The sequence below is a fragment of the Clostridium carboxidivorans P7 genome (assembly GCF_001038625.1).
GTDB lineage: Bacteria > Bacillota > Clostridia > Clostridiales > Clostridiaceae > Clostridium_AM > Clostridium_AM carboxidivorans.
Map to the genome: position 1 here is coordinate 2,710,562 of NZ_CP011803.1, position 57,671 is coordinate 2,768,232.

The 57,671-nt window shown below is 29.6% G+C and carries 51 protein-coding genes and 1 pseudogene (2 of these 52 running past the window's edge); 12 read left to right on the forward strand and 40 right to left on the reverse strand.

Translation table 11 applies throughout. The annotated features are described in order from the left end of the window. The 4 genes in view from Ccar_RS11870 to Ccar_RS11885 are tightly spaced (at most 31 nt apart) and all read left to right on the forward strand, a layout consistent with a single transcriptional unit that may run on beyond the window. Positions 1-667 carry the 3' portion of a putative ABC transporter permease gene (locus Ccar_RS11870; RefSeq protein WP_007063731.1) on the forward strand. It extends 56 nt beyond the left edge of the window, so the window shows 667 of its 723 coding nt (coding positions 57-723); its start codon lies beyond the left edge, outside the window; it ends in the stop codon at positions 665-667. Further along, entirely contained in the window at positions 618-1,103 is a 486-nt protein-coding gene (locus Ccar_RS11875; protein WP_007063730.1) for an HDIG domain-containing metalloprotein, read from the forward strand. Before Ccar_RS11870 ends, Ccar_RS11875 begins: the two co-directional genes overlap by 50 nt. 31 nt (positions 1,104-1,134) lie before the next feature. Further along, entirely contained in the window at positions 1,135-2,364 is a 1,230-nt protein-coding gene (locus Ccar_RS11880) for an efflux RND transporter periplasmic adaptor subunit (RefSeq protein WP_007063729.1), read from the forward strand. Continuing rightward, positions 2,361-5,423 carry an efflux RND transporter permease subunit gene (locus tag Ccar_RS11885; protein WP_007063728.1) on the forward strand — a complete coding sequence of 1,021 codons (3,063 nt, stop codon included), beginning with the start codon at positions 2,361-2,363 and terminating at the stop codon, positions 5,421-5,423. The genes Ccar_RS11880 and Ccar_RS11885 overlap by 4 nt, the downstream gene beginning before the upstream one ends. Before the next feature lie 125 nt (positions 5,424-5,548). On the opposite strand, the gene Ccar_RS11890 is transcribed toward Ccar_RS11885, so the two are convergent. Further along, entirely contained in the window at positions 5,549-6,385 is an 837-nt protein-coding gene (locus tag Ccar_RS11890; RefSeq protein ID WP_007063727.1) for a MerR family transcriptional regulator, read from the reverse strand. Positions 6,386-6,630: 245 nt separating this feature from the next. Between Ccar_RS11890 and Ccar_RS11895 the strand changes: the two genes are divergently transcribed. Beyond that, positions 6,631-7,257, forward strand: coding sequence for a HutD family protein (locus Ccar_RS11895; RefSeq protein WP_007063725.1), 627 nt, complete (start codon positions 6,631-6,633; stop codon positions 7,255-7,257). Between the two features lie 123 nt (positions 7,258-7,380). Here Ccar_RS11895 and Ccar_RS11900 read toward each other — a convergent pair whose 3' ends face one another. The 3 genes from Ccar_RS11900 to Ccar_RS11910 all read right to left on the reverse strand — a co-directional run bounded on the left by Ccar_RS11900 (position 7,381) and on the right by Ccar_RS11910 (position 10,199). Further along, positions 7,381-8,025: an HD domain-containing protein gene (locus tag Ccar_RS11900; protein WP_082141593.1), complete on the reverse strand. Its 645-nt coding sequence runs from the start codon at positions 8,023-8,025 to the stop codon at positions 7,381-7,383. A gap of 129 nt (positions 8,026-8,154) precedes the next feature. Then, positions 8,155-9,333 carry a M28 family metallopeptidase gene (locus Ccar_RS11905; RefSeq protein ID WP_007063722.1) on the reverse strand — a complete coding sequence of 393 codons (1,179 nt, stop codon included), beginning with the start codon at positions 9,331-9,333 and terminating at the stop codon, positions 8,155-8,157. Positions 9,334-9,437: 104 nt separating this feature from the next. Beyond that, entirely contained in the window at positions 9,438-10,199 is a 762-nt protein-coding gene (locus Ccar_RS11910) for a MerR family transcriptional regulator (RefSeq protein WP_007063721.1), read from the reverse strand. Positions 10,200-10,466: 267 nt separating this feature from the next. On the opposite strand from Ccar_RS11910, the gene Ccar_RS11915 reads away from it, so the two are divergent. Beyond that, on the forward strand, positions 10,467-11,594 hold the full coding sequence (locus tag Ccar_RS11915; RefSeq protein ID WP_007064985.1) for a hypothetical protein: 1,128 nt from the start codon (positions 10,467-10,469) through the stop codon (positions 11,592-11,594). Between the two features lie 194 nt (positions 11,595-11,788). Here Ccar_RS11915 and Ccar_RS11920 read toward each other — a convergent pair whose 3' ends face one another. The 19 genes and pseudogenes from Ccar_RS11920 to Ccar_RS12010 form a co-directional block, all read right to left on the reverse strand. Beyond that, positions 11,789-12,397, reverse strand: a complete 609-nt coding sequence (locus Ccar_RS11920; RefSeq protein WP_007063370.1) for an SMI1/KNR4 family protein — start codon at positions 12,395-12,397, stop codon at positions 11,789-11,791. Positions 12,398-12,460: 63 nt separating this feature from the next. Then, positions 12,461-13,317 (reverse strand): annotated as a pseudogene (locus Ccar_RS11925) (AAA family ATPase). Positions 13,318-13,498: 181 nt separating this feature from the next. Further along, positions 13,499-14,035 (reverse strand): HEPN domain-containing protein, encoded by a 537-nt coding sequence (locus Ccar_RS11930; protein ID WP_007063368.1) that lies wholly within the window; start codon positions 14,033-14,035, stop codon positions 13,499-13,501. A gap of 2 nt (positions 14,036-14,037) precedes the next feature. Then, positions 14,038-14,271: a hypothetical protein gene (locus Ccar_RS11935; RefSeq protein ID WP_007063367.1), complete on the reverse strand. Its 234-nt coding sequence runs from the start codon at positions 14,269-14,271 to the stop codon at positions 14,038-14,040. Between the two features lie 90 nt (positions 14,272-14,361). Further along, on the reverse strand, positions 14,362-14,532 hold the full coding sequence (locus Ccar_RS11940; RefSeq protein ID WP_007063366.1) for an AAA family ATPase: 171 nt from the start codon (positions 14,530-14,532) through the stop codon (positions 14,362-14,364). A gap of 470 nt (positions 14,533-15,002) precedes the next feature. Further along, positions 15,003-15,578, reverse strand: a complete 576-nt coding sequence (locus tag Ccar_RS11945) for a restriction endonuclease subunit S (protein ID WP_007063365.1) — start codon at positions 15,576-15,578, stop codon at positions 15,003-15,005. Between the two features lie 49 nt (positions 15,579-15,627). After that, entirely contained in the window at positions 15,628-16,617 is a 990-nt protein-coding gene (gene xerA, locus Ccar_RS11950; protein WP_007063364.1) for a site-specific tyrosine recombinase/integron integrase, read from the reverse strand. A gap of 215 nt (positions 16,618-16,832) precedes the next feature. After that, positions 16,833-18,056, reverse strand: a complete 1,224-nt coding sequence (locus tag Ccar_RS11955; RefSeq protein WP_007063363.1) for a restriction endonuclease subunit S — start codon at positions 18,054-18,056, stop codon at positions 16,833-16,835. Between the two features lies 1 nt (position 18,057). Continuing rightward, positions 18,058-19,554 carry a type I restriction-modification system subunit M gene (locus Ccar_RS11960; protein ID WP_007063362.1) on the reverse strand — a complete coding sequence of 499 codons (1,497 nt, stop codon included), beginning with the start codon at positions 19,552-19,554 and terminating at the stop codon, positions 18,058-18,060. Between the two features lie 28 nt (positions 19,555-19,582). Next, positions 19,583-21,133 (reverse strand): AAA-like domain-containing protein, encoded by a 1,551-nt coding sequence (locus tag Ccar_RS11965; protein ID WP_007064984.1) that lies wholly within the window; start codon positions 21,131-21,133, stop codon positions 19,583-19,585. A 26-nt stretch (positions 21,134-21,159) separates the two neighbouring features. Beyond that, on the reverse strand, positions 21,160-24,468 hold the full coding sequence (locus Ccar_RS11970; RefSeq protein WP_007063360.1) for a DEAD/DEAH box helicase family protein: 3,309 nt from the start codon (positions 24,466-24,468) through the stop codon (positions 21,160-21,162). A gap of 217 nt (positions 24,469-24,685) precedes the next feature. Next, positions 24,686-29,719 (reverse strand): diguanylate cyclase domain-containing protein, encoded by a 5,034-nt coding sequence (locus Ccar_RS11975; RefSeq protein WP_053075337.1) that lies wholly within the window; start codon positions 29,717-29,719, stop codon positions 24,686-24,688. Between the two features lie 264 nt (positions 29,720-29,983). Further along, positions 29,984-30,409 carry a winged helix-turn-helix transcriptional regulator gene (locus Ccar_RS11980; RefSeq protein WP_007064981.1) on the reverse strand — a complete coding sequence of 142 codons (426 nt, stop codon included), beginning with the start codon at positions 30,407-30,409 and terminating at the stop codon, positions 29,984-29,986. A 16-nt stretch (positions 30,410-30,425) separates the two neighbouring features. After that, complete coding sequence (locus Ccar_RS11985; RefSeq protein ID WP_007062340.1) at positions 30,426-31,640, reverse strand: cytochrome c biogenesis protein/redoxin; 1,215 nt, start codon at positions 31,638-31,640, stop codon at positions 30,426-30,428. Positions 31,641-31,746: 106 nt separating this feature from the next. Further along, on the reverse strand, positions 31,747-33,165 hold the full coding sequence (locus Ccar_RS11990; protein WP_007062339.1) for a HAMP domain-containing sensor histidine kinase: 1,419 nt from the start codon (positions 33,163-33,165) through the stop codon (positions 31,747-31,749). A gap of 47 nt (positions 33,166-33,212) precedes the next feature. Then, on the reverse strand, positions 33,213-33,908 hold the full coding sequence (locus tag Ccar_RS11995) for a response regulator transcription factor (RefSeq protein WP_007062338.1): 696 nt from the start codon (positions 33,906-33,908) through the stop codon (positions 33,213-33,215). A 132-nt stretch (positions 33,909-34,040) separates the two neighbouring features. Continuing rightward, entirely contained in the window at positions 34,041-34,274 is a 234-nt protein-coding gene (locus Ccar_RS12000) for an SHOCT domain-containing protein (RefSeq protein WP_007062337.1), read from the reverse strand. A gap of 101 nt (positions 34,275-34,375) precedes the next feature. Further along, the gene (locus Ccar_RS12005; RefSeq protein WP_007062336.1) at positions 34,376-35,752 is read right to left on the reverse strand and encodes an MATE family efflux transporter; all 1,377 of its coding nucleotides are present in this window, start codon (positions 35,750-35,752) and stop codon (positions 34,376-34,378) included. A gap of 205 nt (positions 35,753-35,957) precedes the next feature. Continuing rightward, entirely contained in the window at positions 35,958-36,422 is a 465-nt protein-coding gene (locus Ccar_RS12010; RefSeq protein WP_007062335.1) for a MarR family winged helix-turn-helix transcriptional regulator, read from the reverse strand. A gap of 200 nt (positions 36,423-36,622) precedes the next feature. On the opposite strand from Ccar_RS12010, the gene Ccar_RS12015 reads away from it, so the two are divergent. From Ccar_RS12015 to Ccar_RS12025, 3 genes are all read left to right on the forward strand, one after another. Next, a complete protein-coding gene (locus tag Ccar_RS12015; RefSeq protein WP_007062334.1) occupies positions 36,623-37,483 on the forward strand; it encodes a MurR/RpiR family transcriptional regulator in 861 nt (286 codons plus the stop codon). 270 nt (positions 37,484-37,753) lie between these two features. Continuing rightward, entirely contained in the window at positions 37,754-39,142 is a 1,389-nt protein-coding gene (locus tag Ccar_RS12020; RefSeq protein WP_007062333.1) for a 6-phospho-beta-glucosidase, read from the forward strand. Positions 39,143-39,330: 188 nt separating this feature from the next. Then, positions 39,331-39,693, forward strand: a complete 363-nt coding sequence (locus Ccar_RS12025) for a NifB/NifX family molybdenum-iron cluster-binding protein (RefSeq protein WP_007064980.1) — start codon at positions 39,331-39,333, stop codon at positions 39,691-39,693. Positions 39,694-39,795: 102 nt separating this feature from the next. On the opposite strand, the gene Ccar_RS12030 is transcribed toward Ccar_RS12025, so the two are convergent. The 13 genes from Ccar_RS12030 to Ccar_RS12090 form a co-directional block, all read right to left on the reverse strand. Next, positions 39,796-40,311, reverse strand: a complete 516-nt coding sequence (locus Ccar_RS12030; protein ID WP_007062331.1) for a C-GCAxxG-C-C family protein — start codon at positions 40,309-40,311, stop codon at positions 39,796-39,798. Between the two features lie 53 nt (positions 40,312-40,364). Continuing rightward, positions 40,365-40,751 carry a DUF134 domain-containing protein gene (locus Ccar_RS12035; RefSeq protein ID WP_007062330.1) on the reverse strand — a complete coding sequence of 129 codons (387 nt, stop codon included), beginning with the start codon at positions 40,749-40,751 and terminating at the stop codon, positions 40,365-40,367. A gap of 323 nt (positions 40,752-41,074) precedes the next feature. Beyond that, positions 41,075-41,719: a bifunctional 4-hydroxy-2-oxoglutarate aldolase/2-dehydro-3-deoxy-phosphogluconate aldolase gene (locus Ccar_RS12040; RefSeq protein ID WP_007062329.1), complete on the reverse strand. Its 645-nt coding sequence runs from the start codon at positions 41,717-41,719 to the stop codon at positions 41,075-41,077. Between the two features lie 52 nt (positions 41,720-41,771). Further along, entirely contained in the window at positions 41,772-43,115 is a 1,344-nt protein-coding gene (locus Ccar_RS12045) for an MFS transporter (RefSeq protein ID WP_007062328.1), read from the reverse strand. A 117-nt stretch (positions 43,116-43,232) separates the two neighbouring features. Beyond that, entirely contained in the window at positions 43,233-44,255 is a 1,023-nt protein-coding gene (locus tag Ccar_RS12050; RefSeq protein ID WP_007062327.1) for a zinc-binding alcohol dehydrogenase family protein, read from the reverse strand. 301 nt (positions 44,256-44,556) lie between these two features. Continuing rightward, complete coding sequence (gene uxuA, locus Ccar_RS12055) at positions 44,557-45,630, reverse strand: mannonate dehydratase (protein ID WP_007064979.1); 1,074 nt, start codon at positions 45,628-45,630, stop codon at positions 44,557-44,559. 21 nt (positions 45,631-45,651) lie between these two features. Further along, complete coding sequence (locus Ccar_RS12060) at positions 45,652-47,265, reverse strand: mannitol dehydrogenase family protein (protein ID WP_007062324.1); 1,614 nt, start codon at positions 47,263-47,265, stop codon at positions 45,652-45,654. 269 nt (positions 47,266-47,534) lie between these two features. Continuing rightward, positions 47,535-48,206, reverse strand: a complete 672-nt coding sequence (locus tag Ccar_RS12065) for a GntR family transcriptional regulator (RefSeq protein ID WP_007064978.1) — start codon at positions 48,204-48,206, stop codon at positions 47,535-47,537. Between the two features lie 186 nt (positions 48,207-48,392). Continuing rightward, the gene (locus Ccar_RS12070; protein ID WP_007064977.1) at positions 48,393-49,346 is read right to left on the reverse strand and encodes a sugar kinase; all 954 of its coding nucleotides are present in this window, start codon (positions 49,344-49,346) and stop codon (positions 48,393-48,395) included. A gap of 84 nt (positions 49,347-49,430) precedes the next feature. Then, positions 49,431-50,462 (reverse strand): LacI family DNA-binding transcriptional regulator, encoded by a 1,032-nt coding sequence (locus Ccar_RS12075; RefSeq protein ID WP_237737356.1) that lies wholly within the window; start codon positions 50,460-50,462, stop codon positions 49,431-49,433. 179 nt (positions 50,463-50,641) lie between these two features. After that, a complete protein-coding gene (locus Ccar_RS12080) occupies positions 50,642-50,998 on the reverse strand; it encodes a C-GCAxxG-C-C family (seleno)protein (protein WP_007064975.1) in 357 nt (118 codons plus the stop codon). A gap of 61 nt (positions 50,999-51,059) precedes the next feature. Beyond that, complete coding sequence (locus tag Ccar_RS12085; RefSeq protein ID WP_007062317.1) at positions 51,060-51,704, reverse strand: 4Fe-4S binding protein; 645 nt, start codon at positions 51,702-51,704, stop codon at positions 51,060-51,062. 150 nt (positions 51,705-51,854) lie between these two features. Next, the gene (locus Ccar_RS12090; protein WP_007062316.1) at positions 51,855-52,367 is read right to left on the reverse strand and encodes a hypothetical protein; all 513 of its coding nucleotides are present in this window, start codon (positions 52,365-52,367) and stop codon (positions 51,855-51,857) included. A gap of 228 nt (positions 52,368-52,595) precedes the next feature. Between Ccar_RS12090 and Ccar_RS12095 the strand changes: the two genes are divergently transcribed. The 3 genes from Ccar_RS12095 to Ccar_RS12105 are packed head-to-tail and all read left to right on the forward strand — an operon-like array spanning position 52,596 to position 55,480. Beyond that, positions 52,596-53,288: a response regulator transcription factor gene (locus tag Ccar_RS12095; RefSeq protein ID WP_007062315.1), complete on the forward strand. Its 693-nt coding sequence runs from the start codon at positions 52,596-52,598 to the stop codon at positions 53,286-53,288. Further along, on the forward strand, positions 53,281-55,062 hold the full coding sequence (locus Ccar_RS12100) for an ATP-binding protein (RefSeq protein ID WP_007064974.1): 1,782 nt from the start codon (positions 53,281-53,283) through the stop codon (positions 55,060-55,062). Before Ccar_RS12095 ends, Ccar_RS12100 begins: the two co-directional genes overlap by 8 nt. Positions 55,063-55,081: 19 nt before the next feature. Next, positions 55,082-55,480: an SHOCT domain-containing protein gene (locus Ccar_RS12105; protein WP_007062312.1), complete on the forward strand. Its 399-nt coding sequence runs from the start codon at positions 55,082-55,084 to the stop codon at positions 55,478-55,480. A 73-nt stretch (positions 55,481-55,553) separates the two neighbouring features. Here the strand turns inward: Ccar_RS12105 and Ccar_RS12110 are convergent, their stop codons facing one another. The 4 genes from Ccar_RS12110 to Ccar_RS12125 all read right to left on the reverse strand — a co-directional run. Next, a complete protein-coding gene (locus Ccar_RS12110) occupies positions 55,554-56,000 on the reverse strand; it encodes a DUF134 domain-containing protein (RefSeq protein WP_007062311.1) in 447 nt (148 codons plus the stop codon). Next, complete coding sequence (locus tag Ccar_RS12115) at positions 55,984-56,199, reverse strand: helix-turn-helix domain-containing protein (protein WP_007062310.1); 216 nt, start codon at positions 56,197-56,199, stop codon at positions 55,984-55,986. The genes Ccar_RS12110 and Ccar_RS12115 overlap by 17 nt, the downstream gene beginning before the upstream one ends. A 14-nt stretch (positions 56,200-56,213) precedes the next feature. Then, a complete protein-coding gene (locus tag Ccar_RS12120) occupies positions 56,214-57,038 on the reverse strand; it encodes an Mrp/NBP35 family ATP-binding protein (RefSeq protein ID WP_007062309.1) in 825 nt (274 codons plus the stop codon). A 171-nt stretch (positions 57,039-57,209) separates the two neighbouring features. Next, on the reverse strand, positions 57,210-57,671 hold the end of the coding sequence (locus Ccar_RS12125) for a metal ABC transporter substrate-binding protein (RefSeq protein WP_007062308.1). 468 nt of this gene lie beyond the right edge of the window; 462 of the gene's 930 nt are visible here — the last part of the coding sequence; its start codon lies off the right edge, out of view; the stop codon is at positions 57,210-57,212.

Here is a 57,671-nt window from a genome sequence, read left to right on the forward strand (position 1 = left end):
GGCGTTAGAAACTATTTTTGCTAGTATAAATGAAAGAAAAATTATAAATAGGGGATTTTTAAATGGATTTGTATGTCCTATTTATGGCTTTGGAGCTATTTTGGCTATTCAGTCTTCAAAATGGATTTCAAATATTTTTGAAAACCCCTTTGTTGCAATTATCATTAATATACTAACTGCTATGATTTTAGTAACTGTATTGGAATATATCACAGGATTTCTTTTAGAAAAAATTTTTGATTGTAAGTGGTGGGACTATAGCGATAATGCATTTAATCTTAAAGGGTATATTTGTTTTAAATACTCACTTCTTTGGGGAGGATTAACGTTTTTGCTGATTAGGTTTGTGCATCCCGGAATTTTGAAAGTGTTTTTTTTAATACCTACATCTACCAAAGGCTATTTAGTAGCAATCCTGCTTTTATACTTTATAATGGATACAGTTAAATCTGTCAAGGATACCTTAGATTTGAGAAAGGTAATTTTAAATTACTCCAATATTTCGCTCAACAGGTACTATGAAAAAATTATTCAATATAAGAGATTCTTTCTCGCATTTCCAAGGCTGTTAATTTTGAATGCTGGCATTATAAATCGTGATATAAGGAGTGTCCTCAATGATAGAATGGATAAAATTAAAATTGAGCTTAAAAATAGATTTCTTTAGTGACAAAAAATATGAAAAATGTGTCTGTGATGTGATTCATCATGAAATGGTAGTGTCAATGAAAAATTATATACAACATGGCAATACAAATTGTTTGGAACACAGTCTTTATGTGTCATATATCAGTTATATGATATGCAGACGATTGGGTCTTGACTATCGATCAGCAGCAAGAGGAGGATTACTTCATGACTTCTTCTTGTATGATTGGCATATGAGAAGACCACAAAAAGGACTGCATGGGTTTATTCATCCTAATATTGCATTGAAAAATGCAAACAAGTACTTCAATTTGAATGATAATGAAAAGGACATCATACAGAAGCATATGTGGCCTTTAACCATAACATTACCACGATATAAAGAATCTTTTGTGGTGTTGTTTACAGACAAATATTGTGCATTTATGGAAACAGTTGGATTATTTGAAAAATAAAACATTAATGTACTTAAAAGGAGTGATACCAATGCATTATAAAAAGGTATATTCAATTATTTTACTAGTTATTATGGTTACAACGCTAACTGCATGTAGTAAGACCTCAAATACTTCCTCTAATTTAAAAGAAGTAAAAGTACAGATGGTTAAAAAGGAAAGCGGAAACAAACAATCACAACTATCAGGAACCTTACAACCTTTCCAAGAAGCCACCGTTTCCTTCGAGGTTTCAGGTAGAATAAATTCTGTAAATGCACAAGAAGGTGCTAGTGTAAATGTAAATGATATTTTAGCAGCAGTAGATAGTAAGGATTATGAATTACAGTTACAGCAAGCTCAAGCAAATGTAGAAAAGTCCCAGGCAGCACTTAGTCAAACTATTAAAGGAGCTAGATCGCAGGAATTAGCAGAAGCTAATTTAAAGTTACAACAAGCAGAAACAGATTATAGCCAAGCTTTAACTGATTTTAAGAGATATGAATCCTTATATAAATCAGGTGCTATATCTCAAAGTGATTATGAAAAATCTAAAAATAGTTTAAGTGCTGCAAAGACAAACAGAGACGCTACAAATCAAGCATATTCACTTACTGCTGAGGGTGCCACAGAGGAAGAAAAACAGCAGGTAAATTCAACTTACGCACAGGCTATTTATGTGAAGGATCAGGCTCAATTAACCCTTTCTAAAACCTCTCTTAAATCACCACTAAAAGGCGTTGTTATATCAAAATCTGTATCTCAAGGACAATTAGTATCTGCAGGTACTGCAGCATGTAAAATAGGAAATATAGATAAGCTTAAAGTTACTTTACCTGTACCAGATTATGAAATTTCATCCTGGAAAACAGGTGATAAAGTATCTGTAAATTTATATAACGAATCAATAGATGGACAGGTAACAAATATATATTCAGCTACCAATGAAAGTACAGGCAGCATAAATGTAGAGGTTACAATAGATAATGAAAAGCATAACTGGCACCCTGGACAAGTAGTTACTTGTGATCATAAAACTGATAGTGGAACTGCTATTTATGTTCCTAAAGAAGCAGTAATAAGCAGTGGAAGTTCAAACCCTTATGTCTTTCTTTTAAAAAATAATAAAGCAGTAAAAACTAGTGTTAAAATTGGTGAATTAAAAAATAATAAGTTAGAAATTAAATCAGGTATAAATGAAGATGAAAATCTAATTATTGAAGGAGCAGACAGGCTATCTAATGGTGATAAAGTAAAGGCGCTGGGGAGTGATAACAAGTGATTGAATTTGTAGTGAGAAAAAAGAAAATAACTATACTATTTTTTATAATAGCTGTCATTGGTGGAATATATGGCTTTATTAGTTTGCCTAGACAGGAAAATCCTGATACTATTAGTTATACTGCAGTGGTATCAACGATACTACCGGGAGGCACTCCAGAAAAAGTAGAACAAACTGTAACCAAAAAAATAGAGGAAAGAATAAAGGAAATACAGGGTTTAAAATCAATTACCTCAGAGTCTAGGGATAATGTGTCTATTATTACTGTAGAAGTAAATAAAAAACAAAAGCCTAAAGAAAAATGGGATGAGCTTAGAAAGAAAGTACAAGATGCAGAGCCAGATTTACCAGACAATGCAAAAAAACCCCAAGTAAATGATGATCTATCAAAAACTTTTATACAAACTTTAAATATTACAGCAAACTCTTTAGAGGATTTGTACAATATAAGAAAAGATATAAACGACTGGAAGGATCAACTTAGAACAATTCCAGGAGTATCTGGTGTTACAATAGTAGGATTACCTGAAAAACAGGTAAAAGTGGATTTAGATACACAAAAATTATATAACTATGGAGTGAGCTGGAAGCAGGTAACTGCAGCAATTAAGGGAGATAGAGATAAAACCCCCTTAGGCAATTTAGATAACGAAAACCACAGATATCAATTGGTATTAAGCGAATCTTATAACCCTGAAGATTTAAACAATATAATTGTTTCAACCAGCAAAACAGGAACCCCAATTTATTTAAAGGATATAGGAAAAGCTTATATGGACACTGAAAAAGTGGATCATTATATATATCATAATGGTAAGCCCGCTGTAAATATATCTGTTAACGCTGAAGTAGGAACAGATGTACCTTCAGCACAAAAGAAAGTCACTGAGAAAATAGAAACTTTTAAGAAATCACTGCCAAAAGGAATCAAGTTTGAAAATGTATATTCTACTAATGAAAGACTAGATGATATGTTCACAAGCTTGCTTCATGAAACAATTTCAGCTATTGCTTCAGTTTTAATTGTATGCTCTTTAGGATTAAGTTTTAATACCTCACTTATGATTGCACTAGCAATACCTATATCTATGTCCGTAAGCTTAATGTTAGCTCCAATTTTTGGCGTTACCTTTAATCAAATTACTGTATACGCATTAATTGTAGTGCTTGGAATCCTGGTAGATGATGCTGTAGTTGTAAATGATAATATAGATAGGCACATCATTGCTTTAGGAGAATCAGTAGGTGAAGCATCAATAAATGGACCAAAAGAGGTTTTCACCTCTATTTTAACAGCAACATTAGCAACCATTGCTTCATTTTTACCAATAGCTTTTTTACCTGGCAACACAGGTCAATTTGCCCGTCCATTACCTGTTATTGTTTGTATAGCTATGATAGCATCAATGGCTATGGCTCTTACTATTATACCAGTTTTTCGTATATGGCATGGTAAAAGAGCAGGTAATAAAGATGATTTTAGCAAACCAGCAGGCATATTAGGAAAACAAATTAATACAATTACAAATTGGTATGCCAATAGGTTTATGGCTAAAATACTAGATAACCCTTTAAAAGCAGTTGCAGTATCAACCTTGATTACATTGTTTGCTTATATTTTAGTAGCTTTTGTACCAATACAGCTTTTTCCAAAGGCTGATAGAGCAGAAATGCTTATAAATATAAATAATCAGCCTGGAAGCAGTATACAAGATACAAAAACTATTGTAGAAGGTGTATCTAAATGGGTAACCTCTCAACCTAATGTAAAATTGGTATCTGCTTATGCAGGAGGCCCAACACCATCTATGTTTTTGACAAATGAAAATATAAAGGATAGTGAACAATCTGGACAAATTTTTGTAAAAATTGATAAAACGAAAACTAAAACTTCTGACGTAATTAATAAATGGAACAATGAATTAAAAAAACTCTATCCTCAGGCAGAGGTTATACCAAAAGAAGTGCTAATGGGATTTCCAATAGGTAAACCAGTAGTAATAAGGATTTATGGACAAGATATAGATAAGCTTCGTAGTCTATCAGAGCAAGTAAAAGGTAAAATTAAAAACATTGAGGGAACTTCTAATGTAAAAGATAATATTGGCATTGATAATTATAGCTATAAAATAGAAGTAAATAAGGCTTTAATGGATAAAATGCAGGTCAATTATTCAGATATAACAAGTACCATTCGTTTGGTAAATGACGGTATAACCATAGATAAATTTGATGATAAAAGTGATATGTCAGATATAGTATTATATTCAAATAAATCAAAGGAAGATCCAATGGTTAGTTTTGAACGTTTAAGTGTTCCCAATGCTCAGGGTAATCAAATACCTTTAAAGCAACTAGCTAAAATTACGCCTTCTTTCACAATTAATTCTATACCTCGTCGTAACTTGACTAGGTATGTTGAAATATCTGCTGATGTGGATGGCAGAACGGCAGCTGCTGTTATGAAAGATGTTAAAAAAGCAGTTGGAACTATTAACTTTCCTGAAGGTTTCAATTGGGAAACAGGAGGAGAAACTGTTGAATCTGTAGATATCTTCTCAGATTTAATAAAACTTTTAGTAATATCAGCAATATTAATCTTAGTTATTATAATATTACAATTTTACTCCTTTAGCGCTCCTATAATAGTTACTAGCACCTTCTTTTTAGCTTTTGGAGGCAGCATAATTGGACTATTTGTTACAAGAAAACAACTGGGATTTATGGCTATTTTAGGGGCTGTTGCACTAATAGGTATTGTTGCAAGAAATGGAATAGTACTTATAGAATTTATTGAAGATGAAAGGAAAAAAGGTATTGATCTTAAGCAAGCAGTTATTAATGCTGGTGCAGCAAGATTTAGACCTGTTGTTTTAACTGCTATGACAGCAATTGCAGGACTTATACCAATGTCTATAGCTGGAGAAGTACTTTTCAAGCCTATGGGAATAGTTATTATTTTTGGCTTGATGTATTCTACAGTTCTTACTTTAGTTGTAGTTCCATCTTTCTATACTATCGTTGCTGAACTAAAGATGAAATTTAAAAAGTCAAAATAAAGATAGTAAGTGAATGCGAAGAAATAGATCTTCGCATTTTTCTTTAAATATACATATAAGAAATATTTTACAGGCCATCTTAGAAAATATCGTATAATCAACATCATTCTTAAACATTAGGATAATTATCTTATTGGAATTATAAGTTCAGTCACATAATTTTCTTCATCTACTGTGTTCATTATGTCTACAAGATAATTATCTATGGGCTCTCCACAAATTTCGTATCCATTTTCATAAATGTATTTATACAACTTTCTATAACTATCTATCATATTGTCATAACTTCCATAATGAACAGCAGTAACAGCTTTAAAACCTCCAAATTTTCTAACTAAACCATCTATTTCTCTTTCTTCAGATATAACTATGCAAACCTCAATATCATAATCTTCCTTTTCTTTTTCTTCAAAGTCGATACAGTTATCATAATACACTGCCATAGCATTTTTTATAATATGAAAATTATTTCTTTCAACTAATGAGATCAGCTTACAGTATCTAACTGCAAATTCTTCAATAGTGCAGGGTCCTTTGCTTCTAATATAAGCAACATAAGATACAGGTATTTCTTTTATCTCAATTTTAAATTCCTCATGTTCTTTCTTTTGCCTCTTACTTTCTTTTATAAAAAACTGCAATTTTGTTTTTAACATTTTTAAATCATTAATTTTATTATCAATTTCTATACATTTTTCATTAATTTTTCTTGTGTTATATTCTAAGTCTTCTCTTCCCAAAAGCACCTTTATTTCCTTTAATGAAAAACCTGCTTTCTTAAAATGCTTGATCACAAGTACCAAAGCCAATTGGTCATTTGAATAATATCTATAATTACTATCTGGATCAATCTTTCTTGGTATCAGCAGTTTTATTTCATCATAATACCTCAGTGTTTTTATTGGAATATTGCATATTTTAGATACTTCTCCTATTTGATAAAGTTTTTTACTTTTATCCATTATACTAATCAACTCCTCATATAAACGCAATTAACTATATTTTACCACATAGATAATCTTGTACGGTATTCAATTTCAATTCCTGCTCCTTTAAGCAATGTCCCTAAAAGCCAAAGGAGCACTGTCAGCTTTTCTCTAGCCATTAATTCTCCACTCTATTTTGAACTCAAGTAAAATTAGTTGATTATGTATATTTTTTTCAATATAATGAAAAGAAAGATATATAAAAGAAAGGCAATTAATATATGAAATATGATGTAGAATTACTAAGGCAAGAAAATTATAAACCAACCTTTTGGTCTGGAGGCATGGCTACAGAACTTACTACATATCCGTTAAACTCTGATTATGCAAGTAAAAACTTTTTATGGAGATTAGGAGTTGCTAAAATTGATATACTAGAATCTACTTTTAGCAATCTGCCAAAAGTTTCACGTAAATTCATGGTTATAGAAGGACAAATAACCCTTGATCATGAAGATAGGTATAGAAAATTACTTAATCCCTTTGAACAGGACAATTTCATGGGCGATTGGAAAACTAAAACTTATGGTAAAGCTTCTGTTTTTAATTTAATGACACGGGAAAATTATAATGGTGAATTACTTCATCTTAATATTAACCCCAATAAACAGTTTAAGTTCGAATATAGAGCGCCATTAAATAAAGATTTATCAGCAATTTGTTTTTACACTGTAAATGGCAGCTTTAACTGTACTATTAATGATAAAGTTTTTGAAACTAATAAAAATGATTTACTTTTAATTAACTGTATAAATTCAAGATGTACTCATGAATTTATGCTTTCTAATACTACTTCAGAAATTACCAATATAATAGTAAGCATAATATATCGTAATTCTGTATATTAAATAATTAAAATTTCAGCTGCGTTATCCAGCGCTCCAGGTATATTATAGTTGGTGTCCATATGAGCATCTATAACAATTTTGCTAATTGACTTTTTAACTTTCTTTAATGCTCATATGTCTCCATTATATCAAGCCTTCCCATTCATTGAGAAATTCATTTAAAAAATTCTCCATATATTTATGTCGTGACTCAGCTAGAATTTTAGCAGTCTCTGTATTCATCAACGCTTTTAACTTTAATAGCTTTTCATAAAAATGATTAATTGTTGTTCCCTTAGACTTAGTATATTCTTCTACATTCATATCTTTACGTGGTTCTTCATTTGGTATATGCATACTTCTATTTTTACTACCTCCATATGCAAATGTCCTTGCGATTCCAATAGCCCCTATTGCATCAAGTCTGTCTGCATCTTGTACTATTTTTCCTTCCAAAGTTCTTGGAATTTGTGTACCCGTGCCCTTAAAAGATATTGATTGAATTATGTCACATATATCCTTTATTTTTACATCCGCTATTTTGTTACTCCTTAAAAACGCTTCTGCATTTGAAGAAGCTCCTATATTTCCGCCAAATAATTTATAATCATCTACATCATGTAATAAAGCAGCCAGTTGCACTATTTCTAAATTAGCATTTTCTTTTTTACAAATAGAAGTGGCTAATTTATAAACTCTAATACTATGATAATAATCATGTCCACTATAATCATTTTCAAATCTCTCTTGAATATATAGCAATGTTTTTTCCAATAAATCTTTATTCATATTTTTTCTCCACCTTTAAAAATATCTTTAACAATTTTGCCACTTCTGAATTACAAATATCATCTTAACAAACTCATACCCTTCTGTAAATGCCTTAATATTTTATAATGTAGTAACTTTTTAAAATACTTAACCAGAAAAAGCTGAAATAATTTCAACTATATACCTTACTATATGATCCACCATGTCAAAATCAATGGTATCCAACGTATCTTTTGAGGTATGGGTATATTCTAAAGCACCACTAAAAAGATCTGATGACGTTACTACTAAACAAGGTATGCCACGAAATATAAAAGGAACATGATCTCCAGCATACCATTCTTTACCTTTAACAATTTTTTCACTCTTACCTATAGTACAATTTATAATTTCACTTATATTATCATTTAGATTGTGAAAGGAAATGGCAGTTTCAGCTCCCTTATGACATGGTGAATCTATATTAATCATAAGCTTAATTCTATCTTTTTCATTATCAATTAATTTTAAATATTCCATTTCACCACACGCACCATAAAATTCTTCACTATTAAATGGTACAATCTCTATATCGTATGCTGCAGATTTCAATACTTCAGCCACCTTTATCAGTACTGCCACTCCTGCTGCATTGTCCAAAGCTCCAGGTGTATTATATTTTGTGTCCATATGCGCACCTATAACAATTTTGCCCATTGATTTTTCAGCTTTCTTTAATGCTGCAATCTGTCGGCTTTTGGATAACCTCTTATGGGAATCTATTGTCAAATGTACACTCTCACCTAAAAGCCCTGCAGCCTCAACTTTTGATAAAATTCTCTCATTAATATTTCCTGATGGTATTAAAAAATTTCCATCTTCAAAAAGTGGAAATGGATTTTGACCACTTAATGGATTCTGACCTGTTACAGCAATAATTGCTCTTGGCTTCTTCCTTTCTAGTAAAGAAATAAGATATTTATGCTCCTCAGGATAATAAAAAGGATAGTCTTTTGGCTGCAAAGGACTTTCTGTAAGTTTTCCTGACAATAATAAGATAACACCATTACAGTCAATATCCTCTAACTCCTCCACAGTTTTGGCCATAATCAACTTTCCACTTCCTTTAAAGGGCTCAGAAAAAGGACTTGGCTCAACCTGGAACAAGTGATTGCTACTCTCAAGAGTTGATTTTCCATTTTCCCAAACAGTACATTCAAATGGCAGAGACTTTATTGAATAGTTCATATGTTTAAACTTGTTTTCTAAAAAATTTACTATTTCATCATTTGCAGCTGTTCCTACTGCACGTTCTTTTGTAATCACTTCAAAAACCTTACTTATCATTGTTTTACCTCCAGTTTTTTTAATAATTTAGGATAAAAAAACAACACACCATCCTTCTATTAAAAATAACATAGAAAATATAGGGTGGTGTGCAAGTGTAAGGTTTATAAATTTTTCAGTTTTTCAATAATTGAAGGTATTTTTTGAGCTGCTTCTAGTAGTTTATTTAATTCATAAAGCCAACGATCTCCCACTGAAATAAAATCATCATACTCCTGACAGTCCAGTGCTGATGCCACTAGCTCGGCATGTCCTTTATCATACATTGAAATACTGCGGTGAATCGAAGCCATACTATATCCGGATTGTAATAACATATATATAATGTGTATTCTTCCTAAATCAGTACTTGAATAAAGTTTTTCACCTTTTGCACCTACTTCTTCTGGAAGAATCAACCCATTCCTTTCCCAGTTTCGTATAGCTTCCGCAGTAACTCCCATATAATCAGCAATATCTTTACGTGATAGCATTTTCTTTTCTAATAAGATTTCATTATCCCTGATTGAGTTTGCCCAATTCTGCAGCATTTCACAGGACTTTTGGGCCTTCTTAATTTCTTGTTCAATCATCTGTATATAACAATCTGTATTTTGTTCTGCTTCATCCCAATGTTTTTTTGCTATTGACCACATAATTTCATTACCAGCATTTCTTATGTGCCTGTTTGTAAAAGCATAGCCAAAAATGCAGCGACAAACCTTTATTTGTAATACATGTAATTCTTCAAATATACGATAGTTATTCATATTTCTTTTTGCTTTAGATATAAAGCCTAGCTTTTCATATAATCTTACGGTATTTGGATGAATACCATATATTCTAGCTAAGCCAATAACATTATATATTTTTTTCTTTTTCTCCATAATACCTCACCATAATAACCGTTTCTAAATATATTATCATTTTTTATTATATCTCCTAAAGCATTTAAAATAAAAGCTTTCCTCAAAATTTCCCCAACCATTTTTCTATTCTAACAAATATATAAAACAAGTATTCTAACTCTTAAATTTCAAACAAGGTTTCTCAACAACACCAGGAGTAAGCTAACAATATTGGTAAAGCTTTGAAAATTTACTACGAAAATATTGTTAATGTATTTTTATCTATTATATAAGGAGTTTTGAATTATGAATGTTAATAGTATATCAAATTCAACAGAAAACAGGCTTTATACAAATGAAAATTTACGGAATAAAAATGGTGATATTACAAAAGTCAAGTTTGATACAAGTAACGCTTTAAAAATTGAAAATGCAAATGTTAACGAAGAAAATAAAGCTCCATCAGAAATATTATATATACCATCAGAAGATATAGACTACGAAAAATGCACAGGGAAAGATGGAAAGGAATTTACTGTAACTAGTTATTGCAAGATTAAAGGGGAAACTTTAAACAAAGATTATTTAGATGTATTTGCTTCTAAAGCTCAAGGAAAAGATGTAAATTATTATGATTATTATTTAAATAATTTTGTAGCAAAAATATCTCAAAATTTTAGTGATAGCAGTAGTTTAAAAGAGGATGAAAAGTCAATAAAAAAAGGAATAGATGATCTTGCTTTGGAAATTAAAAAAAATATTTCAAAAGGTATTCCTAATAATATTGAAAACTTAAATACTAAGTTTAGGGTAAATGGAGTTGATTTTACTTTAAAAGAATTAGTGGATTCTTCAAAGGTTATGGATTATGCATGTTCCATTGTAAATACTTCAGGTGGTATGGATTATTATCATTATGCAGAAATGGGAATAGCTAAAGGTAAGGTAAATTCTTATGCAGAAAAAAATCTAAATGAAGAGCAGCAAAAATTACTTAATTCCACTATGTCTGCAAGAATACAAAAGGTTACAGATTCAGTGCCTGAAATATCAACTGAAATTGAAAACCTAAAACGTTTAAACATCAAAATTGACATGGTTACAGATAAAAATAGTAAATACTATGCTGTGAAAAGTTTACAACGTGCCACTAATAAGGAATATGCACAAAAAATTATGGATACTTTTGCAAATGTAGATTATTCAAATGCAAAAAGTTTTAATAAAGCTATAGAAGAATATAAAATTCTAATAAAACCTGTATTCGAGGAAGCAGGTGTTATAAATATGGGAAAAAATGATGCTTTAGATTATGGAATTAATTATGAGGCTAATACCCTTAAAACTTTATTTGATAAAGATTATAAAAAAGTTATTTCATCAAGTGTTAAACTTAAAAGCGTGCATGGGCATTCTTTAGATGTTTATAGATAAATTTTAAAATGTCTTGATTTTGTAAGATAGTACGAATGAGGAGGCAAAATAACCTCCTCATTTCTTATAACTAATTATAAGCTTCTTCTCTATAAACAACTAACTTTTTCTTTCATGAACGGAATTATTCTTGTTTCTCTTTAAATTACAATTTTCAGTTATATACTATGAATTATTCAATAGTCTTCTTTTATCTAAATATCTTCACATACATATTTCAATCCACAGAAAAAACATTCTAAGAAATTTTTAAAATCACCAAATACTATCATAGCTATTTCTTCAAGTTCCTCTCTGCTCTTACATTGATAATATTCTTCATGATCAAGTAATACTAACCTATAATTATTCAATACATCAAAACATATAGGACCAATATCATCTAAATCTCCTATTGGAATATATCCAAATTTTAAAAGTTCTTTACATTCATTAAATATATGATATATTTCATCTAATGGTTTATCAGGTGTTTGATTAATAATATCCACTTCCATATCATAATCATCATAACCATTAAAATTATCAACTATGCCTTCTAACTTGTCAAATAAATAAAAATATGAAGATATAAACGCTTTATATAGTTCTGGTAACTTTACTTGAAAATATTCTTCTAATCTAGCTATATCCTCTTCTGAAACATTTGATTCTATTAACTTCCATTTATTTTTGTCATTATCTATCATCTCTTCTGGAATTTCTCTATAGAAATTTGAAGATATATAAAATTTCTCTGGATAATTCTTCTCTAATGTTTTAAAACAATTTTCTATAAAATCTTTACATTCCTTTTTTGTCATAATATTACTCCTAATTTCTTCATCATCTAAATTAATTTCCATAAGTTGAAATGTATAATAACATTAAAACTCATTTTCATGTCTTTTAAAAAACTCATAATATGTACGTACATTTTCTAACTCTGTCCATTTTTTCACATCAACTGGATTTTTATCAAGATCATATATTTTTGCTCCACTCATGGCAAGCAGAAATGGTGAATGTGTTGATATAATAAACTGACATCCTAAATATCGTGCAGAGTCCTCAATAAGTTTCACCAATTCCAGCTGACGTTTTGGAGAAAGACTATTTTCAGGCTCATCCAATATATATAATCCATTTTCATCTATTTTTTCAATAAAGTATCGAAATGCACTTTCTCCATTTGAATATTCTCTCACATTATCCATCAATTCATTTCTCACAAAACGTGACTGAGTTATACTTCTAGTAGTATTTACTTTTTTTAGCTGCTCATAATCTGCCATAGATCTTATTTGAAAATGAGAATATTTTGCCTCCAAATATTCTTCAAAAAGTTTTTCCCGTTTTTGATCAATTCCTTCGTTAAGATTACGAATATTCAACATATAATCAAATACATCATCACTTGTTATAATTCTGCTGTTTTCAGGAATATCATCATCTTCAAGCTGCATCTCACACATGTTTACATAATTGGAATAAAAACTAGATTTATTATAGATAGAATCTCTACTTATTCCTGTTTTTTCTGCTATCACATTTAATGCTGTAGATTTTCCAGAACCATTTCCACCATATAAAATAGTAATTGGTTCAAAATCAATTCTTTCAAAACCATGTTTCGATAATATCTTAAATGGATAAAAGGAGTCATAGCACGTTCTTCTTTCCTCTATTAAAAGTCAAATTCCATATCATCACTTGGAAATGTAAAAACATTTAAATAAACCATACAAGATACTCTCCATCATTTCAGTATTTTTTCTACTTCTTTAAACTGTTTTGGATTTTAGATTTATCATTTTTTGCTCAATTTCACTAAATATGTTTTTCCATTACAATCTACCTCTCATTATAAAATTTAAATTGTATTATTTCTTGACAAAATTATTATTTTTAATTAATACCCTACCTTATTCCAAACTTTTATCAAAACTTATTTCCTCTTCTACTTCTTTTATAACACGTTTTGCTCTTTTACTTAAATTCAATGCATCTTCTACTAAACTATTTATATTTACTAAAACCTCAAATGCCATATCAATCATATCTTCACTATAAAATCTATTTTCAGTAGGATATCTATATAATATGAAATTATTATCCAATAATTTTAATGCCATATAATCCTCTTTACTAATTTCAGAACTTAAATCATATTTGATAGAATCATAAATAGTTCCTGTTTCATGAACTAATAATTCTATTCCATATTCTTTAATAATAAACGACTTAAGAATTCTTTCTACAGCTCCATGTACCATTTCTAACTGCCTTGGATAAGATATACCTATTTTATTAGCAAGAATAGCATCCCTAATCATAACGTTAGAATCAGCTTTCCAAAATTTATAGGTTTCTTTTTTTATATTATTGGGTTTAAACTTCTTTAACTTTCCTGATTTATTAGTTCTACATTCTAATGTAAATCTCACAATTAAATCTTTCATTGTTAACCTCTTAAAAAATCTACTAAAATATTAAATCCGCATTCTTTAGCATATTCTTCAATATTAGTAAGAATCTCTCCCATTTCTTTTGCTTTTATGTTACTCTTAACATAAACCTGTATCACATAATAGCCATCAAGTTCTTTATATTTAAACTCTGATATTTTTTCTAATATAGTTTTACCTAATGTAGATTTAGCATTGTTAATTATTTTATTATATTGTTCTTTACTCAATTATCATCACACCCTTCTTTTTCTGATATTATTAATTTCCCCATAATCTTTATTTCTTTTTAAAATAGCGGAATAAAATAAGTTGAAATATCATCTATATTTTTTACTTTTAGAAATTTGAGTATCTGAATAAATTGCTTTAAGTAATTGAGTTTTTCCTGTTCCATTTTCTCCAGTTATTATATTTATACCTTTTGAAAAATTAACTCTAAAATTTTTAAAAACTGTAAAATTTCTAAGTTCAATACTTTTAATACTCACAATCCTATCTCTCCTTATCAACCATAAAGTGTATCATTTCTTTTTTATTATAATCCATAATTTACCTATTTCAAATAAATTTAATATTGCTTACTTAAACAAATTATATTAACTCAATTTTCACAGTTAAAAAATATTGCAAAGCAATATTTTTAGTTAATAGTTAAGAGTGAATAATTAGTGTGGATTTTTTCCGTTACACTACCAAGAATCTTTAATTAAATTTTTGAAGGCTCGCTTTTGCTAAAGCAAAACATTGCTGACCTATTACTTATATAAATTTAAAGATTTTTTGCGACAACTAAAAATCTTCCTTCTCTATTAACTATTCACTATTAGTTCTTAACTTGCAAAACTTTTCTTATTATATTAAGTTAAAATTTTGTATGTGCAAAAGTTGAAATATTAATTAAATAGTTCTCCTTTGAAAGCCTTTTGCATTAAAGAGTTAAAATTATCTTCCAATTCTTTCAAACTCTTTGCATTTTAAATTTCAATTTGTCGACTTGGTTAACGAAGTCTGCGAATTGGTTTTGAAGTTCTATTAACGGTACTGGTGTAACCACTTTTTTAATATCTTTAGCTGCAATATTTTTCTTTGCAGTTTTATTTACATATGCATCAAGCCTTCTTTGTCCAACATCTGATATTAAATACCAAAACAAATAAACATTATTAACAACATTTTCTTTTGCCTTGATTCTAAGCAAATTAGGACTAATATTTGCTCCAATTAATTTTTCTGTTGTTACAAGTCCAATACGCTTAGCAGCAGAACCATCCCCTCTAACTGCCATTAATATATCACCTAATTCTATTGTTGTTAGTGGAAAATCCTTATTAACATCATCATATACAAAAACATAATTTTCCATATTATTTTCAAGTATTCCATCACTTAATATATTACCAATTCTTATTACTGGTGTGCCCTCTTCTATATAATCCATTCCGTAAAATGTTGGATATCTATGTATTACACTACATACATTTGATAGTTCAACTTCTTCCCATCCTTTATTATTTTTTGAAAGGTCACCAAACATCTCGATAAATCTTGATTTGACTTTAAATTCTAAAACTTATACAGGGAATTTAACCAATATATTTTCTATGTGAAATCTTAACATTATTTTGATTTACCATTGCATATTGAAGTGTTGTGTCAATTTTTTGGTGTCCTAAGAGCTGCTGCACCTGCTCTATTGGCATTCCTTTATCAATAGCTCTTGTTGCAAGTGTTCTCCTAAACTTATGTGGATGTACTTTATTAATATTGAGCTTTTTTCCTAAAGATCTCATCCTAATTTCAACTCCGCTAATATTTAACCTATTATATGGTTCTATTAGAGATACAAATAATGCTCTATTATTATCAACTCTACTGTTAATATAATTTTGCAAATGTATTTTTGTTCTTGCATCAAAGTAAACTCTTCTTTGCTTATCACCTTTTCCTTCAACAATACATTCTCTTTCATTGAAATCTATATCATCAATATTTAATTTTACTAACTCTCCCACACGTATTCCAGTAGAATTTAACAAATCAATAATTGCAAGGTCACGAATTTCTTTGCAACTATCGCGCATTATTTCTAAATTCTCATCTGTATATACTTCCTTCACAATCTTTCCAGTTTTTATTTTATGAATCCGTCTTACTGGACTCTTTAAAATATAGTTTTCATCCTCAAGCCATGAAAAAAATGTTGATAAAATTCTTCTAATATTATCAATAGAAACCTTGCTGCAGCTACTCCTTTTATGATATTCTGCCAAATATCCTCTTAAATCCTCCGTTGTAATATGCTTAACTGGTTTACCTAACGTTCTTAACATATTTTCTATAGTTGATTTATAATACTTAATAGATTTTTCTGAACATCCCTCTACTCGTTTTGCACAAATAAATATGTTGCAATAATCTAGTTTCTTATTTTGTAAATTGTCACAACTGTTCTCACCTATAAAATCTAATCCCTGTAGTTTTTTAAATAGAACTTTATGAAGTTCTTCCATTTGCATATTATTAAGTATATTTATCATTTCCTGTTCAATTTCAATAATAAGTTCTTTTACCATAATATTCAGCTCCTAACATTTAATATATTATGGTATATTGCCATTAACTGTATTATTATACTACTTACAAAATAACTTAATCAAAAATGCTATTTCTTAACACTTTTGACTGATTTATATTTATTAGAAGCCTTATCATTCATTGCTATAATCTCACTTTTCCAAATAGACAACTTATATTAAGTTAAAATTTTGTATATGCAAAAGTTGAAATATTAATTAAATAGTTCTCCTTTGAAAGCCTTTTGCATTAAAGATTTAAAATTATCTTCCAATTCTTTTAAACTCTTCTCCATTTCAAATTTCAATTTGTCGACTTGGTTAACGAAGTCTGCGAATTGGTTTTGAAGTTCTATTGGTGGTATTGTGATCTCTATACTCTTAAATTTATCCATTGAAACATTGTACATAGAACCACTTGTACCTGTGGATTTTGCAGAAAATTCTGCCCTTATAGATGGTTCACTCAATATATATTTCATATAAAATACATTTACTCTTTCAACAAACGATACCTTCCATAACTTGTCAGGAAGCAACAAATCAGGATAATCCTTGTGAATAATACACGTTGCTCCAACCATTTCACGTGTATTTGCTCTACTAAATAACAAATCACCCTTTTCAGGGAAAACATACTTCTTAATCTCTACGTCATCACCTATTACTTTATATTCATCTGCTTTAAAATAACCTTGTGTCACAGCACTTACCTTTAAAACAGCTTTTTCATCTTCTCTTTTTTCTCTTGCTTCGCCATTAGCACTCCATCCTGCTGTTATACTTTTTACAACACTTCCTATAGTGTCTTTATTCCAACCTTTGGGATTGCTTGATGGATCTCCAAACATCCCTATAAATCTTGATTTGACTAATTTATCTAATAAATTAATTGATTCTTTTCTTTTCTCTAAAGTTTCTTCAGCCTTTTCTAAAACCTTAACTATTTTCTTTTGAGTTTCTAATGGTGGTAACAAAATATTAAAATCTATAAAATTCTTAGATATTCCACCTACAGTTGCCCCTCTAAAATCTTCTAAAATTTTCTTTCGCCCTGTATTACTTCTCAAATAATATGACAAAAACTTATTATTTAATCTTTCATTAGTTCTTATTAAAAACAAGTGTTCATTTATACAAGCTTCTTTGAGATTAAAGTTATTATCAACAAATGCAATTTTTCCAGTAGTAGCACCGTCTTTAACTATTAGTATATCATTCTTTTTTACTACTCCAGATTTCATTTTTTTAAAAAATTCCCTAGGTACATATTTAAGTTTATCAATCTGTATATTGAATCCACCAGTATTATTTATATGTTCCCCACCTAAACTAGGTACTCCATTATCTATCGCTCCACCTTTTGGTCTTTTACCAGATTCTAATGTCAATATATATTCCTTAAGATTAACCTCTTTCCATTCTTTAGGCAACTTCATACTACTTCACCATTCCTTTAAGCTCATCTATATTTCTCAATATTTTCTTTTCCAAAGCTTCAATCTTATCTAATATAACTTCTGGCTTTTCGTATACAACTTCCTCATACTCAATTTCCTTATACTTATTTATAGAAAGGTCATAATCATTTTCTGTAATTTGTTCTTTCTCCACCCAAAACCACTTATCTTCTTTAACTGGTTCTAACCCCTTGTCTTTCTTTACTTTTTTCCAGCTTTCTATAATATTAGGTATATCACTGTCATCTATTGGATTTCTCTTATCATCTAAGGAAAATCCATCAGCTGTCATATCATAGAACCATACCTTTTCTGTTTCTCCACCCTTGGTAAACATAAGTACAGCTGTAGAAACTCCTGCGTAGGGTTTGAACACTCCTGAAGGCATGGATATAACTCCTTCTAACGCATTGTTTTCTATTAAATTTTTTCTAATATCCTTATGAGCCTTAGTAGATCCAAACAGCACTCCATCTGGTACTATTACTGCACATCTTCCACCTAAATCCAGTATTCTATTTATAAGCTTCATAAATAAAAGTTCTGTTTTTGTTGTACTAGCTCCAGCAGCTAAGGATTTGCTAATATCGCCTTTATCAATACTTCCTTTAAAAGGTGGATTAGCTAAAACTAAGGTATATTTATTTTCTTCCTCATATCTCTTAGATAAGGTATCATTTTGCACCATATTAGGATTGTCTATACTGTGAAGCATTAAGTTCATGGAGGCTATTCTAACCATAGATGGATCAAAATCAAAGCCATAGAACATTGATGTTCTAAAATGCTCCCATTCTTCACTGCTCATCATATCACCTATTTTATTATGAACAACTCCTTCTTCATCAGTAAATATACTTTCTGGCTTTGTATATTTTTCTAATATATATTCTAAAGAACTTACCAAAAATCCAGCCGTTCCACAGGCTGGGTCACATATCTTATCCTCAGCACATGGGTTCATTAATTCCACCATCATTCTAATAATGTGTCTTGGTGTTCTAAACTGTCCATTTACCCCTGATACTGCAAGCTTGGATAATAGATATTCATAAAGATCTCCTTTAGTATCAGCATCTTCCATATTTATTCCATCAATAATTCTAACTGATTCTTGAAGCAGTGAAGGCTTTGGTATCATAAATACAGCATCCTTCATTTCTGTAGTAAAGCTGGAATTCTCTCCACCCATAGTCTTTATAAATGGAAAAACCTTTTGTGCTACTATATCAAACATTTCATTTACATCTAAGTGCTTAAAATTACTCCACTTCATCAATTCTTCTGGGAAAACTGAAGTAAAAGCTTTTCCTATTCTATTTGCTCTTTTTTCATTAGTATTATCTATATCATCCAATCTCTTAATAAATAAAAGATAGGATATCTGCTCTATTACAGTTAGTGGATTTGATATACCCCCTGACCAAAAATTATTCCATAGTTTATCAATTTTACTTTTTGTCTCGCTGTTTAACATTTGTTTTCTTCCTTTCATATTTCAAGCTTTAAATATATGCAATAAAAATTTCTTTATCATATACATACTTTCTTTCGGACTTATATTCTTTATTTTTATTAAAGTTATATACCACCAAATATCCTTTTTGCATAGAATGAATATCTAGATAACTACATAACTGTTTTATACCTTCATTATGATACTGCTCTCCACGCCATATTTTGAGTTCTGATATATATTTATGATTATTATAGGTTACAACCACATCTAATCTTTTTTCTTGAGATACTTGAACTTCTTTAAAATCAAAGCCTACTCCATTTATTATAGGTTTTATAAAAGCTAAGAAAAGAAGCCTCCCATTGCTTTCTAAGAACTTTTCATCCTTATCACTATATTGTTCCTTCATAAATCTTTGATAGCTTAAAATAATTTTTTCAAAATCTAAGCCATTATCTGAAGTTAAAAAGTTATCTCTAAAATTATAATTAGAAATATCATTATTTTCTCTAGCCTTTATTGCCGTCAAATGATTATATATATACTGTTCAAAAATCTTATTATGAATTTTACATCTATTTTTTTCTTCCTTAAAAAATCCATACATCTCTCCGAAAGATATAAGACTATCACTAGGAACATACGCTATTTCTTCACCAGATAATATTATTTTTTCAATAAAGCTTTTAAATTCTTTATTGTTTTCTAAGTTTTTTATTAAGGAATCAAATAAAGTATTTTTTTCATTTAAAATCAGTTTTACAGCCTTATCTATATTATCTAATGTCCATGATTCTTTAAAGTTTTCATCCATTAATTGACTAAGCCTGCTGACTAAAAAAGGGTATCCACTGGTGTAAAAATATATCTTTTCTGATATAGCTGTTGTATCCATTGAAACATCTTCTTCACTAGTGTAGTCTTTAAGCATAGTTTCTATTTCTAATGAATTAAAAGTCATATCTATATCAAAGTTAACCGCAATATTCCATGGACTATTATATTTTCTTTCTTCTTCTGGTCTGATACTTAACTTTAAATTTTTAATATCATGTACTCCAGCTAATATTACAGAATGAAATGTATAATCCATTTCATCATTTGCAAGTATATATTTATTTCTAAGCATACCTAGAAAACTTAAAAATAGTTGGTTATTGCTGCTCTTATCTACCTCATCAATTATTAAAACTACTGGTGTAACACAATTCATGATGAAGTCTGTTATAACCACAGATAACATTTGTAAGTTTTTTACTCCCACATTTAGTTTTTGGATTTCCCTAGCCTTTTCTTCAGAAACAAATTTTAATGTGCCGCTAATCAAAGTTAAAAAGCTATTACAAAAAACTTCTTCATTTTCAAATACACTATCACCAATTCCTTCAAAACTAGTTCTAATAATCAAATACTTATCCTTAAAACTTTTAGTTATTTGTGATATCAATGTAGTCTTGCCATATTGTCTAGGTCTATTTATAATAAAATAATCCCCTCTATCTATAAGCTTTCCAACCGCTCTAAGCTTATTTTCAATGTTAACCATATAATGTTTTTTACTAATACATGGCCCTGTGGTATTAAACCTTTTTTTCATATACCCTTTCACCTCTAATTATTTTCTTAAGAAATATACGTTGCTCTAAATGGTGCAATCAGTTCAAATACATCATCTGCCATTTTACCAAATATACCATCTACGCCATTTTGATTAAAGTTGGTATAAGGTTCTGCAAATAATGCTGCAAAGGATATTCCTTTATTTTTCGCAATGTCATTTTTTATTATTTCCAAAGTTTTAATTTGTGTTGCATTCATTTTATTGTGGTGCTTTTGTATAAAATCTTCAAATCTTCTATTAAGCTCACCCTCATCTACGCCAACAAACTTTCTTATTATACTAATTACATCTTCCTTATCAATATCTGTTTTGCTTGAAAGCTCATCAATACTGTATACAAAACTCTCACTGAATATTGAATATACACTCTTAAGTTCTTCTTCTGACAGCTTTTCACCTTTTCTAATTTTGTACATTACAATTTGGTCATTTAATTTACTCTCTATGGCAAGCTTTACCCTCTTTTCATAAGGTTCCATGTTGCCTCCATAAAGTACTGAACCTGCACTAATTTCTTTAGTTATAGAGCCTGTATCCTTTATATCCAGCACTACAAAGGTATTACTGCCTGCTCCTTTGTATTTCATAAGTTCTCTAAGACTCAATCTTATTTCTTCTAATCTTTCATAACTTAAATCCTGCCAACCTAGTGGTTGTAGTAAAGACTTTACAAGTTCACGTGTACCATCAAATTGATTTAAATTAAGCTTCAGCTTTGAAAGTTTTTCCATAGTATAATTTATTTCTCTATTTAAAGCCTCTTTATCCCCCGTAATGTTATAAAAAAGTATTCTATAAATAGAGTTATCAAAAGCTACAGCTTCTGAGTTATCCTTACAATCTATCCACTGAATTAAAATTGCAATTTCCAGCTTTAATTTTTTAATAAAGTCCTCACTTAAATTATTCCAATATTCTTTCCTTTTAACCTGTTCTATTTTCTTTCTATTCTTTTTAATTTCTATACTGTCCTCTGGTAATTCTTCTATATCTGCCTTAAGCTTAGCTGCAAAAGCTTCACATATATCCAAATTTCTTTTTGCCTTATATTTTTCTAAAAGCTTGCAGGTTATTTCAAACCTTACCTGCAAAGAGGTTTTTTGAGGCTTTGGTTCATAACCCTTTGGGTGCATTTCAAAGAATTCAAAGTTTTTATAGCAGTCAAAAATTGCAAATTCCTTTTTATCCTGCCCTTCACCAAATAGATTGTCACATCTTCTAGTTCCTCTGCCTATCATCTGCCAAAATTTCACCTTTGAATAAACAGGCTTAGCAAAAACTAAGTTAACAATTTCTGGTATATCAATTCCTGTATCAAGAAGATCTACAGAAATAGCTATTCTAGGGAAATCCTTATCCTTAAAGTTTTCTATTAAAACAGATTTATCCTTTATTTCCGAATAAATTACTGCTGTAAGCTTACCCTTATATTGAGGATAAAGTTCATTAAATAAGGAATCTAAAAGATTAGCATGCTTTTTATTTTTGGCAAATATTATCGTTTTGCCAATATAATCTCCTACCTTTATCCCCTGCTCCATAAGAGTTCTCAATATATATCTATTAGTATCCTTATTTGTGATTTTCTTTTCCAGTTCTTTTTTATCATAGTTAATTTCTTGTCCATCATAACCTTCTTCATCCACCTGCTGTCTCTGCTCTTCTGTCATTTCATTATACTTGATACCTTTTCTTAAAAAATCTGTTGTAGCATCAATAACTCTAGGCTCAATAAGATATGGAGGTACATGATTCCAAGCATCTTCAACAGAAAAATTGAAAGTTGGATCTCCATCCTCACAGCTGAACAAGCTAAAGGTATTTCTTTCAATAAAATTTACTGGGGTAGCAGTTAATCCTACTATATGTGAATCAAAATACTCTAAAATATCCCTATATACCTTATAAACACTTCTATGAGATTCGTCACATATTATCAAATCAAAGAATCCAACACTAAATTCCCTATAGTAATTTACCATGGTTTGATAGGTTGAAAAATATAAGGTAGCTTCCCTGTTATCAGAATTTTTACCTGTGAATCTACAGGATATTTGTTCTGGCATAAAGGTTTTAAAACTATTCTTATCCTCTTTGGCCTGTTTTACAAGCTCATCCCTATCTGCTAAGAACAATACTCTCTTTGCCCAGCTTGCCTCCATTAATCCCTTAGTTAAAGCAATAACTGTTCTAGTTTTTCCTGTGCCTGTTGCCATTACTAAAAGAGCCTTTCTTTGACCATTCTGGTATCTTTCATATACTCTTTTAATACCTTCTATTTGATAAGGTCTTCCTGCTATATTTTTATCTATATTGACTTTATTTAAATCCTTTTTATATTTATGCTTAAAAAAAAGCTCTTCCAAGTCCTCTAATGTGTAGAAGCCCCAAACCTGTCTAGGCTCACTATGCATATCATCCCACATATATATTTCGTATCCATTAGTATAAAAAACTATAGGACGTTTTCCGTACAGCCTTTCTATACTACCTGCATATTCCACTGCTTGCTGTCTTCCAACTATAGCATCCACTGAAGTTTTCTTTGCTTCAACCACTGCTAGAGGTTTCCCCTTTTTATCAAAAAGTACATAATCAGCATAACCTGTTTTGCCTTTTTCTTTATGATTTTCCAAAGGTAACTCAATCTTTACTGATTCTTTATTATTTACATTCCATCCTGCATCATTCAGCATTATATCAATAAGCTTCCTTCTAGTTTCTGCTTCATTAAGTTCTAAAGTAGTTTCAACTTCTTTTTCAATCTTTTTATCTTCTTCTGTCTGCACTAATTTAGGAGCTTCTTCCTTAACTGCTTGCACTTCTTTAATATGCTCTTCTTTAATCTTTTCTTTTTCTTCAGCATAAGCTTCTATATCATAAACTTTAGCCTTTGGTACTGTAGCCTTGGGTATTTTAAAGGTTAAAGGTCTAATTGAATCATCTTTTGTAACTCTTATATAGAACCATGCAGCTACCTTATACATAGAAATCAAACATTCTAAAGCATCCTTTTTATTTTCATATCCATCATGATTTGCTTTGTTTCCAAACCTTCTTACTATATCAAATAAGTCTGGAATGGCCTTATTTATATTTGTAGTCCTTAAAAGCTTAATTTTATCATCCTGAGTAGCAAATCTATCTGTTTCTATTCTTAATGCAGCTAACATAAGATCAATTATTTTTTCCCCAAACATACGCATTTTAAGCATTGTAGCATTGTTATCTGTATTCAGGTAACTTTCCGCTTGTGTACCAAGCTTAGCCAATATTGTCCATTTTTTATTTAAAAACGAAAAGTTCGACATATAAACATCCCCTTAGTCTATATTTAACATGCTTTTACTTATATTAATTATACAGTAAATATTAATTTTCTTCATTAATAAAATAATACTAGACAAAAAGATGAAGTTTAAAACTAAACTTCATCTTAAAAATATTTCTCAAGCTCTTTAATATCTTCCATATCAAATATCTCTAGTGTTATTGCAACTTTTATTAATGTACTTTTTTCATACTGAATTAAGTAAAAATAACCTTATTTTTTCCAGAATTTTTTGCCCTATACATTGCAGCATCAGCTTTTTTAATCAATTCTTCTATATTATCCCCATGATCTGGAAAAATAGAAACACCTATACTAACTGAGACATATCCATAATTTTCACCTAAAACAATTTTTTTACTGATCTCATTAATGATATTTTTACATACATCTCTAATAGTGTTATTCTGGTGTACATTTGTCATAAATATTATAAATTCATCTCCACCAAATCTTGAAACCATGTCACCTTCTCTTACCGTTTTAAGCAATCTTTGTGAAACGATTTTTAAAACTATATCTCCACTGCTATGTCCCAATGTGTCATTTATCATTTTAAAACCATCCAAATCAATAAATAAGATTGCTAGTGAAAATTTATTTTCTTTTGCTAATTGCAGTGAATTCTTTAGCTCACTATAAAATAGTTTTCTGTTTGGAAGACCAGTAAGGTTATCATGATTAGCCATTTCTTCTAACAGCTTTTCAGCTTTTTTACGTTCAACAATTTCTTCTTTTAATTTGGCTGTCCTTTCTTCTACTAATTCTTCAAGCTTTTCATGATTCCTTCTGAGCTCCTTTTCAGACTTTTCTAAATTAGCATAAAGTGCTGCATTTTCCATAGAAATTGCTAATTGTGAAGAAATAATCTTCAATATTTCTATACGTTCCTTATTAAATACACCTTGTATTAAGTTGTTTTCTAGATAAAGTATACCAAGTAAATTTCCCTTATTTATAACAGGCATACACATGATTGATTTGGGTTTTTTAGCAGCAATATAAGGGTCACTTTTACATTTTTCAGAAACAGAAGCATTCTCCAATATGACACTATTCCTTGAGCGTCCTACATAGTAAATTATTTTCTTGGGTAAACTCATGGTGTTTTCAATATCAATTTCTTTCATAACTTCTATATCATTTCTATCCATACTTCCTTCAGCTTGTACAATATATTTTTCTTCTTTTTTTACTAAGTAGCAAACTTTTTGTGCTCCTGCATTTTCAAGTAATATATATACAAGCTTTTTCAAAAGCTCTTCTAATTTTATTTCACCGGAAATTGCATGAGTTGCCTTTATAATTGTTGCTGTATCTAAAACCATAGAGCCTTTATCTATTTCATTTTCCAAATTAACAACCATATTTTTAATGGGTGTACCATCCTGATTATGAAATCCTAAAATTTGTGAATATAATCCCTTCAAATAGTTTACCTTAGAAGTTGCTCCCCATAAAATATAGCAGTATATAGCTTGTTCCATATAAACTTTTGCTATTCGTTTATTTTTTAGGTATAGATAGAATTTTGCTGCTAATTCATTTGCAAGCGCTTCCTCTTGAATATAACCATTGTCTGATGCTAATCTAATCGCCTTTTCATAAAAATTAATTGCTTTAAGAGTTTTTCCTAGCACCCTTGCCTGTTCCGCCTTTACCAAATAAAATTTATGCAAAAAATTACTTTCTGCATGTTTTGCCCATTTCTTCATTTTACGTTGACTTGAAGACACCTTATTTAGGATTTGTTTTTTTCTAAATAAAGATTGATGTTCAAACCCTGATAGCATAATTAATGAATTATAAAAATAAAAAACTGGAATACTTAAAGTACCACTTACTCCATCTAAATATTTTTCTGCAATTGCAGAATTCTTTAAAGCTTTCTCATATTCACCAAATAAGTATGCAAGAATAGCTTTATTTATATATACATCACAAAGATTATTTCTATCTTTTGTTTCTAAATGTATGGGTATCATTTTATCTTCGTCATATACTTTCCCCTTCAAATAGTAGATATTATTTGAAGAACCTATTAAATTTAATACTGCTTGATGATATATTGACTGCGTGGTGAGGGTTTCTTTATTTTTCATATTATGCATAAAACTATTATATTGAGACATTTTTCTTTCTAACTCAATTAAATTCTGCCCTGAATAATAAGCATAAATGCTGTGAATACAGGCAGCTGTACAAGCATAATCCAGCTGTCCTGTCTCTTGTCCAATTGAGTAAGCATTAACAAACTCATTTAATGTACTTTTTGCACTTAGCTTCCATGAACTTATAAAGGAATTATATAGCACAAGCGTTTGCGCTCTATATTCTTTTGCATCAAATTTATCTAATAATTTTAAAGACAATTGTCCAAATTCATAGCCAGAATCAATATCATTAATACAGCATAAAAGCATTCCATATGCAGCATAGCCTATAGGTGAACTATTTAAGTTTCCATACCTTACATATAATCTCACTGCTTTTAACGTTATGAGCAAGAAAAGGTTTGGATTTAACATATAAGTTGCCATGCCCATCCTTACCATAATTCGCAATGCTGCTGATAAAAATAAATCTGTCATCTCAGGCAATTCAAATAAATCAGCTGGTTGTTTGCCTATGAGCATAAATTTTGTTTTCATTAGTGAAATTAAAACATCTGCTAATCTTGGATTTTGTGGAAATTTCATTTTTAAAAGTTTAAGAACAAATAATGCAGTATCCAATACTTTTAATTTTTCATTTTGTACAGTATAGGCAATAATTCTAATTTCATATAACTTTATTTTGTCCAAGATTGTTTTACTATTATTTAATGCTATTTCAGTATATTGTTCTACTACATTATAGTCTCCACTTAAACAAGCTACTTCTGCAGCTTCAACATATAAAGAATGAGTTAGTTCATAAAAATTCTTCCAACCATACTTATCCATTAACATTATCCCTATAGATAAATATTTGTATGCAGTATCATATGCAGCTGATTTTTTTGCCATTTTCCCAGCAATTAATTCTAACCCCGCTATTTGCTCTTTTTCAGAAGGATCATGTACTAATTCAATACCTAAGTTTAATTGATTAACAATATCCAGGACTTTTGTTCTGTTTTTCTCCAAATCAGTGCCAGATATCATAAGTCTTCCTATTTTAAGATGTATTTCTTTTCTATTTTTTTCTTCAATCAGTGAATATGCAGCTTGTTGAATACGGTCATGAAGAAAGGCATAGCTTTTTAAAATTGAACTATCTATTGGTAAAATCATACCTTCCTCTGACGCAGCACAAATATCAAAATATACATCCTTCAAATCCTTTTTACATATGATTGACAATGTATCTAAATCAAATTGACTTCCTATACATGCTGCTAATTTTAAAGTCTCAATTGTATTTTTAGGAAATTTTGATATTCTATCAGCTATTAGCTCTACAACATTATCAGTTATTTGAGAATTTTTTATACTTTCTATATCCCACTGCCATTTCCACTGTTTTTTATTAAACTCAATTAAATGTTTCCTAGATAGTGAATATAAAAATTGGCTTAAGAAAAAGGGATTGCCTCCTGTTTTTTGATGACTTAATTTTGCTAATAAATTTGCTTCATTTGAATCGCAGTGAAAAGTTTCTGTAATCAAATGCTGTACATCAATAAGTTCCAGCGGTTTAAGAAAAATTGTATTCACTAATATGTTTTTACTTTTAATTTTTTCTAAAGTTAATTTTAGAGGATGTTTTGCATGTACTTCATTGTCTCTATAGGCACCAATAATAAGTAAATTGCTTATTTCAGAATCATTTATTAAAATTTCCATTAACTTAAGGAAGGATAAATCTGCCCATTGTAAGTCATCTAAAAATATTATTAATGGATGCTGTGCTTCGCAAAAGGTTCTAACAAAATCTTTAAATACTTTTAAAAAACGATTTTTTGCTTCTTCTGGCGAAACTTCAATAACTTCTGGCTGTTTTCCTATTATAAATTCCACCTCAGGTATCACATTTATAATTATTTGACCATTTGATCCCAAGGAAGCTAAAAGTTTATTCTTCCAAAGTTCTATTTGTTCTCTATTTTCACCTAAAATCTGTTGAACTAAATCTTTGAAAGAATGTATTAATGCTGAATAAGGTATATCATGCTCAAATTGATCAAACTTTCCTGAAATGAAGTATTCAAATTGTTCTTTCACAGATCTTTGAACCATATTTACCAATTGAGACTTTCCTACCCCTGAATAACCTGTAATCATAACAATTTCCATGGGATTTTTATTAATTCTTTGAAAAGCAGCCTTTAATATTTTGATTTCCTTTTCTCTTCCATATAGTTTATCTGGAATTTTAAATATTTCAGAAAAATCTTTTTCTCCTATTTTAAAATATTCTACTGAGCCAGTGCTTTTAAACAACTTTTTACATTTTTGTAAATCTGATTTTAGACCTACAGCACTTTGATACCTATTTTCAGGCATTTTTTCAATGAGTTTCATCACTATATCTGAAATTACCTTTGGAATGTCAGCATTATTTTCACATGGAGATACAGGTTGCACAGCAAGTTGGCAGTGAACCATGGCTAGTTTATCCTTTGCCTGAAAAGGTAAAATTCCAGTGAGCATTTCATAAAAAATTATTCCTAAAGAATAAAAATCTGTACGATAATCAATTTTACTCTTTGTCTTCCCGGTTTGTTCCGGTGAAATATACTCTAATGTATTTTCTAAATCATTCACAGTACTTAACCCCTGTGAAAAAAGTGATGCATTTTCAAATCCAGTAAGCTTTACTGTCTTAGTTTTCATATTTATTATAATATTATCTGGATTGATGGCTTTGTGAATAATATTGCTATTATGAGTATCAATAAGCGCTTGTGCTAATTTAATTGCAATCATTAAGAAATCCATTAGATTAAACTTTTTAGATTCACTTAAAATTTCTCGAAGAAATCTGCCATGAAAATTTTCTAAAACTAAAACAGGTGTTTTCTCGTAATTTTCCATATTGTAAATTTTTATAATATTATTACTGTGAATTTTTTCATTTAATTCATATTCGTTCTTTAGCTTTATTACATCACTTAAATTAGGATATTCTGCGCAAAGAAATTTCAATAAAACAGGCTTACCATCATTTAATCTAATCCCACTGTAAATTATAGTTTTGTTTCCTTCATAAATTTTTTTATCTAATTCATAGCCTGCAATATTGATCATTCAATAACCTCCTAATAAAAATTAAGTAAATTTCCTATTTATTAATAAGTAAACATTTATATATTCGACAAAAAAGGCTATTATCCTTTGAGTAATTGGAAATTTTCTTAAAAACTAAGAGGAAGACATTAAAATCTTCCTCTTAGTTTTTATACTATTTTTTTATTAACTGATTAATTCCATTTTCAATTTCATCAGCTACAGCTCCTGTACCGCCGAAAATAGTAATTTCTTTTATTTTGTCATCTTTTAAATATGTCTATTTTAATACAATTCCTTAATTATTAAATCATCAACATATTCATCACAATCTTTACAGTAATATTTTATTTCTACTTCTTTTCCACACTTTTCATGGCACACTGTTTTTTTACATGCTTCTAAATGTTTATTTGCCCATAATATAATTGAGTTAAATACGTGTTTAAAATCCATTCCCTTTTCTGTCAATAAATATTGATATCTTGGAGGATGTTCATTATATATTTGAGCTACTATAAATCCATTCTTTTCAAGCAGCTTTATCCTATCAGATAAAATATTAGTAGGTATTGGTTTTAAAGCTTCCTGCAGCTCCTTGAATGTATTTTTATTATTTAAAATTCTATGAAGGACCAGTAAAGTCCACTTATCACCTACTATATTTAAAGTTTGAGCCAAATTACACTTGAAGTCATATGTTCCCTTCAAAAAATCATCTCCTAAGTTATTTAACATTATTTATTAATGATTCCATTGTAGTCTTATCTATAGCTCCTGGAACATATTTGTTTACATTTCCTTCTTTATCAATTATAAAAGTTGTTGGAAAAGCTTCTATACTATATTGATCCATGATTTCTCCTGTACTATCAAAGACTACCGGAAAAGTATATCCATGTTTATTGAGGAAATCCATTATGTATTCCTTAGATCCCTCTTTTCCCAAATTAGGTGCAGTTACTCCTAAAATTATAACACCCTTATTATTATTTTCATACTCCTTATAAACTTCTTCTATATGAGGCAATTCACCTTTACATGGAGGACACCAGGTAGCCCAAAAGTTTAAAAATACTACTTTACCTTTATAATCACTTAACTTATGTGTTTTCCCATATTGATCAACTAAATTAAAATCTGGTGCTTTAACTTTATCCACTTTTGTAGAAGTATCTTTATTACTTTGTGCATTTTTATCATCCTTATTTTGAACTTGTTCTACTTTATTAGTTGATTCTTTATTAGTATAATCAAATGTTTTACCTGTTCCTCCAATTATCATAATCAATCCAGAAACTATAAGAATAACTCCACCAATTTTTTGTATTATTCCCATATGAAGCTTTATCTTATCAATAAATTTAAACAACTTGTTATAAAAAATTGCAATTATTATAAATGGCAATATAAATCCAATAGTATAAATTAATATCAAAAGATTTCCAATTAGCACACTTTTTGAAGTTGATGCCATGATTAATACAGAAGAAAGCATAGGTCCAACACATGGCGTCCATCCAAAGCTAAAGGTAAAACCGAGTATATACGCAGTTATGGGTTTCATTTCTTTTATCTCAATATGTATTTTTTTCTCTTTTTGTAAAAATGGTATATTTATATATCCCATATAGAAAATTCCCATAATTATAATTAAAATTCCACCTATTAAAATAATTATTTTCTTATTAGAGGTAAAAAATTGGTTTAATACACTTACTGAAGAACCTAATATGAAAAAGGTTGTAGATATTCCCAGCACAAATAAAATTGTATTTTTTAATAGGGAACTATTTATAAATTTAAATTCTCCATGCTTTAAACTCTCCACACTGCTGTTCGACAATATACTTAAATATACTGGAAGTACAGGAAGTATACATGGTGAAAATAGTGATAATACACCTTCTGCAAACACCAAAAATAAATTTACATTTTCCATTCTTCTAACCTCCATTTTTACTTAAAATATAAGAGTAACTTTAAAAAGTAAAGTTACTCTTATATTTTAAATCTACTATTCAATTAAGTCAATTATATTTAATATATTACTTATCTTCACAAATAATTTCCTTTGGAAACCATACTACAAATGTACTTCCTTCTTTTTCTTTACTTTCCACACTTATCTTCCCATTATGACATTCCACCAAACTTTTTGTTATGGTCAATCCTATTCCAGATCCTCCAGTATTTTTTGTTCGAGACAAATCTGTTCTGTAAAATCTTTCAAATATATAAGGCAAATCCTTTTCCGGTATACCAATTCCATTGTCTTTAACCTTGATACAAATGCCTTCTTCTTCTTTCAATTCTACTACTACTTTTCCATTTGATTTTAAATACTTGTAGCTATTTGACAATAAATTATGCATTATTTGCTTTAACTTATCTCTATCCATGTATACCCATATGTCTTTATAAATTTTAGCTTCAATAGTATAATTATTTTTTAAATACAAAGGTTCAAAGTTCGATATGGTTTTTTTCAATTCCTCTGATAAATTGAATTTTGTACTATTTAATTTTAAATCTGCTTGTTCCAATTTTGCTAAGTTTTGAAGCTTATTAACTAAATTTATCAATCTCTCTATTTCATCATAAAAAACTTGAAATCTTTCTTCTGTTGGCTCCCATATACCATCTAATAATGCTTCTACATGAGTTTTAAGTGTAGTAAGAGGTGTTCTAATTTCATGTGCCATATCTGAAGTCATTCTTTTTCTGAGCATTTCTTGATTTTGCAAGGTTTCCGCTAAATAGTTTATAGAGGCTGATAATTCCTGTATTTCTCTAGTTTCACTTTTAACCTGTGAACGAACAGCTAAATTACCCTTTCTCATTTCATTAGCAGTTTTAGTTATTCTAACTAATGGCTTAGTGAGCTGTTTAGCTAAAATGAAACTTACTCCCAGACCAAATATCAATGCTATAAAACCTGAAAGTATAAAGGAATGGTTTAATGTCATTTTAAAAGTTACAGCTCCCTGATTTAAATACGAAGTTCCAAAATATCCAACAACTATTTTACCAATATTCTTTTTATTTTTTATAAGAGAATAATTTTCTTCTTTATATTCTCCTAAATTCATATGAGAATATTTACTCATGCCACCTTTCATCATATTTCCCATCATTGACTCCATCATATTTTTATGTTGAAGATGAGAATTACCTGAATCAAATACAACATTTCCATTTATATCTTTAACCTGTATATAAAGTTCCTCTAATACTGCATATCTTAATAATTCATCCTTGTTAAAATTAGAAAATCCAGTTTTATCATCATATAAATCCTGAGCAGTAGCTACAATTTTATTCACTTTATCTTTCTGTTCATCCAACAAGTAATTATTGAATTTTTTTCCCACCATATAATTTGAAATAAAAACTGATATCAATATTGCACCCACTACAGCAAGAAGAAAACCTATAGATAATTTTTTCATCAAGGACATTTTCATTTGAATCCACTCCATTCATTGTAAAGTTTCAAATTATTATGTCATCACTAATCCAAAAATTTGTATCCTATACCATAAACAGTGATAATATATTTAGGTTCTTTATGGTTATCCTCTATTTTTTGTCTTATATTTTTAATATAGCTATCAATAGTCCTATCAAAGCCTTCATAGTCTTCTCCGAAAGCCTTTTGTACTAATTGCTCCCTTGAAAACACCTGACCTGGATTTGTTAATAATGCCAATAATACCTTGAATTCATTGGCAGTTAAATTTACATACTCACCAGCTTTTTTTACCTTCATTTTCTTTATTTGTACCTCTAAGTCACCATTATTAAAAAGCAAATAATCAGCAAGCGGACTGGAATCTCTATATGTTCTTCTAATTAAAGCCTTTACCCTTCCAACTAATTCACGCACACTAAAAGGTTTAGTTAAATAATCATCTGCTCCAATGGCTAAACCACTAATTTTATCTTCTTCTTCTGATTTAGCTGTTAACATAATTATAGGAACATCGGATACAGCCCTTATTTTATTGCAAATTTCCTCTCCTGATATCCTTGGAAGCATTAAATCCAAAATAACTAAATGAATTACTTCTTCTTTAAACAATCTTAATGCTTTCTCACCATTCTCAGCAGTTACTACCTGAAATCCTTCTTTTCTTAAATAAGCTTCTACCACTTCAACAATATTAGGTTCATCATCCACCACCAATATTTTCTTTATATCATTCACTATTATCACCTCTTCATAAAAAACATCTTAATTTTAGCTTGATTATATTTTATTCTACTTATAATTTCAATAATTTATAAATACAAAGCAACCCTCTAGTCAATAAAACCAGAGGGTTCCGTGTTAAAAACTTTATCTTTTCTTCATTATAATAGTTCTTCTTCTTGTATATTCTTCATCACTAATTTCTCCACTAGCAAACTTTTCATCAAGTATTTTCATAGCACTACTAGAATTCACCATATAACTTTTTACAAGCTTTACTACAACAACTACTAAAATTATAAATAATAATATTCTAACTCCCATCATTATGGACATCCATGGGTTAAATACTAAATCTGAACCTCTAAATCCACAAAGCATATTTATTCCCTCCTATAAACATTAATTTTTAACTGCTTCTAATTTATTATTTGAATTAATTATAACTAATAAATGTGGAGGAAATATGGAGATTTTTTATTTTAAATTCCACTCCCTGAAAAAGTTTCTGTCTTTAAAATCTTAAGCTTTCTATTTAACGATAGAGCAAATATTATGGTTAAAATTACAGTAAACAAATCCCCTGCAGGCTGTGCCCAAATTACACCTTCAATACCAAAAAACCTTGGCATAATCAAAATGGCGGGAATAAAGAATAAGCCTTGACGACTGATACTGAGAATTCCTCCTTCTTTGCCAATTCCTAAAGCAAGGAATAAACACATATATACTTGTTCAAATCCAAACAGTATAAATGCAATCCCGCTTGCTCTAAGTGCTCTGCTGCCTATATCAATCAGCATCGCATCATTTTTAGAAAACAAATATACAATTTGTCCAGGAATTAAGATTAAAATGAATGCAGTAACAATACAGAATATTGTTGACCACTTAATTGATACCTTTGTTGCTTCCTTCAATCTATCATAGTTTTTTGCACCATAATTATATCCTGCAACTGGCTGGTATCCCCTCATAAATCCAAAAACCACATAACTTCCAAGTGCCATGATACGAGTTACAACACCAATGGCCGCTACCGCTGAATCACCATAACAGCTTGCTGCAGTATTAGAAAGTGCCATTGAAGTGCTTGATAACAGTTGAGAAACAAAAATTGGAATTCCAACTTTAAAAATCTCTACAAAAATGGCAGTATCAAATCTAAAGTTACCTATAGAAAATCTCAAACATCCTTTTTTACTTAACATGTACCAAATGTACAAAATAGAAGCTGCACCTTGTGATATAACAGTTGAAATGGCTGATCCTCTAATTCCAAGACCTAGAGGATATATTAAAATTGGATTTAATATAATATTGAGCACACCGCTGAGCAGCATAGAGGTCATAGTTAGTTTCGACATACCTTCAGAGGTTACAATATTGTTCATAGTAACAATAAAAATGTTTAAAATTGAACCTGTAATATATATAACTGCAAATTCTCTTGCATATGGTAGTATTGTTCTTGTAGCTCCCAAACCAACCAATATGTCATCAAGAAAACATAAAGCTATAGCTATAGAAATAATGCCAACAATTAAACTAGAAACCAGTGCAGTTGAAGCTGTTTGATTTGCTCTGTCAGTTTTCTCTTCTCCAAGGAGCCTTGCAATGTAAGATGCTGCACCACTTCCAAAGGTCATGCCAAGTCCGATTATAACCTGTACAATTGGAAATGCAATGGACACAGCTCCCATCTGACTAGTTCCAAGACCACCTACGAAGTAAGCATCCACCACACTGTAAAGTGCAGAAATCATCATGCCTATCATAATAGGCACACCCATTTTCAACAATACTTTAGGAATCTTTTCATCACGCATCATTTTAAGTTTTTCATTTTTAGAATTCAAAAATATCATATCCTTTCTAGTGTGTATAGTTGATATACACTTTCTTTAAAAAAATATATCCTATATTTGATTTTGCTTAAGGTGGTTTAGCATAGTTATCATCTATTATGTGTATAGTATCTATACTCTTTTGATAAAAAAACACCTTACTTATAATTACCCCCATTTTTCCATTAACCTTTCATAATTAAAATTCAATATGCATTTATTTTTCAAAAGCATCAATTTGCTTTTCTAATGAGTTAAGCAATTCTCTAAAAAATGTCTTGTTTTCTTCTGCTGCATTTTCAAGTAAATCGTCAAAAATCTCTTCATATTTTTTATGTAACTTTTCATGATGCATATAGGCTATCTCCCCCTTTGAAGTCAGCCTTAACAAAAGTCTTGACTGATTGCGGGGATCAGTATCTTTAATAATCATACCTTTACGGTCAAGCTTCATAATAATCTGGGAAACTGCTCCTTTCGTAACTCCAAGCATATCAGCCAAACCTGTCACATGAATACCTTCATTTTCTTTTATGGATTTGATCATGTGAATTTCAGCTTCATATAAGGGTTTATCCGTCCCATAATATCTAGTTTTCTTATCAAATTCGGAAATTTTTGATACTATTCTTAAAAAAGTATAACTTATTTTATTTCTATTTTTAAATTTCATATTCATCATAGCAATAGTATATAGCTGCTAAACACATTTGTCAATCATGATAGAAATTTAAAATATAACAAACTCCTATTTTTCATGCTTAACACATAATGTAAATAAGTAAGAGCTTTTTTATAAAAAGCAAATTGATATAATAAAAAGAATGTATTTGTGTTAAGATTAAATTAAAAATTTAAGATGAAACAACCTAGGAGGTTATTATGACAATAGAAAATATGATTAAATGCTGTGATAATTTAACCCCAACAGAAAGTCAATTAGCACAATACATTCTACAAAATAAAAAGGGAATTGAAAAATTATCTATTCAAAAGCTTTCTGAGGAAACCTTTATATCAAAATCTGGAATTCATAGGTTTTGTAAGAAAATAGAAATTAATGGATTTAATGAACTTAAGGTAAAACTTGCTCAAGACATTGTGGAAGAAAGTAAAATTGATACTGAAATTGATGTTAATTTTCCATTTGATTCTAATGATACTCAAAAAATAATAGCTCAGAAGCTGTTAAAATTATATGAAGCATCAATAGCTGATACTTATAACTCTATTGATTTAGAGGTGTTGAATAAATCTGTTAAATTACTGCAAAATGCAGATATTATAGATATATATACCCATGCACATAATATTAATGTTGCAGAAAATTTTCAAGATAAAATGCGCTCAATTGGGAAACTGGTTAATTGTCCAAAATCATTTTATGAACAGCGCTGTACTGCAACAGCATCTAAAAAGAATCATGCAGCTATTATTTTATCATATTCAGGAAAGGCAGCTTTTTTACCTTCCATTGTGAAAATATTACATAAAAAGGAGATAGAAATAATTTGGATAGGCAGGCTTGGAAAGAGTGTTGAATCAAATCATATAAAGCATAATTTATATATAAGCAATAGAGAAAATTTAAGAAATAGAATATCTCAGTTTTCATCGCATATTGCAATGCAGTACATGTTAGATGTGATTTTTAGCTGCATTTTTAAAATAGATTATGAGAGAAATATACATTATATTAAAGAGGTTGAAAATATTGTTGATGATAGAAATATTAACGAATAGGAAAAATACTATTTTTATTACATTGTTAAAAGCTCATTAGAAAAAATTTCTGATGGGCTTTTTTTAATTTGGAATGTGAAAATTAATTAAAAGTTTCAAAAAGTTTCAATATAATGTGTAGATTAATGGTAATTTTTAAAAAAAGTATCAGAATAGCTTACATCCATTGATTTAAGTAGTTACAGGTAATATATTATAACCATAAAAATTTTCTTTTATTTAAAATTCAAAAAATTATATAAGCAAATAAATAGATTGGAGGAAAAATATATGAAGAATCCTATAAAAATTGTAACTATTGGAGGTGGAAGCAGCTATACACCAGAATTGATTGAAGGTTTTATTAAGCGATATGATGAAATGCCAATAAGTGAAATTTGGTTAGTTGATATTGAAGATGGAAAAGAAAAGTTAGATATAATTGGAAAGCTAGCACAACGTATGTGGGATGCTACACCATACGATGTAAAAGTAATTACAACCTTAAATAGAAAGGAAGCATTAAAAGGTGCTGATTTTGTAACAACGCAATTTAGAGTTGGGTTATTAGATGCAAGAATTAAAGATGAGAGGATACCATCTCTACATGGAATGTTAGGACAAGAAACTAATGGCGCAGGTGGAATGTTTAAATCATTTAGAACAATTCCAGTAATAAAAGAAATTGTTGAAGATATGAAGATGTTATGTCCAGATGCATGGCTAATTAATTTTACTAATCCTAGTGGAATTATTACAGAAGCAGTAATTAAACATTTTGGATGGAAAAAGTGTATTGGATTGTGTAATGTTCCAGTGATTGCAATGATGAATGAACCAAAAATTATTGAAAAACAAACTTCAGAGTTAAATTATCAATTTGCAGGACTAAACCATTTTCATTGGCATAAAGTATTTGATGAAAATGGAAGAGATATAACTTATCAGTTAATAGAGCATATTAATGAAAAAGGTGGTGGGACACCGGTTAACATTTATCAAGCTGAATTTCCATTAGAATTATTGCATTCCATGAATTTGCTGCCTTGTGGATATCATCGTTATTACTACTCAGAAAAAGAGATGTTAGAGCACAGCATAGAAGAATTCAAAAAAGGTGGAACTCGTGCAGAACAAATGAAAGAAGTAGAAGCTTCTCTCTTTGAAATATATAAAAATCCAAACTTAAATAAAAAGCCTGAAGAACTTCAAAAACGTGGAGGAGCATATTATAGTGATGCAGCTTGTGAATGCATAAGTGCAATATATAATAATAAGGGAATTCGTATGGTGGTAAGTACACAAAATAATGGAGCTATACCTTGTCTTAGTCCAGATTCTATTGTTGAAGTTTCATGCATAATTTCTGCTAAAGGAGCAGAACCAATTGTATGGGGTGACATGGGATCCTTTGAAAAAGGGCAGCTTCAGATTATGAAAGCAATGGAAGAATGTACTATAAACGCTGCATTATCAGGTGATTACGGAACAGCGTTACAAGCATTTACAATAAACCCATTAGTTCAAAAGGGAAGTGAATCTAGACAAGTATTAGATGAATTATTGGTTGCACATGAAAAGTATCTTCCTCAATTTAAAGAAAAGATAACAGAGTTAAAGAAACAAGGGATAGCATCAAAAGATCCTGTAGTAGTAGATTTAATGAAAAATGGACATTAAAAGACTTCTGCAAATAAACATACTGACTAAGTTATCAAGGAGAAAAGAAAAAGAGGTATTGGCTTTACTTTGAGCAATTTTATTTTATTGTTATTGACATATGTCAGATATAAGTTTATTATATATATAAAGAGCATATGACAATAACTTATAATATGTTAAATAATTTAGAAGGAAGGTATTTATACATGAAAATTGCATTGCCATCTCGTGGAAATCAAATTGATGATCATTTTGGTCACTGTGAATACTTTACTGTTTTTACAGTTGATACAGCTGCAAAAAAGGTAGTTGATTCACAAGTTGTTCCATCACCAGCAGGATGTGGCTGTAAATCAAATATTGCACAGACCCTTGCAGCAATGGGTGTTACACTTATGCTTGCAGGTAATATGGGAGAAGGTGCAGTAAGAGTACTAAAGAATTCTGGCATTGATGTAGTACGTGGATGTTCAGGTGACATAAATTCAGTAGCTAATAGCTGGATTCAAGGTTCACTTGTAGATTCTGGTGACTGCTGCCATGAACATGAACATGGATGTCATAGTTAATTTCTATTTAATATATACCCATTAAAAAGCCAGTTAGAATAGTTTTTAAAATTATTCTAACTGGCTTTATTAATTGCCTAGATATGAAAAATCCACCTGATACTAAGAACTCTGTTTATTGGATTTTATATATTCATACATAATTTCTGCAGCACTAGCAACAATCTCTACACAGGGACGTTTTTTATAATATTCCTTTGTTCTTTCCTCAGGTATGTAACTTTCACTTTGAACAGATAGTCCTAAAAGTTCTCTACAAATTAATGAGCCATTATTTTCTTTAAATTTCTCAGCAAGCTGTTGAATACGCTTATAATGTTCTGCTTTTGACAATCTATCCTCTGGATCAACATAACCATACTTCATACCAGCTACCATAAACATGCCGCTTACTGCTCCACAAACCTCTCGCAGCCTACCCATACCTCCACCAAAAGAAGATGATATTTTAAGCGCTGTTTCAAAATCCATTCCACATTCTTCACAAAAAGCTTCAAATACGGACTGTGAGCAATTATACCCTTGCTTAAACAATTCCACCGCACGCTCCTTAAAACTGTTAATCTCACTGTATTTACTACTGCATACATTATGATTATGCTTACAATTTTCGCTCATTTTTTGTAACTCCTTTTACTTCATACTATTAATTATGCTTCCTAGAAGTACTTTTATTTCAATACATCTTTATCTTCATTTTTCACAAAATTTCTATTACAATCATGTCTGCAGCATCTTGGGCCACCACAAAATTTTTCAAATCCATTACAAAGTTTATAATCTCCTCCCTCAATTCTTAGCACCCTGCCATTCACTAATGACTCTGCAAGTTTTCTTCTCGCATCATTATATATACCTTGAACTGTTGTACGTGCAATATTCATTTGATTGGCACATTCTTCCTGAGTAAACCCTTCCAAATCAATTAGTCGTATGGTTTCATATTCATCAACAGTCATGGTTATAAAATCCTCTTCATCAATAGGAACATTAAGTGGGCCATATATATCTCTTTGCGGTAAGCAGCATACTCTTCTGCATTTTCTTGGTCTAGGCATAAATATTCACCTCATTTATAACAAAATCAGCACTTCATTTTAGTTATTACTACATATCATTTTAATTTTATTTTACTATTTTTATGACATATGTCAAATAAAGATCTACTAACTTAATTGCTCTTTCTAAAATTAATTGTTGATAAAAAATTCAAGAGTAATTCACTCTTGGAAAATGATGTAAACAGTTTTATCAACAAGTTTATATATTAAAATGAAAAAATAGCCTTATATCTTAAATTACCATGTAAAATAAGATATAGGCTTTATTTCATAATATATAAGAACCTTACTATATAATTTTATATGAGGTATTAACAAATTTAAAGTCTTGCTTCCTTAACTTTTTGTACGAACTTCTTAGCAGTTTCAGTTACTTTATCATAGTCCCCAGTTTCTGCTCCAGCAGTAAGTTTTCCACCTACTCCAACAGCAACACAACCATTTTTTATCCACTGGTCTACATTATCCAGACTTACTCCACCAGTAGGCATAATAGGTATCTGTGGAAGAGGTGCTTTTATGCCCTTTACTATGCTTGGACCATAAGCACTTCCAGGAAATAATTTTATTATGGACACACCAGCTTCCATTGCTGTTATCATTTCATTCACAGTCATGCAACCTGCCATATAAGGTATTTGATATCTATTGCATAGTTTAGCAGTTTCTAAATTAAAACCAGGACTTACAATGTATTTGGCTCCTGCAAGTATTGCTATTCTTGCAGTTTCACTATCTAAAACTGTTCCAGCACCTAATATTAATTCATCTTTTGAAAATTTATTTTTTAAAGAAGTTATTACTTTATCTGCATCAGGCACCGTAAAAGTAAGTTCAATTGCAGGTATACCACCATCTATACATGCTTTAGAAATTTTTTCAGCAGATTCTGGAGTTTCAGCCCTTACAACAGCTACTACACCCACTTCTTCAATTCTTCTTAAAGTTTCAATTTTTTCAATCATTGCGTATATCTCCTTACTTAAAATTATTTTTTCAAGTCAACTATAACTAAAATTACGCTGCATCATCTAAATCATTTAAATCTCTTCCAGTGACATCTTCAGAAACATAAGCACTAAAGAACGTACTTAAAGAAAATATAATAAGCATTATAGCAATTGGAACCCAACTGCCTGAAACTGCTGATACCCAACTAGCTGCAATTAAAGGACCAAAACCAGTAGCTATAAGACCTGCTATTTCTTTAGCAAGAGAAACCAAAGTAACTCTATTTTTTGATCCAAATAATTCACTTAGCATTACATTTTCTAAAGCAAACATTCCTTGACAACCAACATTCAAACCGATTACTAGTCCAATTGTCAGCAAAACAACATTTTTCGAATTAATCATCATCATCATTGGAATTGCGTAAACTGCCATAGCAAATGATAAAATCATATATATTTTTCTTCTTCCAAATTTATCGCCAAGATATCCAACCACAGGAATAGTTATAAAAGATACTAAAGATGAAATAATATTGGCATTAGTTGCAACAGTTTTTTGCATCAAAAGAACAGTAACAACAAAACCAGCTAGATATGTTTGTAAAACACCACTATTACCAGCTTGTCCAAAACGTAATCCCAAAGCAACTAAAAAGCTCTTCTTTCCTTTTCTCTCAGCTTTAACTGGTTTACTATTTTTTCCTATTTCTTCTCTTTCTTTTAAAAGCAGCTTTTTCTTCTCTTCCATAACTGGACTTTCTTTAACAAACATTCTAATTAAAATTGCTGCAATCATGACAATAAAAGAGGCAAAAAACGGAATTCTCCATCCCCATGTAAGCAAATCGTTTCCTTTAATATTCGTTAAAATGATAGTCCAAATTAAATTCGCTAATAATGTTCCAGATGAAGTTCCTAAACAAACTAAACTACCAATTAAACCTCTCGTTTTCACCTTTGAAAACTCAGCAACCATAACACCGGCACCGCTTATTTCTGCTCCAGCACCTAAACCCTGAAAAATTCGCAGTACAACTAATCCAATTGGAGCTAATATGCCAACTTTTTCATAAGTAGGCAAGAAACCTATTAATGTTGATGCAAGTCCCATAAGAGTTATAGTAACAAAAAGAACTGTTCTACGTCCCATTTTATCACCAATTCTTCCAAACATATATGCTCCAACTAACCTAGCAACATATCCAGCTCCATATGTTCCCATGGACATTATTAAACCCATCGCAGGACTTGCATTTGGAAAAAATATCTTATTAAAAACAATAGCTGCTGCAAGAGAATATAACTGAAAATCCATAAATTCCATTGCAGTTCCAAGCCAGCCACTTGCAGCAACTTTAACCAATTCTTTTGTTTCAATCTGATAAGTACTATTATCATTTTTCTCCATTTTTACTACACCTTCCTAACTATTTATAAAAAATTTTAACTTTATTTTCTAATATCTAGTCCTAATTTCCAAACTGCCTTAACCTTAAATGATTTAACAAACACAGAGTAATTTTAACTAATCTTCAAAAGTAAGAATCATTTTTTTAACCTTCTCAGGATCTTTATCAATAAAATCAAGAGCTTCTTGAACTTGATCAAATTTAAATTTATGTGTAATTAATCCATCACTTTTTAACATTCCAGATTCCATTAAACGAATAACATTATCAAATTGATATGCTTGTAGTCTAGTACCCACAACAGTTAATTGATTTTTAGTAATAGGCATCTGTGGAACTTGTGATGCTTTCTCAGAAAATCCTAAAACAACAATAGTACCAGCTGGTGATGCCAAATCAAATCCAAGTTCAAATGTCTTTGGAGATCCAACTGCATCAATAACCTTATTTACACCTTCTCCATTTGTCCAATCTTTAACTGCCTCTTTAATATCTTCTTTTGCAACATTAACAACTCTATCTGCGCCATTTTCTTTAGCAAATTTCAACTTATCTTCAACAACATCTGTTATCATTACTGTTGCGCCTTTGATCTTAGCTAATTTAAGTATACATATTCCTATAGGTCCTGCTCCTTGAATAAGCACAGTATCTCCAACACCAACATCACCACGTGCTGTTGAATTTGCACCAATTGTATATGGTTCAGCTAATACTGCAGTATCCCAATCTAAATCCTTATTCATTACATGACATTGTTTTTCAGGTACTGTGAAATACTCTCTCATACCACCATCTTCATGAACACCAAATACAGATAAATCCTTACATACATTAGGCATACCATGACGACATGCATAGCATTTTCCACAATAGTTAATTGGTTCGATTACAACATGATCACCAACACTAAGATTTTTTACATCATCTCCAATTTCAACAACTTCACCAACAACTTCATGTCCCATAACCCTTGGTAGTACAGCTAATGGATTTTCACCATGGTATAAATGAACATCAGATCCACAAATTCCAACTCTTTTTGTTTTTATTAGAACATCATCTAATTTTGTAATTTTAGGTATTTCCACTTCTTCTAATCTAAGATCATCTTTTCCATAAACTCTTGCAATTTTCATAATTTTTTTCTCTCCTTTATATATACTTAGTAAATTTTTATTTATCTTAATTTATGTATGTTTCTTAACATTCTACATAAGAAAACGTTTTTATAAATATTAAAAATAATAAATTATTTTTAATAGCATTTGTTAGTTAATTTAATTTGTGTTATACTAAATTTTGCAAATAATTTTTAGATATTGTTTAAAAAGTTTTATTTTCTAGACATTTTATTTCATAAATTGTCATATTAAGATGGCGGTCTTCGTAGTGACAATTTATGAATATAAAATGCCTATTTTTTGCATAAACTCAATCTTATTTACTCATTTTTTTAATTGCTTCCCACAATCCATTTAAATAAGTTACTCCAAGAGCTCTGTCATACAAGCCATATCCGGGTCTTGCCTTTTCATTCCATATCATTCTTCCATGATCAGGTCTCATGTATCCCTCAAAGCCTGTATCATGATATGCCTTCATTATCTCAAACATATCAAAGGATCCATCACTTGACAAATGTGATACTTCATGAAATTGCTTTTCAGATAGTATTTTTATATTTCTAACATGGGCAAAATGTATTCTTCCCATAGTTCCAAAATATCTTATTAGTTCAGGTATATTGTTTTTAGTACTTGATCCTAAGGCTCCACTACATAAAGTTATACCATTATAAGTACTATCTACCATTTTTACTATTCTATCTAAATTTTCTTTTGAATTTACTATTCTAGGAAGTCCAAATACACTCCACGCAGGGTCATCTGGATGCACTGCCATCTTAACATCATATTTTTCACACGTTGGTATTATTGCTTTAAGGAAATACTCATAGTTTTCAAATAATTTTTCCTCATCCACATTTTCATATAATTTTAATACATTTTTCAATTCTTTAAGTCTATCTGGTTCCCAACCTGGAAGTGAAAAACCATTAGAATTTTTTTCAGTACTTTTAACAAGATCAATTGGATCTAATCCTTTTAATTTATCATCATCATAAAGCATTGCTTCTGATCCATCTGGAAGCTTATAAGCAAGATCTGTTCTAAGCCAATCAAACACTGGCATAAAATTATAACATATTACCTTTATACCTGCTTGTCCTAAGTTCTTTATTGTCTCCTTATAATTTTCTATGTACTTATCCCTAGATGGTAGTCCAAGTTTTATATCCTCATGAATATTTACACTTTCAATAACTTCAAGTTCCAAGCCATGAGCTTCTATATTTTTTTTATATTCAAGTATTCGCTCCATAGGCCATAGCTCTCCAGCTGGAATATCAGGTAAAAATCCTACAACTCCTTTAACTGCGGGTATTTGACGTATTTGATCAAGTGTAACACTATCATCATTTTCGCCAAACCATCTAAATGTCATCTTCATAAAAAACATCCCTTTCTCTAATTAGCAATTTAAATATTTTTTGAGTGTATTTCTAACTGCACCCTCTCCTGTAACCATTTCAGCAAAATAATTTTCAACCTTCTCGCCAAGTCCAGCTTTATAAAGATCTAAACCAAATATATCTTCATTTGAAAGTATTGGCTTCAAGGTTCCATCTACATACTTTTCTCCAATTTCAACAGTAACTAAATATTTTTTCAGCGTTTCTAAAAGTGGATCTGAACTAATTTCAAATTTTTCACCTTTATCATCTATGCCAAGCATATATCTACACCATCCTGCAATAACAAGAGGTATATATTTTAAAGATTTTGGATCTAAATCATCTCTTTTTACATATTCCTTAATTGTCTCTCCAAATCTTATTCCAACTTTTTGTGATGTATCAGTTGCAATTCTCTGTGGAGTATCTGGTATATATGGATTTGGAAGTCTTATTTTGATGACTTCTCCTATGAAATCTTCTGGAGCAATTATTCCAGGATTTGTAACAACAGGCATTCCTTCATCATATCCTATTTTTTTTATAAGTTTTGTAATGCAATCATCTTTCATTTCATCTGCAATCAAAGTATATCCAAGTAAACATCCAAATACAGCCATAGATGTATGAAGCGGATTAAGGCATGTACATACTTTCATTCTCTCAACTTTTTCTACTGTTTCTCTATTTGTAAAATACACTCCTGCATCTTCAAGAGGCATACGTCCATTTGGAAAATTATTTTCAATGACAAGATACTGAGGTCCTTCAGCATTTACAAATGGTGCTATATAAGTGTTTTTACTTGTTATAACAGGTTCAACATTATTTAGTCCAATTGAATTAAGTAACTTCTTAACTTTATCAGAAGGCCTTGGTGTAATTTTATCTATCATACTCCAAGGGAATGTAACTTTTTCTTCATTATTTATATAGTCAATGAATTCCTTTTCAACCAATTTATTTTTAGCCCACTCATTTGCAATTGTATTAATGGAGTCATATAATTTTTCTCCATTATGAGAGCAATTATCCATACTAACTACTGCAATTGGATGCTCTCCTGATTTAAATCTTGTATATAAGAGTGATGTAACTTTAGACATTACATTTCTAGGTTTAACTGGTCCATCTTTTATGTCTTCAGCTACTTCATCGATAAAATTTCCAGTTAAATTTTTCAACTTATATCCCTTCTCAGTTATAGTAAAGCTTATCATTTGAAGGGAAGGATTTGAGAATATTTCATTAAGTCTTTTCCAATTTTCTTCTCTTTCAGCATCTGCAGCAATACTTTCTCCAATGCTTGCTATTACAGTATTACTTAGCTTTCCATCTGGATTCATAATTACTTGAAGACTCAAATTGTCATAGGGTGTATATATTTTATCTATGATTTCATAATCATAAGTTTCCACTGCAACAATTCCAGTATCAGCCTTTTCTAAATTTAAAAGCTTTTGCTGAAGTGCAGCTATAAATCCCCTAAAAATATTGCCTGACCCAAAGTGAACCCATTTTGGATTTTCTATGGTTTTTTTGCATATTTCATCATAATCAAACTGAGGTAATTTTATACTTGCTTTATCCCATTCAGCTTTTCTTTTTATACCTTCCTTATTTAAATCCACATTGCTACCTTCTTTCTAAAATATTTGCTTTGTAAAAATTTTTATAGCTTATTTTTATCATGCCTCCTTAAGTAACCATTTAACATTTAATAATATCAAAAAGAATATATATTCTTTTTGAATTGTGATATAATATATTTTGTATAATTTTTTACTTTGAGATTTTGTCAAGAATACTCATATCCCATTTTAGAATATTCTTGACAAGTCTCTTTTTAATAATAACGTTTGCATGTACCCTAAATATATAAACTTATAAGTTTATATATTTATTTAAAATATTCCTGATACTTTTCTTTTAATTTAACTGAATCAAAATTAACCATAATCAAGTGTTCTCTCATAACTTTATCAGCTATATCTAACTTTTTATCTCTTATTGCATCTGTAATTACCAAGTGTTGTGAATATACATTATCTAATTTTAACTTTAAAGATAATGATAATAAACGAATACGTTGAAAATCTGCTTCAACTTGACAAATTGTATCCCAGGTTCTTTTTTTATTGCACCCTTCAAAAATTGTCTTATGAAATTCCTCATCTGCTTGAAAAAAGCCTGTATAGTCATTTTTATCCATACACATTTTTTGAACTTTTAAATTCATTTCAAGGAAAAACATTTTTTCTTCTGGAAACTCATTACATGCAAGTTTAACTACTGCTCTTTCAACATGTTCGCGCAAAAATCTTGCTTCTTCTACAGCATCCAAATCAATAAGTGACACAAAAGTCCCTTTTTGTGGATACACATCCAACAGCCCTTCTTGAGATAAAAGTAAAAATGCTTCCCTAACTGGAGTTCTACTTACATCAAACTTTTCTGAAATACCTTTCTCAGAAATACTAAGTCCTGGTCTTAAATGCAATTTTATAATCTCTTCTTTTAAAATTTGATACAGTCTTTTACTTGTTAACTTTTTTCCTGTCTCAAGAATCATTTACTAATTCTCCTTTTTTATTACCATACAACCATGCTACCATGCTACCATGCTTGTATGGTAGTTATGTTTTTATTATAGCATACACTTTCATAAATTCAATACATTTTACTAAAATAATGCAAAAAAATGTTCATCTGATTCCAGAAACTATACTTATTTTAAAATAAACATAGTTTTTATACTCTACTTATTTTTACTTATAAATTCATCAAGATGAGCTTTGTCTGGATAACCATCATTATCACCTGCAGACATTACAGCAAGTGCTCCTATAGCATTTCCCCTTTGGACTGACTCTTTAACATCTAAACCTTCCAATAACCCACTTATGAGACCAACTGCAAAGCCATCTCCTGCCCCTACTGTGTCTACAACTTTTTCTACCTTAAAACCCTTTACTATAAAGGAATCATCTTTAGACTTTACATAAGCACCTTCGCTGCCAAGTTTTATAATAACAATTTTAACTCCCTTATCTAAATAAAAATCTGCAATATCATCTGGATTATCGCTTCCTGTCAATATTAGTCCTTCACTTATTCCTGGAAGCACAATATCGCTCTTAAATGCTATATCATTTATTACATGTTTCATTTCTTCTTTATCTTTCCATAAAGGTAATCTTAAATTTGGATCAAATGTAATTGTAATATTATTTTCCTTAGCGATTTTTAACAACTTATAAACAGATTCTCTACAACTTTTAGAAAGTGCTGGAAATATACCTGTTAAATGAATGTGCTTTAATCCATTTATATCAAGATTTTTCAAATCTTCTGTTGAAAAATGAGATGCTGCAGAATTTTTCCTAAAATAAAATATTTTTGGATCCCCATGACTAACTTTTGATTTCAATTGATATCCAGTAAAATATTCATCAGTTTCTCCTATAAAGTCTGTTCCTATTTTTTCTTTTTTTAAGCTTTCTTTTATAAAATACCCAAAAGGATCTTGTCCTATTTTAGTAATATATTGTGTAGAATGTCCAAGTCTTGAGAGCCCAACACATACATTAACTTCTGCTCCTGCTAAAAACTTTTCATAAAATTTCACATCTTTTAGTTCTTTATCAATTTCACTTTCTCCAGTGGCAGCAAACAATGTCAATGGCTCTCCAATAGTTAAAAATTCGCTCATTATATATATCCTCCATTTTTATAAATTAATTTATACATTTTAATGTATTTTATAGAAACCGGTTTACATTTGTTGTACACAAGTTTACCTAAGTACAGTAGATCCTCTTATTTCAAGCTTAGAGCCTAAATAAATACATACATTCTTCTCACCTTTGCCATGCTTTATTCTATCTAAAAGTATCTTTGCTGATCTCATTCCAATGTCATAGGATGGCTGTGATATAGTAGTAATTCCAGGTGATATCAAAGATGCCCATCCCCAATTATCATACCCACAAATTCCTACATCCTCAGGTATTCTTAAATTAAATTTATTTATAAGCTGTAGTACATTTAAAAGTACTACTCCATTAATAGCAAATATTGCCTTACTCCCCTTATAATTATTCAAGAAATCAAATAAACTAAGTTCCACACTTCCTGTATCATGTCTATCTATAGTATAAACATTAAAATTGGAACTATTTAATCTGTTATTACAAGCATCCAAAAACGCTTTTTCTCTTTCAATCCTCACACTTATCTTATCTACATGCTGGGTAAATAATGCTACATTTTCAAATCCAGAATCAATTAAATAATTTATAGTTTTAAATGTCATATCGTAGTTATTACTTGTAACAGAATCAAATATCTTATCATCTATAATTCTGTCCATAGCCACAACTGGAATGCCTTGATCTAATACATCTTTTAGTAATTTTCCATTATATCCAGTACCGTTTATTATCAATCCATCTATGTTCTGGGATGTAAGAGAAAGAAGATATTCTCTTTCCTTATCCTTATCATTATCTGTATTAGCTATTATAACATTATATCCATATTTTCGACATTCATCATCCACACCTTTTATTAACAAAGATGAAAACGGATTGGTCAAATCTGCAATTATAACTTGTATAAGCATACTCTTCTTAAGTTTTAAACTTCTGGCCATACTATTCGGTTTATAATCTAATTCATCAATTACCTTTTCAATATTTTTTCTAGTCTTTTGTGACATATATTCAAATTTCCCATTTAAATATCTTGATACTGTTGACTTAGACACCCCTACCTTTTTAGCCACATCGTCAATTACAATTTTTTTCTCAGGCTTTATGTATATCACCTCTCCTTTTAGAAACCGGTTTACTAACATTATAGTATCACTTAAAATTAACACTTGCAATAACTAATTAAAATTAGGGTAAGATATGTATTTTCTATAAGCAACCTCCACCTGAGTGTACGAGTCACTTAATAATAACCTATCCTACCCTAATTTCTATTTACTTCTCGTCTTAATAACTATAATATTTTATTTAAAGTTTCATAAGTATAATCTATAATTTCAGCACAACTGATACCACTTTTCTTTAAATCTCTGCAAAGTTCTGTTCCGTATTTTTCTTTTATGTTTATCATTAATTCTTTTGTATACTTTCTAGCTTCATTAACTTCATGGTTACTTTCTCTGCCCTTTAAAAATCCTATTACTGTTGCTGCTCCTCCTACAGCTCCACATAAACTTCCTATAGTATATCCAATCCCCATACTACTGCCAAGACTTACTGGTATATTAGTATTATGTTCTTCATTGTATTTTTTTATCATAGCCTCACCACATGTAAATCCTTGCTTATGATATTCTGATGCTTTTGTCATATTAACAACTCCTTTTAATATACAATACTTTGATATTATTACTTTTCCAATAATCTTAGAATTAACCCACTTTATCATATCCTATTGATTTTTTAGGACATGCTGTAACACATTTTCCACACTGTATACAATCAGGATGACTTAATAAATCACCTTTATATTCATAAGGAACTATTCCAAGTGAACACTTTTTCTCACATAATTTACATGATACACAGCTAGAGGATACTTGTAATACTTTTTTATTTTTTCTAACTCTTGATATAAAAGATGCTATAGTTCCCATAGGACAAAAGTGACACCAGGTTCTATGATTATAAAATAAAGATAAAAATATTCCTATTATGGTAGTAACAACAATTATTCTATAGAATACCATGCCAATACCATAAAGATTTCCCCAATTTTTCTTAATTCCCAATGTAAACATTGTTAGCATAAATGTCATTATTATGATTCTAAAATAATTAGATTTTAAAAACTTTGGAACTTTTCTTTTGTTACTAAATTTAGAAACTATATTATCATAAAAGTTTCCCCTTGGGCATAAATTTCCACACCAGAATCTTCCTCTAAATATAGATACAATTATAGGTGCTATCATGCAGATAGCAGCTGCCATTGCAAATCTTAAATCAATCAATCCCATTAACACAAAAGCTATTAACAATACAAAAGAATACTTTTTCCACAATTTCAAAAACATATAAAACAAACTCCTTTCAATTAATCATCTAATAGCATTATATCATAATATCGTAATATTGCAATATATAAATATATAATTTATATTTTATTTTTATATACTCAACGATAAAAGAGAATGGAACAGTAAATTCCATTCTCTTTTATTCCATTATTCCACACTATTATTGATATGACAGCTCCCTGTTCCTCTACCTCCATGACCCATATGTCCTCTACCTCCATTGCCCATTCCTTGTCCAGGAACACCAGTACAGTTTGCCAAATTGTTTTTCAACGTTTCTTTCATGGTAGTTCCTTCTTCTTTAGTTATCTTTCCATCTGCAACTGCCTTATCTACAGCCTTATTTCTTTCTTCAAGCAATGCTGCTTTAAACTGCTCTTCTGTCATACCCTTTTCCTTTGCCAAATCATACATTGTTTTTCCTGAATTAAGACCATCTGTTATTTCTTTGTCTGTCATTCCAAGATTATTTTTTAAAATTGATTGTACATAATCATATCCACTTGTACCTGTAACCCTTGCAAATCCAACCCTTTGATGAGTAGTATTGTTTCCATTGGTACCACTAGTTGATCCTGTACTTGCACTTGCATATGCTGTTGCTCCTATACCTACTGCAAGTGTCATTGTTAAAGCTATAATTAAATTTTTCTTTTTCATTTTAATTCCTCCAATACATTTAATTTTGTACCCGTCGGGTATAATACAATAATAAAATATATCTTGAACAAAAAAGTGTCCTAATTGTGTTATATTTATTAAAATTCACATTAACATGTTTACAATTAACTCACAAATACAACAAATTCAGTCCACAATTATTTCACAAATTAAATTTATTTTGATGATATAATCTAAATAAGATAAAAAAATACGAGGTGATGAAAAATGGATAAAAATATTTTGATTGCCGATGATAATATAGAAATCATTAAAATTTTAAAACCTTATGTAGAAAAAGAAGGCTTTACTGTAGTTTCTGCACTCAATGGAAAAGAAGCATTGGATAAATTTGATGTATGTAATCCTCAAATTGTTTTATTGGATATTATGATGCCAATAATAGATGGAATGGAAGTGTGTAAATCAATAAGATTTAAATCCAATACTCCAATAATAATGATAACAGCAAAGAGCGAGGATGCAGATAAAATTTTAGGGTTAAATTCTGGTGCTGATGACTACATTGTAAAACCCTTTAGTCCTGGTGAAGTAGTGGCAAGAATAAAAGCCATACTTAGAAGAATTACACCACCTGAAAATATTAAATTAACTACAATTAAATATCCTCCCCTTGAATTAGATATTGAAAATTACTCAATTAAATTAAATGGTTCAAATATTAACCTTACTAAAAAAGAAATAGAAGTTTTATGGATGCTTTCAAGTTCTCCTAACAAGATAGTTTCAAGAGATACCCTGCTTGACAGTATATGGGGTATAGATTATTTTGGAGATCCTCGAACAGTAGATACTCATATAAAAAGGATAAGAGCAAAGCTTGCACTTAATGGACAATATAACTGGGATATTAAAACTATTTGGGGTATGGGATATAAATTTGAGGTGAAAGATGTTTAGAAAAAATATCACTTTTAAACTTACTTTTGGTTTTTTACTAATTGTTATTATTTCAACTCTCTTAATAGGTATTATTTCATTAAACATATTTAAAAATAACATCTTTAATGTAAAAAGAAATAATATGACAAAGCATGCTTTGGAAATTTCAGAAACTCTTAAGCCCTATATAACTGAAAATGTTAAAGGAAAGGAGTTTACTGATATTATAAACTTACTGGATTCCATTGACAGTGCAAAGATTTGGATAGTTGATTCCAATACAAATATTATATCTGCATCAAATAATAAAAATATGAATCTTACTTATATTACTGATGCAGATGTAAAAAAAACATACAATTCTATTTTCAAAAAAGCATTAATTGGTTCAAACGAATATGATGAAATCTTCAACCCCTATTATAAAGAATACATGATGACTGTGGCAGTTCCTATAAAAAATAACAGCCATAATGTAATAGGTGCAGTAGTTATTAATTCTTCTATTACTGATCTATCTAATTCTATGAACAATTTTTTTATATATTTAATTTTAACTCTTTTAGGTGAAATATTTCTTGCTGGATTTATGGGATATTATTTTTCCAAAAGCATTACAAAACCTATAAAAAAAATAAACTTCTCTGCACTTGAACTAGCAAAAGGTCACTACGGAATAGCTACAAACATATATCAAAAGGATGAAATTGGCGAATTATCAAGTTCCTTTGATTTATTATCTTTAAAGCTTCAGTACACTATAAACAAACTTTTTGAAGAAAAAACAAAGCTAAGTAATATTATAACAAGTATGAATGAAGGCATTTTAGCAATAGATACAAACCTTAATATCATTAATATTAATCAATCTGCTATTTCATTATTATCTGTTGAAGATTGGGAATCAGGCTTAAAAATTAATACAATATTATCAAAATTGAATATAATTGAAGAATTTGAAGCTGCTATATCTAAAGATACAAAAAAATTCATATTAAAAGAATATCTAAGCAAAACGTTAAATTTCTCCATGTCACCTGTAAAAAATAATTTAAATGAGACTATAGGTGGTGTAATTCTTATTCAAGATGTAAGTGAAAAGGAAAAGCTTGAACAGATGCGCAAAGATTTTATTTCAAATGTTTCCCACGAATTTAGAACTCCTTTAACAATTATAAAAGGTAATTTAGAATCAGTTATAGATGGAATGACAAAACCAGAATATATAAAAGATACTTGTATTACACTTTTAAAAGAAACTAATCGTCTTGAAAGAATGGTTAAAGATCTACTTAATTTAAGTAAATTAGAATCTGACAAATTGGAAATTGTTTTTAATGAACTGGATGTTAATATGCTCATTAATGATACCTTAAGGGGCCTTAAACCTTTGATAAATAATAAATGTATAAATTTACAACTGTTACTTGAAAATAATTTACCACTTCTATTTAGTGATTACGATAAATTGAAGCAGCTGCTTATAATATTTTTGGACAATGGAATTAAGTTTTCTCCAAATGAAGGTATATTAAAAATATCTACCTATTCAAACAATAAGAATATTTATATAACTATTGAGGACAGCGGAATTGGTATACCTAAAGAAGAAATTGAATATTTAGGTGAAAAGTTCTTCAAAGCTGATAGAGCAAGAACTTCAAACGTTGAAGGAACTGGACTTGGGCTTTCCATAGCAAAAAGGTTAGTAAAAGTTTTAAATGGACACTTTAAAATAGAAAGTGAATTAGGAAAAGGAACAATTATAACTATTTCATTTTCCAAAATATAAAAATGTAAGGAGTAAAATTATGAGACATGGATATGGCCATCATATGGGATTAGGTTTTTATGGTTCCTATATTTTAATATTTTTCTTATTAATTATTTTAATTTTAATATTTTTTCTCATGAAAAATCAATCCACTACAAGTCCATTTATAATAAAGCTGATTAACATACTTAAAGAAAAATATGCTTCCGGTACTATTTCTGTTGATGAATATACTGAAAGAAAATCCATCATTGAGCATACTAAATATTCAAACCCTCATACTCCTATACTTCTAGAAAGATATGCTGAATGTTCAATAAGTACAGAAGATTTTTTAAATATTAAGAATGAAATTGAAAGTAATAAAAATGGTCCTCTTATATGTGAACAACTTGCAAAGGGAGAACTTTCCTATAAGGAATTTAAATTAAAATAAATGAATTATATAAAAAACGAGAGTTACTTTGCTAAACTCTCGCTTTTTAATATGGTTAATTTTTACAATTATTCTAGGTTGAACTTTCTGTATTACACCATCGTCTGCAAAATGCAGCCTTTTTGCTGCACACCACTTTCTGAGATCCACAATTAGGACAAACTAATTTGTCATGCTTATAATTTATTTCATAAATTTCTCCGCAGTCCATACACTTGAATTTGCAGTGATTTGTAGTATAATATCCTCCACTGATTCTTATAGCTTTTCCTTCTGTTAGTGCTATTGCAACCTTTTTTCTAGCACTATCAATTATGTTTTGAAAGGTTTGGCGGGATATTTCCATTTTTTCAGCACATTCTTCTTGATTAAGTTCTTCTATATCCTTAAGCCTCATTGCTTCAAGTTCTTCTACCTTTAAAACTATTTCTTCAGTTTCACATTTAGGTTTTCCCCATGGTACAAAATAATCATCTTTTGGAAAAAACTCAACTTTTCTAAATTTAGTTGGTCTTGGCATTTTCATCCTCCCTGCATTTATTACATAATCCAATTAGCATTATATCAGCATCAGATACAATTAAATTATTTTCCTTTTCAATTTTACTATTTAATTTCAAATAATCCAACTCTAAAGATTTATTATCTATATCTATTATACTATTACATTTAATACATTTAAAATGTAATATGCAGGGTTTTGCACTAAATATTTTCATCCATGTTTTAATGCCTATAGCTTTTTCAAAATATTTGTTACTATTGGATTAAACATCTCACCTAAGCTTTCACTTGAATTTTCACATCCACAGCTTGATAAGTTACAAATTTCACTAATCATTGGTAATTCACCAAGAAGCTCTAAATCAGATTCTCCTAAAAATTTATCTATACTCTCTCCACTAAATATCTTTATCTTTTTATTACAATCTGGACAAACTATATAGCTCATATTTTCTACAACACCTAAAACTTTAATATCCATTTTCCTTGCCATATTTATAGCTTTTGAAACAATCATTGAAACTAAATCCTGTGGTACAGATACCATTACAAGTCCATTAATAGGAATAGACTGCATAACAGTTAATGCTACATCTCCTGTTCCTGGAGGCATATCTATTATCAGATAATCTAGTTCTCCCCAAAGTACATCAGTCCAAAATTGCTTAACTGCTCCAGAAATTATTGGACCTCTCCATATTACTGGCTCATTTTCATCTTCAATTAATAAATTTAATGACATAACCTTTATTTTATCTTCTGTTTCTACTGGATATATAATTTCCTCTCTAACTTCTGCATTTTTGCCTTTTAAACCAAGTAATCTTGGTACACTTGGTCCTGTTATATCAGCATCCAAAATTCCTACTTTATATCCTGATTTTCTTAATTGTTTAGCAATCATTACTGATATAGTAGACTTTCCAACTCCACCTTTACCGCTCATAACTCCTATAACATTTTTAATACTATTCATTGGATTATTTTCTATCATGCACTTTTCCTTATCCTTGCTGCATGAATCACCTGATGGACATGAATTACAATTTGACATAATTTCCACTCCCTGTCTGTTTTTATTATTGGCATTTGCTAATTATATATTACATCAGCTTTTTATTATTGTCAAATGCCAATAATAAAAGCAAGGAAAATCATAAAAATGACTTTCCTTAATAAGAATTATATTATTAGATATGTAAATTTAATTTCATTATCTATAACTCTATTTTAAAGTATTATATATTAATTCTAAATTGCTCTTCATACTTTGAATATAATCTTTATTATCTTCCTTGCTTTCCAAAGTATAAATCTTTTGCACTTTTGCTCCAACTTCTTTAGCAAGAGTTTCTGAAACTTTAGGACTTACCATATCTTCTACAAATATAGTTTTTATTTTATTTTGCTTGCAGTAACTAATTAATTCTTCCATCTTTTTAGTTGTTGGCTCACCTTCTGCAAATACATCTTCTACACTATTTTGTTTCAATCCAAAATCTCTGCAAAGATAGGCAAAGGCCGCATGACCTGTAACAAAATTTTTATTAACTGCTGTATCAAACTTTTTCTTATAATCATTATATAAGCTATCAAGTTGAGTTGAAAAATCTTTATAGTTTTTCTCATAATAGTCTTTATTAGATGGATCAACCTTTATTAAAGCTTCTTTTACATTTTTTGCTTC

What these genes read in the sequence shown, in the direction of transcription:
- Ccar_RS11875 (WP_007063730.1), top strand. Translation starts at nt 618, where the DNA reads ATGATAGAATGGATAAAATTAAAATTGAGCTTAAAAATAGATTTCTTT.
- Ccar_RS11880 (WP_007063729.1), top strand. Translation starts at nt 1,135, where the DNA reads ATGCATTATAAAAAGGTATATTCAATTATTTTACTAGTTATTATGGTT.
- Ccar_RS11890 (WP_007063727.1), bottom strand. Translation starts at nt 6,385, where the DNA reads ATGGATAAAAGTAAAAAACTTTATCAAATAGGAGAAGTATCTAAAATA.
- Ccar_RS11895 (WP_007063725.1), top strand. Translation starts at nt 6,631, where the DNA reads ATGAAATATGATGTAGAATTACTAAGGCAAGAAAATTATAAACCAACC.
- Ccar_RS11900 (WP_082141593.1), bottom strand. Translation starts at nt 8,025, where the DNA reads ATGAATAAAGATTTATTGGAAAAAACATTGCTATATATTCAAGAGAGA.
- Ccar_RS11905 (WP_007063722.1), bottom strand. Translation starts at nt 9,333, where the DNA reads ATGATAAGTAAGGTTTTTGAAGTGATTACAAAAGAACGTGCAGTAGGA.
- Ccar_RS11910 (WP_007063721.1), bottom strand. Translation starts at nt 10,199, where the DNA reads ATGGAGAAAAAGAAAAAAATATATAATGTTATTGGCTTAGCTAGAATA.
- Ccar_RS11915 (WP_007064985.1), top strand. Translation starts at nt 10,467, where the DNA reads ATGAATGTTAATAGTATATCAAATTCAACAGAAAACAGGCTTTATACA.
- Ccar_RS11920 (WP_007063370.1), bottom strand. Translation starts at nt 12,397, where the DNA reads ATGACAAAAAAGGAATGTAAAGATTTTATAGAAAATTGTTTTAAAACA.
- Ccar_RS11930 (WP_007063368.1), bottom strand. Translation starts at nt 14,035, where the DNA reads ATGAAAGATTTAATTGTGAGATTTACATTAGAATGTAGAACTAATAAA.
- Ccar_RS11945 (WP_007063365.1), bottom strand. Translation starts at nt 15,578, where the DNA reads ATGTTTGGTGACCTTTCAAAAAATAATAAAGGATGGGAAGAAGTTGAA.
- xerA (WP_007063364.1), bottom strand. Translation starts at nt 16,617, where the DNA reads ATGGTAAAAGAACTTATTATTGAAATTGAACAGGAAATGATAAATATA.
- Ccar_RS11955 (WP_007063363.1), bottom strand. Translation starts at nt 18,056, where the DNA reads ATGAAGTTGCCTAAAGAATGGAAAGAGGTTAATCTTAAGGAATATATA.
- Ccar_RS11960 (WP_007063362.1), bottom strand. Translation starts at nt 19,554, where the DNA reads ATGTTAAACAGCGAGACAAAAAGTAAAATTGATAAACTATGGAATAAT.
- Ccar_RS11965 (WP_007064984.1), bottom strand. Translation starts at nt 21,133, where the DNA reads ATGAAAAAAAGGTTTAATACCACAGGGCCATGTATTAGTAAAAAACAT.
- Ccar_RS11970 (WP_007063360.1), bottom strand. Translation starts at nt 24,468, where the DNA reads ATGTCGAACTTTTCGTTTTTAAATAAAAAATGGACAATATTGGCTAAG.
- Ccar_RS11975 (WP_053075337.1), bottom strand. Translation starts at nt 29,719, where the DNA reads ATGATCAATATTGCAGGCTATGAATTAGATAAAAAAATTTATGAAGGA.
- Ccar_RS11985 (WP_007062340.1), bottom strand. Translation starts at nt 31,640, where the DNA reads ATGGAAAATGTAAATTTATTTTTGGTGTTTGCAGAAGGTGTATTATCA.
- Ccar_RS11990 (WP_007062339.1), bottom strand. Translation starts at nt 33,165, where the DNA reads ATGAAAATGTCCTTGATGAAAAAATTATCTATAGGTTTTCTTCTTGCT.
- Ccar_RS12000 (WP_007062337.1), bottom strand. Translation starts at nt 34,274, where the DNA reads ATGCTTTGTGGATTTAGAGGTTCAGATTTAGTATTTAACCCATGGATG.
- Ccar_RS12010 (WP_007062335.1), bottom strand. Translation starts at nt 36,422, where the DNA reads ATGATGAATATGAAATTTAAAAATAGAAATAAAATAAGTTATACTTTT.
- Ccar_RS12015 (WP_007062334.1), top strand. Translation starts at nt 36,623, where the DNA reads ATGACAATAGAAAATATGATTAAATGCTGTGATAATTTAACCCCAACA.
- Ccar_RS12020 (WP_007062333.1), top strand. Translation starts at nt 37,754, where the DNA reads ATGAAGAATCCTATAAAAATTGTAACTATTGGAGGTGGAAGCAGCTAT.
- Ccar_RS12025 (WP_007064980.1), top strand. Translation starts at nt 39,331, where the DNA reads ATGAAAATTGCATTGCCATCTCGTGGAAATCAAATTGATGATCATTTT.
- Ccar_RS12030 (WP_007062331.1), bottom strand. Translation starts at nt 40,311, where the DNA reads ATGAGCGAAAATTGTAAGCATAATCATAATGTATGCAGTAGTAAATAC.
- Ccar_RS12035 (WP_007062330.1), bottom strand. Translation starts at nt 40,751, where the DNA reads ATGCCTAGACCAAGAAAATGCAGAAGAGTATGCTGCTTACCGCAAAGA.
- Ccar_RS12040 (WP_007062329.1), bottom strand. Translation starts at nt 41,719, where the DNA reads ATGATTGAAAAAATTGAAACTTTAAGAAGAATTGAAGAAGTGGGTGTA.
- Ccar_RS12045 (WP_007062328.1), bottom strand. Translation starts at nt 43,115, where the DNA reads ATGGAGAAAAATGATAATAGTACTTATCAGATTGAAACAAAAGAATTG.
- Ccar_RS12050 (WP_007062327.1), bottom strand. Translation starts at nt 44,255, where the DNA reads ATGAAAATTGCAAGAGTTTATGGAAAAGATGATCTTAGATTAGAAGAA.
- uxuA (WP_007064979.1), bottom strand. Translation starts at nt 45,630, where the DNA reads ATGAAGATGACATTTAGATGGTTTGGCGAAAATGATGATAGTGTTACA.
- Ccar_RS12065 (WP_007064978.1), bottom strand. Translation starts at nt 48,206, where the DNA reads ATGATTCTTGAGACAGGAAAAAAGTTAACAAGTAAAAGACTGTATCAA.
- Ccar_RS12070 (WP_007064977.1), bottom strand. Translation starts at nt 49,346, where the DNA reads ATGAGCGAATTTTTAACTATTGGAGAGCCATTGACATTGTTTGCTGCC.
- Ccar_RS12080 (WP_007064975.1), bottom strand. Translation starts at nt 50,998, where the DNA reads ATGACAAAAGCATCAGAATATCATAAGCAAGGATTTACATGTGGTGAG.
- Ccar_RS12085 (WP_007062317.1), bottom strand. Translation starts at nt 51,704, where the DNA reads ATGTTTTTGAAATTGTGGAAAAAGTATTCTTTTGTATTGTTAATAGCT.
- Ccar_RS12090 (WP_007062316.1), bottom strand. Translation starts at nt 52,367, where the DNA reads ATGAAAAAGAAAAATTTAATTATAGCTTTAACAATGACACTTGCAGTA.
- Ccar_RS12095 (WP_007062315.1), top strand. Translation starts at nt 52,596, where the DNA reads ATGGATAAAAATATTTTGATTGCCGATGATAATATAGAAATCATTAAA.
- Ccar_RS12100 (WP_007064974.1), top strand. Translation starts at nt 53,281, where the DNA reads ATGTTTAGAAAAAATATCACTTTTAAACTTACTTTTGGTTTTTTACTA.
- Ccar_RS12105 (WP_007062312.1), top strand. Translation starts at nt 55,082, where the DNA reads ATGAGACATGGATATGGCCATCATATGGGATTAGGTTTTTATGGTTCC.
- Ccar_RS12110 (WP_007062311.1), bottom strand. Translation starts at nt 56,000, where the DNA reads ATGCCAAGACCAACTAAATTTAGAAAAGTTGAGTTTTTTCCAAAAGAT.
- Ccar_RS12115 (WP_007062310.1), bottom strand. Translation starts at nt 56,199, where the DNA reads ATGAAAATATTTAGTGCAAAACCCTGCATATTACATTTTAAATGTATT.
- Ccar_RS12120 (WP_007062309.1), bottom strand. Translation starts at nt 57,038, where the DNA reads ATGTCAAATTGTAATTCATGTCCATCAGGTGATTCATGCAGCAAGGAT.